At 43.7% G+C, this 56,969-nt stretch carries 59 protein-coding genes and 2 tRNA genes (2 of these 61 cut by a window edge); 16 read left to right on the top strand and 45 right to left on the bottom strand.

Translation table 11 applies throughout. From position 1 onward, the window contains the following. The 5 genes from BUC50_RS07195 to BUC50_RS07175 all read right to left on the bottom strand — a co-directional run. Nucleotides 1-1,354: the 5' portion of an FAD-dependent oxidoreductase gene (locus tag BUC50_RS07195; RefSeq protein ID WP_273312652.1), read on the bottom strand. It extends 80 nt beyond the left edge of the window; only the first 1,354 of its 1,434 coding nucleotides appear in the window; it begins with the start codon at nt 1,352-1,354; its stop codon lies off the left edge, out of view. Nucleotides 1,355-1,464: 110 nt separating this feature from the next. Next, nucleotides 1,465-2,895, bottom strand: a complete 1,431-nt coding sequence (locus tag BUC50_RS07190) for an aminopeptidase (protein WP_013048622.1) — start codon at nt 2,893-2,895, stop codon at nt 1,465-1,467. 37 nt (nt 2,896-2,932) lie between these two features. Continuing rightward, nucleotides 2,933-4,183 carry a glycerate kinase type-2 family protein gene (locus tag BUC50_RS07185; RefSeq protein ID WP_013048623.1) on the bottom strand — a complete coding sequence of 417 codons (1,251 nt, stop codon included), beginning with the start codon at nt 4,181-4,183 and terminating at the stop codon, nt 2,933-2,935. A 98-nt stretch (nt 4,184-4,281) separates the two neighbouring features. Next, a complete protein-coding gene (locus tag BUC50_RS07180) occupies nt 4,282-4,944 on the bottom strand; it encodes a helix-turn-helix transcriptional regulator (protein ID WP_013048624.1) in 663 nt (220 codons plus the stop codon). A 131-nt stretch (nt 4,945-5,075) separates the two neighbouring features. Then, entirely contained in the window at nt 5,076-5,963 is an 888-nt protein-coding gene (locus BUC50_RS07175; protein WP_286677277.1) for a sulfite exporter TauE/SafE family protein, read from the bottom strand. A 333-nt stretch (nt 5,964-6,296) separates the two neighbouring features. On the opposite strand from BUC50_RS07175, the gene BUC50_RS07170 reads away from it, so the two are divergent. Continuing rightward, the gene (locus BUC50_RS07170) at nt 6,297-6,455 is read left to right on the top strand and encodes a hypothetical protein (RefSeq protein ID WP_013048626.1); all 159 of its coding nucleotides are present in this window, start codon (nt 6,297-6,299) and stop codon (nt 6,453-6,455) included. A 91-nt stretch (nt 6,456-6,546) separates the two neighbouring features. On the opposite strand, the gene BUC50_RS07165 is transcribed toward BUC50_RS07170, so the two are convergent. Both BUC50_RS07165 and otsB read right to left on the bottom strand, forming a co-directional pair. Beyond that, on the bottom strand, nt 6,547-8,958 hold the full coding sequence (locus BUC50_RS07165; RefSeq protein ID WP_013048627.1) for a glycoside hydrolase family 65 protein: 2,412 nt from the start codon (nt 8,956-8,958) through the stop codon (nt 6,547-6,549). Beyond that, a complete protein-coding gene (otsB, locus tag BUC50_RS07160; RefSeq protein ID WP_273015624.1) occupies nt 8,955-10,544 on the bottom strand; it encodes a trehalose-phosphatase in 1,590 nt (529 codons plus the stop codon). Before otsB ends, BUC50_RS07165 begins: the two co-directional genes overlap by 4 nt. A gap of 275 nt (nt 10,545-10,819) precedes the next feature. Here otsB and BUC50_RS07155 point away from each other — a divergent pair, with 275 nt between their 5' ends. From BUC50_RS07155 to feoB, 4 genes are all read left to right on the top strand, one after another. Then, on the top strand, nt 10,820-11,515 hold the full coding sequence (locus BUC50_RS07155) for a metal-dependent transcriptional regulator (protein WP_041459361.1): 696 nt from the start codon (nt 10,820-10,822) through the stop codon (nt 11,513-11,515). Further along, a complete protein-coding gene (locus BUC50_RS07150; RefSeq protein ID WP_013048630.1) occupies nt 11,502-11,723 on the top strand; it encodes a FeoA family protein in 222 nt (73 codons plus the stop codon). Before BUC50_RS07155 ends, BUC50_RS07150 begins: the two co-directional genes overlap by 14 nt. 68 nt (nt 11,724-11,791) lie before the next feature. Then, entirely contained in the window at nt 11,792-12,082 is a 291-nt protein-coding gene (locus BUC50_RS07145) for a FeoA family protein (RefSeq protein ID WP_213700895.1), read from the top strand. Nucleotides 12,083-12,084: 2 nt separating this feature from the next. Further along, nucleotides 12,085-14,118 carry a ferrous iron transport protein B gene (gene feoB / locus BUC50_RS07140; RefSeq protein WP_286677276.1) on the top strand — a complete coding sequence of 678 codons (2,034 nt, stop codon included), beginning with the start codon at nt 12,085-12,087 and terminating at the stop codon, nt 14,116-14,118. An 81-nt stretch (nt 14,119-14,199) separates the two neighbouring features. Here the strand turns inward: feoB and pncA are convergent, their stop codons facing one another. After that, nucleotides 14,200-14,781, bottom strand: a complete 582-nt coding sequence (pncA, locus tag BUC50_RS07135; RefSeq protein WP_013048633.1) for a bifunctional nicotinamidase/pyrazinamidase — start codon at nt 14,779-14,781, stop codon at nt 14,200-14,202. A 139-nt stretch (nt 14,782-14,920) separates the two neighbouring features. Beyond that, nucleotides 14,921-16,000 (bottom strand): NAD/NADP-dependent octopine/nopaline dehydrogenase family protein, encoded by a 1,080-nt coding sequence (locus tag BUC50_RS07130; protein WP_013048634.1) that lies wholly within the window; start codon nt 15,998-16,000, stop codon nt 14,921-14,923. 130 nt (nt 16,001-16,130) lie between these two features. Here BUC50_RS07130 and BUC50_RS07125 point away from each other — a divergent pair, with 130 nt between their 5' ends. Both BUC50_RS07125 and BUC50_RS07120 read left to right on the top strand, forming a co-directional pair. Beyond that, nucleotides 16,131-16,907 (top strand): transporter substrate-binding domain-containing protein, encoded by a 777-nt coding sequence (locus BUC50_RS07125; RefSeq protein WP_013048635.1) that lies wholly within the window; start codon nt 16,131-16,133, stop codon nt 16,905-16,907. Nucleotides 16,908-16,920: 13 nt separating this feature from the next. Next, the gene (locus BUC50_RS07120; RefSeq protein ID WP_013048636.1) at nt 16,921-17,913 is read left to right on the top strand and encodes an ornithine cyclodeaminase family protein; all 993 of its coding nucleotides are present in this window, start codon (nt 16,921-16,923) and stop codon (nt 17,911-17,913) included. Nucleotides 17,914-18,272: 359 nt separating this feature from the next. Here the strand turns inward: BUC50_RS07120 and BUC50_RS07115 are convergent. Together BUC50_RS07115 and BUC50_RS07110 are read right to left on the bottom strand one after the other, a co-directional pair. After that, a tRNA-Arg gene (locus BUC50_RS07115) sits at nt 18,273-18,349 on the bottom strand. 118 nt (nt 18,350-18,467) lie between these two features. After that, nucleotides 18,468-19,505, bottom strand: a complete 1,038-nt coding sequence (locus BUC50_RS07110) for a type II TA system antitoxin MqsA family protein (RefSeq protein ID WP_286677275.1) — start codon at nt 19,503-19,505, stop codon at nt 18,468-18,470. Between the two features lie 578 nt (nt 19,506-20,083). On the opposite strand from BUC50_RS07110, the gene BUC50_RS07105 reads away from it, so the two are divergent. Continuing rightward, on the top strand, nt 20,084-20,317 hold the full coding sequence (locus BUC50_RS07105) for a hypothetical protein (protein ID WP_013048638.1): 234 nt from the start codon (nt 20,084-20,086) through the stop codon (nt 20,315-20,317). A gap of 70 nt (nt 20,318-20,387) precedes the next feature. Beyond that, complete coding sequence (locus tag BUC50_RS07100; protein ID WP_013048639.1) at nt 20,388-21,074, top strand: aspartate/glutamate racemase family protein; 687 nt, start codon at nt 20,388-20,390, stop codon at nt 21,072-21,074. A 515-nt stretch (nt 21,075-21,589) separates the two neighbouring features. Here the strand turns inward: BUC50_RS07100 and BUC50_RS07095 are convergent. The 6 genes from BUC50_RS07095 to BUC50_RS07070 form a co-directional block, all read right to left on the bottom strand. Then, nucleotides 21,590-22,099, bottom strand: a complete 510-nt coding sequence (locus tag BUC50_RS07095; RefSeq protein ID WP_013048640.1) for a C-GCAxxG-C-C family protein — start codon at nt 22,097-22,099, stop codon at nt 21,590-21,592. Between the two features lie 78 nt (nt 22,100-22,177). After that, the gene (locus tag BUC50_RS07090; RefSeq protein WP_013048641.1) at nt 22,178-22,567 is read right to left on the bottom strand and encodes a (deoxy)nucleoside triphosphate pyrophosphohydrolase; all 390 of its coding nucleotides are present in this window, start codon (nt 22,565-22,567) and stop codon (nt 22,178-22,180) included. A gap of 171 nt (nt 22,568-22,738) precedes the next feature. Beyond that, nucleotides 22,739-22,828: transfer RNA gene (locus BUC50_RS07085), tRNA-Ser, on the bottom strand. Nucleotides 22,829-22,913: 85 nt separating this feature from the next. After that, entirely contained in the window at nt 22,914-23,984 is a 1,071-nt protein-coding gene (locus BUC50_RS07080) for a peptidylprolyl isomerase (RefSeq protein ID WP_041459363.1), read from the bottom strand. A gap of 87 nt (nt 23,985-24,071) precedes the next feature. Continuing rightward, entirely contained in the window at nt 24,072-26,636 is a 2,565-nt protein-coding gene (polA, locus tag BUC50_RS07075; protein WP_013048643.1) for a DNA polymerase I, read from the bottom strand. Then, nucleotides 26,633-28,255, bottom strand: a complete 1,623-nt coding sequence (locus tag BUC50_RS07070) for a putative manganese-dependent inorganic diphosphatase (RefSeq protein ID WP_013048644.1) — start codon at nt 28,253-28,255, stop codon at nt 26,633-26,635. The genes polA and BUC50_RS07070 overlap by 4 nt, the downstream gene beginning before the upstream one ends. A gap of 130 nt (nt 28,256-28,385) precedes the next feature. Here BUC50_RS07070 and gltX point away from each other — a divergent pair, with 130 nt between their 5' ends. Further along, the gene (gltX, locus tag BUC50_RS07065) at nt 28,386-29,705 is read left to right on the top strand and encodes a glutamate--tRNA ligase (protein ID WP_286677274.1); all 1,320 of its coding nucleotides are present in this window, start codon (nt 28,386-28,388) and stop codon (nt 29,703-29,705) included. Nucleotides 29,706-29,751: 46 nt separating this feature from the next. Here the strand turns inward: gltX and BUC50_RS07060 are convergent, their stop codons facing one another. The 14 genes from BUC50_RS07060 to BUC50_RS06995 are packed head-to-tail and all read right to left on the bottom strand — an operon-like array spanning nt 29,752 to nt 38,062. Continuing rightward, complete coding sequence (locus BUC50_RS07060) at nt 29,752-30,414, bottom strand: 4Fe-4S binding protein (RefSeq protein ID WP_013048646.1); 663 nt, start codon at nt 30,412-30,414, stop codon at nt 29,752-29,754. Between the two features lie 15 nt (nt 30,415-30,429). Then, on the bottom strand, nt 30,430-31,425 hold the full coding sequence (locus BUC50_RS07055) for a respiratory chain complex I subunit 1 family protein (protein WP_013048647.1): 996 nt from the start codon (nt 31,423-31,425) through the stop codon (nt 30,430-30,432). Then, nucleotides 31,422-32,660 carry a hydrogenase large subunit gene (locus BUC50_RS07050; protein WP_013048648.1) on the bottom strand — a complete coding sequence of 413 codons (1,239 nt, stop codon included), beginning with the start codon at nt 32,658-32,660 and terminating at the stop codon, nt 31,422-31,424. The genes BUC50_RS07055 and BUC50_RS07050 overlap by 4 nt, the downstream gene beginning before the upstream one ends. Before the next feature lie 12 nt (nt 32,661-32,672). Next, entirely contained in the window at nt 32,673-33,218 is a 546-nt protein-coding gene (locus BUC50_RS07045; RefSeq protein ID WP_013048649.1) for an NADH-quinone oxidoreductase subunit C, read from the bottom strand. Then, nucleotides 33,218-33,679 (bottom strand): NADH-quinone oxidoreductase subunit B family protein, encoded by a 462-nt coding sequence (locus BUC50_RS07040; RefSeq protein ID WP_013048650.1) that lies wholly within the window; start codon nt 33,677-33,679, stop codon nt 33,218-33,220. Before BUC50_RS07040 ends, BUC50_RS07045 begins: the two co-directional genes overlap by 1 nt. Nucleotides 33,680-33,690: 11 nt before the next feature. Continuing rightward, nucleotides 33,691-34,032, bottom strand: coding sequence for a membrane-bound hydrogenase complex subunit MbhI (gene mbhI, locus BUC50_RS07035; protein ID WP_013048651.1), 342 nt, complete (start codon nt 34,030-34,032; stop codon nt 33,691-33,693). Beyond that, a complete protein-coding gene (locus tag BUC50_RS07030; protein ID WP_013048652.1) occupies nt 34,032-35,597 on the bottom strand; it encodes a proton-conducting transporter transmembrane domain-containing protein in 1,566 nt (521 codons plus the stop codon). Before BUC50_RS07030 ends, mbhI begins: the two co-directional genes overlap by 1 nt. After that, the gene (locus tag BUC50_RS07025; RefSeq protein WP_013048653.1) at nt 35,594-35,941 is read right to left on the bottom strand and encodes a sodium:proton antiporter; all 348 of its coding nucleotides are present in this window, start codon (nt 35,939-35,941) and stop codon (nt 35,594-35,596) included. The genes BUC50_RS07030 and BUC50_RS07025 overlap by 4 nt, the downstream gene beginning before the upstream one ends. Then, nucleotides 35,931-36,413 (bottom strand): MnhB domain-containing protein, encoded by a 483-nt coding sequence (locus BUC50_RS07020; protein WP_013048654.1) that lies wholly within the window; start codon nt 36,411-36,413, stop codon nt 35,931-35,933. Before BUC50_RS07020 ends, BUC50_RS07025 begins: the two co-directional genes overlap by 11 nt. After that, nucleotides 36,410-36,682 carry a hydrogen gas-evolving membrane-bound hydrogenase subunit E gene (gene mbhE, locus BUC50_RS07015; protein WP_013048655.1) on the bottom strand — a complete coding sequence of 91 codons (273 nt, stop codon included), beginning with the start codon at nt 36,680-36,682 and terminating at the stop codon, nt 36,410-36,412. The genes BUC50_RS07020 and mbhE overlap by 4 nt, the downstream gene beginning before the upstream one ends. Then, entirely contained in the window at nt 36,679-36,942 is a 264-nt protein-coding gene (locus tag BUC50_RS07010; protein ID WP_013048656.1) for a Na(+)/H(+) antiporter subunit B, read from the bottom strand. Before BUC50_RS07010 ends, mbhE begins: the two co-directional genes overlap by 4 nt. Continuing rightward, on the bottom strand, nt 36,935-37,318 hold the full coding sequence (gene mnhG, locus BUC50_RS07005; RefSeq protein ID WP_013048657.1) for a monovalent cation/H(+) antiporter subunit G: 384 nt from the start codon (nt 37,316-37,318) through the stop codon (nt 36,935-36,937). Before mnhG ends, BUC50_RS07010 begins: the two co-directional genes overlap by 8 nt. 1 nt (nt 37,319) lies before the next feature. Beyond that, nucleotides 37,320-37,562 (bottom strand): monovalent cation/H+ antiporter complex subunit F, encoded by a 243-nt coding sequence (locus tag BUC50_RS07000; protein ID WP_041459364.1) that lies wholly within the window; start codon nt 37,560-37,562, stop codon nt 37,320-37,322. A 14-nt stretch (nt 37,563-37,576) separates the two neighbouring features. Next, nucleotides 37,577-38,062 (bottom strand): Na+/H+ antiporter subunit E, encoded by a 486-nt coding sequence (locus tag BUC50_RS06995; protein WP_013048659.1) that lies wholly within the window; start codon nt 38,060-38,062, stop codon nt 37,577-37,579. 278 nt (nt 38,063-38,340) lie between these two features. On the opposite strand from BUC50_RS06995, the gene BUC50_RS06990 reads away from it, so the two are divergent. After that, nucleotides 38,341-39,261, top strand: a complete 921-nt coding sequence (locus BUC50_RS06990; RefSeq protein ID WP_013048660.1) for a DMT family transporter — start codon at nt 38,341-38,343, stop codon at nt 39,259-39,261. Here BUC50_RS06990 and BUC50_RS06985 read toward each other — a convergent pair. From BUC50_RS06985 to BUC50_RS09665, 9 genes are all read right to left on the bottom strand, one after another. Next, nucleotides 39,245-39,943, bottom strand: a complete 699-nt coding sequence (locus BUC50_RS06985; RefSeq protein ID WP_013048661.1) for a hypothetical protein — start codon at nt 39,941-39,943, stop codon at nt 39,245-39,247. The genes BUC50_RS06990 and BUC50_RS06985 overlap by 17 nt on opposite strands. 4 nt (nt 39,944-39,947) lie before the next feature. Then, a complete protein-coding gene (locus BUC50_RS06980; RefSeq protein WP_013048662.1) occupies nt 39,948-41,807 on the bottom strand; it encodes a YgiQ family radical SAM protein in 1,860 nt (619 codons plus the stop codon). 42 nt (nt 41,808-41,849) lie between these two features. After that, complete coding sequence (locus BUC50_RS06975) at nt 41,850-42,902, bottom strand: hypothetical protein (RefSeq protein ID WP_041459365.1); 1,053 nt, start codon at nt 42,900-42,902, stop codon at nt 41,850-41,852. Continuing rightward, nucleotides 42,903-43,640 (bottom strand): SIR2 family NAD-dependent protein deacylase, encoded by a 738-nt coding sequence (locus BUC50_RS06970; RefSeq protein WP_013048664.1) that lies wholly within the window; start codon nt 43,638-43,640, stop codon nt 42,903-42,905. A gap of 162 nt (nt 43,641-43,802) precedes the next feature. Then, the gene (gene corA, locus BUC50_RS06965) at nt 43,803-44,873 is read right to left on the bottom strand and encodes a magnesium/cobalt transporter CorA (RefSeq protein WP_013048665.1); all 1,071 of its coding nucleotides are present in this window, start codon (nt 44,871-44,873) and stop codon (nt 43,803-43,805) included. Nucleotides 44,874-44,923: 50 nt separating this feature from the next. Continuing rightward, on the bottom strand, nt 44,924-45,448 hold the full coding sequence (locus BUC50_RS06960; protein ID WP_013048666.1) for a chromate transporter: 525 nt from the start codon (nt 45,446-45,448) through the stop codon (nt 44,924-44,926). Beyond that, on the bottom strand, nt 45,445-45,975 hold the full coding sequence (locus tag BUC50_RS06955; RefSeq protein WP_013048667.1) for a chromate transporter: 531 nt from the start codon (nt 45,973-45,975) through the stop codon (nt 45,445-45,447). Before BUC50_RS06955 ends, BUC50_RS06960 begins: the two co-directional genes overlap by 4 nt. A gap of 91 nt (nt 45,976-46,066) precedes the next feature. Beyond that, on the bottom strand, nt 46,067-46,894 hold the full coding sequence (locus BUC50_RS06950; RefSeq protein ID WP_013048668.1) for a UDP-2,3-diacylglucosamine diphosphatase: 828 nt from the start codon (nt 46,892-46,894) through the stop codon (nt 46,067-46,069). 58 nt (nt 46,895-46,952) lie between these two features. Further along, nucleotides 46,953-47,216 carry an EamA family transporter gene (locus tag BUC50_RS09665; protein ID WP_083775790.1) on the bottom strand — a complete coding sequence of 88 codons (264 nt, stop codon included), beginning with the start codon at nt 47,214-47,216 and terminating at the stop codon, nt 46,953-46,955. A gap of 256 nt (nt 47,217-47,472) precedes the next feature. Here BUC50_RS09665 and BUC50_RS06945 point away from each other — a divergent pair, with 256 nt between their 5' ends. The 3 genes from BUC50_RS06945 to BUC50_RS06935 all read left to right on the top strand — a co-directional run bounded on the left by BUC50_RS06945 (nt 47,473) and on the right by BUC50_RS06935 (nt 51,500). Next, nucleotides 47,473-48,522 carry a hypothetical protein gene (locus BUC50_RS06945; RefSeq protein ID WP_013048669.1) on the top strand — a complete coding sequence of 350 codons (1,050 nt, stop codon included), beginning with the start codon at nt 47,473-47,475 and terminating at the stop codon, nt 48,520-48,522. 159 nt (nt 48,523-48,681) lie between these two features. Next, on the top strand, nt 48,682-50,046 hold the full coding sequence (gene trkA / locus BUC50_RS06940) for a Trk system potassium transporter TrkA (RefSeq protein ID WP_213700350.1): 1,365 nt from the start codon (nt 48,682-48,684) through the stop codon (nt 50,044-50,046). A gap of 2 nt (nt 50,047-50,048) precedes the next feature. Continuing rightward, nucleotides 50,049-51,500, top strand: a complete 1,452-nt coding sequence (locus BUC50_RS06935) for a TrkH family potassium uptake protein (RefSeq protein ID WP_286677273.1) — start codon at nt 50,049-50,051, stop codon at nt 51,498-51,500. Between the two features lie 33 nt (nt 51,501-51,533). On the opposite strand, the gene BUC50_RS06930 is transcribed toward BUC50_RS06935, so the two are convergent. Next, the gene (locus BUC50_RS06930) at nt 51,534-53,024 is read right to left on the bottom strand and encodes a potassium/proton antiporter (RefSeq protein WP_041459367.1); all 1,491 of its coding nucleotides are present in this window, start codon (nt 53,022-53,024) and stop codon (nt 51,534-51,536) included. A 282-nt stretch (nt 53,025-53,306) separates the two neighbouring features. Between BUC50_RS06930 and BUC50_RS06925 the strand changes: the two genes are divergently transcribed. After that, nucleotides 53,307-53,498, top strand: a complete 192-nt coding sequence (locus BUC50_RS06925) for a ferredoxin (protein ID WP_013048673.1) — start codon at nt 53,307-53,309, stop codon at nt 53,496-53,498. Between the two features lie 47 nt (nt 53,499-53,545). Here BUC50_RS06925 and BUC50_RS06920 read toward each other — a convergent pair whose 3' ends face one another. From BUC50_RS06920 to BUC50_RS06910, 3 genes are all read right to left on the bottom strand, one after another. After that, nucleotides 53,546-54,844: a hemolysin family protein gene (locus BUC50_RS06920; protein ID WP_286677272.1), complete on the bottom strand. Its 1,299-nt coding sequence runs from the start codon at nt 54,842-54,844 to the stop codon at nt 53,546-53,548. 99 nt (nt 54,845-54,943) lie between these two features. Then, nucleotides 54,944-55,180 (bottom strand): zinc ribbon domain-containing protein, encoded by a 237-nt coding sequence (locus BUC50_RS06915; RefSeq protein WP_052292813.1) that lies wholly within the window; start codon nt 55,178-55,180, stop codon nt 54,944-54,946. A 49-nt stretch (nt 55,181-55,229) separates the two neighbouring features. Further along, the gene (locus BUC50_RS06910) at nt 55,230-55,361 is read right to left on the bottom strand and encodes a hypothetical protein (RefSeq protein WP_286677271.1); all 132 of its coding nucleotides are present in this window, start codon (nt 55,359-55,361) and stop codon (nt 55,230-55,232) included. A 181-nt stretch (nt 55,362-55,542) separates the two neighbouring features. Here BUC50_RS06910 and BUC50_RS06905 point away from each other — a divergent pair, with 181 nt between their 5' ends. Further along, a complete protein-coding gene (locus tag BUC50_RS06905; protein ID WP_273312833.1) occupies nt 55,543-56,964 on the top strand; it encodes an MATE family efflux transporter in 1,422 nt (473 codons plus the stop codon). On the opposite strand, the gene BUC50_RS06900 is transcribed toward BUC50_RS06905, so the two are convergent. Beyond that, on the bottom strand, nt 56,959-56,969 hold the 3' portion of the coding sequence (locus BUC50_RS06900; RefSeq protein ID WP_286677270.1) for an LrgB family protein. It continues 706 nt past the right edge of the window; only the last 11 of its 717 coding nucleotides appear in the window; the start codon falls outside the window, past its right edge; the stop codon is at nt 56,959-56,961. The two genes, BUC50_RS06905 and BUC50_RS06900, sit on opposite strands and share 6 nt — an antisense overlap.

Genomic DNA, 56,969 nt, shown 5'->3' with positions numbered 1-56,969 from the left:
CAAAATAATGAGAAAATAGTCCAGAAACAGTTTCCCTTCTGGTAATGATATCGATAAAACGTTCCGTTAAAAAGAGTGGTGATTCTCCATCAATAACAACTTGGAACCCTATAATTTGTCCCTTTTTTAGTCCTTTTTCGTCAGATGCAGAAACAACAACTTTCCAGAGTCCTTCCTTTCCGTTCACCATAGCCTTTTCTCGAGTATGATAGGGCAATGTGATGGAAAAAACCTGGATACCCAACGTATTTGCCAATTCCTCTGTCCACCCCACACTTCCCCAATGAAGATCGAAAATGGCACTCAGACCCCAGACCGTTGCAGGCGGCAAAAACATTTCTTTTCCCATAATATTGGCAGAGGCGACAAGTCCCTGACGCATAGCAAGAGTGCCAATAAGAGGCAAAATAGGACGTCCCGTAACAGCATCGCTGATTTGAGCAGCGTCGCCAACAACATATATATCGGGATGTGATGACTGCATTTTTTCGTTGACTACTATCCCCCGCTCAATAGAGAGTTCTGCACTTCGAGCTAACTTAACGTTAGGACGAACACCTGTCGCAAAAACAACGCCGTCAGTCTTTATCTCCGTGCCATCTGAGAGCACAACCCTGTCTGATCTGACTTCTGTCAGCTGTATGTTTTTATAAATAGAGACTCCCCATTCAGAAAGACGTTCGCTGACCTTCCCTGCCATATCCATATCCATTGCCGCGATAAGATGAGGCAGAGCCTCTACTAAAGTAACGGCAAGTCCTCTATCGTGAAGAGCCTCCACAACTTCAAGGCCTATGGCCCCACTGCCTACGACAACAGCCTGATCGCTCTTTTCCGCAAAGGCATCAAGTGCGCGGGCATCATCCGCACCACGCATAACGAAGATATTTTCAGCTAGTTTCTCTTTAGAAACGTATTCGCTCCCAACCATAATTTCTGTCAGATCTCGCATGTAACCTTCCTTATCTGATAAAAGCCCCTTTACGGAAGGAAGCCAGGGGACAGCCCCAGGCGCGAGCAGTACTTTTTCAAAATGAATTTCAAAGGGACCCTCTGTACTCGTTCCCCTCGCTATATGGTTCTCTGCGTCCAGTTCAGTTACGACACCACGAATAGCATCCTCGACAATCTCAGGAGGCAAACGGTCCGAGTTAGCCAAATCAACAACTTCTTCTTCAGGACCACCTGGAACAAGTTTTCTTCCAACGCCATAAGGAAGAGAACAAATAACTGTAGGATCCTCGTTCATCACAATTGAGAGGCTCTTTTCACCCATGCGTCGAAGTGTCATATAAGAGAATCTTCCTCCAGGACCTCCTCCGATAATAAGCACTCTTTTTCTTAATGTTAACATTACTCCACCTCCACAATAATCAGACAATTTAATATACCGATTCTAACATACCATGGTGGGGTATATCAAGAGGCTACAAAAAAGCCCGGTCCAGAACCGGGCCACTAGCTTTATTTCGACTGAAGAAAGGCTCTGTATCCTTTCCATGCCATGAACAAATCCACTTTGCTGATCAGTTCCCATGGAGCATGCATGGAAAGTACTGGAACGCCGCAGTCAATAACGTCGGCTCCCCTGTTTGCAAGAATGTAGGCAATGGTTCCACCGCCTCCTTCATCAACTTTTCCCAGCTCACCAGTTTGCCATACTACGTTGTTCTCATCGTAGAGGCCGCGTACAAAGGCCATAAATTCAGCACTGGCATCGTTGGATCCATATTTACCTCGACTGCCTGTGTATTTGAGTATGACCACGCCATTCCCCATGAGAGAGGAGTTTCGTTTGTCAAAGGGTTCCGGATACGTTGGGTCGAAAGCTCCATCAACATCGGCAGAAAGAACCTTGCTGTTGCTAAAGGCACGGCGAAGTAAAAGCTCTGAATAGTTCTCACTTCCCAAGGCTACCAGTTCAGCCACGGTGTTTTCATAAAAAACAGACTCCATCCCCGTGCTTCCCATACTGCCAATCTCTTCTTTATCAACAAAAAGAGCTGATGCTGTATAGAGAGGGTGTTCCACCTCAAGGATGGCGCGCAAAGAAGCGAAAGCACAGGATCGATCATCATGGCCATACCCAAGAATGAGACCACGGTCAAGACCAGCGTCGCGAGCTTTCCCCGCAGGTACGATCTCTATTTCTGCTGATGTAAAATCTGCTTCATCAACCCCGTATTCCCTGGCAAGGATTTGCAAAACACCAAGTTTGACCTTTTCTTTAATATCGGCATCTTCTACCGGGATGTGGCCAATGATAACATTCAGATCCTCCCCCGAAATTCCGTCGCTCATTTTTTTCGATGCCTGGGATTTTCCCAAGTGCGGGAGAATGTCACTAATAACAAAGAGAGGATCATCTTCTTTTTCTCCTATGTTGAGGTGGACAAGAGTCCCATCTTTTTTAGCAAAAACCCCATGTATCGCCAAAGGCAGCGTAGCCCACTGATATTTTTTTATTCCCCCGTAATAATGAGTCTTGAGCAAGGCCATTCCCGAATCTTCATAAAGGGGCTGAGGTTTCAGGTCAAGACGGGGAGAATCAATATGACTCCCCACGATGCGAAGGCCCTCTGATAAGGGTTTTTCGCCTATAACGAACAAGGCTACCGCTTTGTTTCTGTTTACAGCCATCACTTTTATGCCAGGTTCTAATTGCCGGCCAGCTTTAATCATTTCTTCAAGCTCCACAAAACCGGCAATACGTGCCATGGAAACGATTTGCTCCACACATTCCCGTTCAATTTTCCCGTTATCAAGAAAATGCTTATAGTCTTCAGCTAAGGCGAATACCTGTTTTTTCTCCTCTTCCTGAAGTTTTTCCCAGGCGCTGGAGAAAGAGTAAAAGCCTTTTTCACGATATTTTGCTTCTATATCTCGATTGCTCAAATTTTAAGCCTCCTGCCTTAATAAATATTGTTATTTATTATACATCTTTCACTAGCAGCACTGTGAGGTCGTTGACATTCGTGCCAGTAGGACCTGTTTTTACGAGTGCGTCCACTCTTTGAAGGGCATGGTATGCATCGTTATTCTCGAGAAGGGCAAGGGGGTCGAATCCACTCTGCCGTATTTCTTCTGCCGTTGTTCCATCCACGATCCCTCCTGCTGCGTCTGTAGGACCATCTGTACCATCAGAGCCTACTGAAACAAGCACGACACCAGCTATATTCTGCATCTCAAGAGCAGCAGCAAGAGCTATTTCCTGGTTACGTCCGCCTTTCCCCTTTCCTTTCACGTGAACGACAGTTTCCCCCCCTAAAATAATGGCGCAAGGCGGTTGGAGGGGGCGGGAATGCTCTGATTCCTCCCTGGCTATTGAGGCTAAGAAAGCTCCCGCATCTTTAGCTTCACAACTAAGAGTTGTTGTGAGTATCAGTGTCTTATACCCTAATTCTGTGGCTTTTTCAGCAGCCTTTTCACAAAGCGTTGTTACGCTTCCAGTGATAAAGGTTTCTACGTTATTGAGGTCTTTAGGGGTTTCTTCTTCAAGTACCCTTAAAAGTCTGGAAGGCATTGTGAGATTATATCGAACCAAAATATCCAGGGTTTCTCTGGAAGTTGTAACATCCGGGCAGGCTGGCCCGGAGGCGATACTATCAAGCCGGTCACCTAGCACATCGGAAAGCACGATAGTATATACTTTAGCAGGGTTTACCCATTGAGCGAACCTCCCACCCTTTACAGCGGAAAGACGCTTTCGGATCATGTTTATTTCCACAATATTAGCCCCGCAGCGAAGCATCTGATCTGTAATATCAACAAAATCCTTGAGTGAAACCCCCTCTTTCGGTTTTTCAAAAAGGGCTGAACCGCCCCCTGATACTAAAAAAAGCACCTGATCGCGGGGTGAAAGATTTTCTGTTATTTCAAGGGCTTCAGAAGTGGCCTTGAGAGAGTTTTCATCTGGCAAAGGATGACCAGCTTCCCATATAGAAAGTTTTTTTATTGGCCCCTGGCTATGCTCATATTTCGTTATTACGACACCCTTCGCTACCTGATCACCTAAAACATCTACGGCAGCCCTTGCCATACGCCACGCGGCTTTGCCTATTGAAACGAGGATAACCCGCCCTTCACAAGGCTTTTTTCGCAGCTGCTCCTTTACAGCATGTTCTGGCAACACTGCGTCAATAGCGTGGTGAATAATATGCATGACATCACGGTGAAGAGACATAGCCAAACCTCCTGATGTGAGTTATTGCAGGGTGGGTTCACGTCATCATCATAGACAATTCTGATAAAGAGCCAAAGCTTCCTCATCAAACTAGAAAACTATTTGCTTTTTCTTATCTCTCTTAAATATCCATATATAGTAAAACGGCTCTTCCCAAGTTCTTTGCACAATGTATCGACAGCTCTTTTCAACCTGAAAAAACCCTTTTCCTCAAGAGACTGGATGATCTCAAGTTTCTCTTGTTTGGTCGTATAGCGAAGTGGTCTTCCGCCACGCTGAGCCCTTGTCTCGTCAATCATTTTTTTAAGCAGCGAGTCAGAAGTTGGCACAAGAGTCTCAACTGAAGCTCCGGATGAGGATGATAAAGGAACAATTCTAGTCAGTTCTTCAGAAAGGTTTTTCAGCATTCGTGCTCGAGTCATATCGTAATTTATACAAAACAAACCAACAACCTTATTTCTTTTGTCACGTATCAGCGTTACGCTCGAACGCATAGGGCGGCCGTCAGAGGCACTGGAAGGGTAATTCGCAATAAAATCCACATCTTTATATTCGTCATTTTCTCGCAAGCTGGTGCCAAACTCAGTAAGGGGAGATTGTTCTGTACGTCCCGTTAGTTCTCCATGAGCTATAGCTACTATTTTATGCTTTGGACCTGAAACATCATGAAGCACAATCTCGTAATCAATCCCCAAAGTCCGATCTAACATTTGTACAACTGGTATAAGTGGAAGCAACAGAGGATGGCACTTTTGTTTCATTACAGCACCCTGCCTTTCTGCGTACCTGCCCAACAAAAAAGGGCGGAATTCTCCGCCCCACATTGTATCATGGCATTCTTTTCTATTACACAAGACATCCAGGGATATTAACAACATTATGTAACGATCTCTCAGACCCTGCTTTCACAATAGTTTTTCCTTTTAAAAAATCCCTCATAGAGCATTGACGCGCCAGAATAAAGAACGACACCGGCAGCAATCCACTGAAGGACAGCAAGGTTCAAACTTTTAACAATAGATACAGCGGCGAGAACACCTGCAACACCGAAAATGCTTGAGAAAAGTGTGATTTTACGCCCGTATTGTCCTAGGCGAATAAACTCCATAGCACCCATAGGAACAGAGAATGTACACGCCCCCATCATTATGGGAAATACTGCTGCCGGATTCACGCCAAGAGCATAAATTGTTGCCATCGTGGGGGCACAAGACCCGACTCCCACATTATTCAAAGCTCCAAACACAAAGAGGAGAACCCAAGCTATGCCAAGCTTAACGCCGGAAAGACCGGTAGCATCTCCGCCTAAAGGAATTATATTGAACTTTCCAGCCAAAATTAACACAGAAGTTAAAACAAACCCTACTCCCATAAAAGTCCTGATTGTCTCTGCTGGAAGTTTTACTGCAAAACGAGGGCAGATATAAGCTCCAAGCATCTGGGCCACAATACATGAAATAAGTGTTACCGTATCCACTCGAATGGTAGAAATATAAGCGAGGGCCATTATCGCTACTGGAATGACACATTGAGTATTCAATGTTCCGGGAAGTTTCGAATCGCTTGTAAGTTTTCTAGCCCGATACAAAATCGTGGAGAGGGCAAAATCAGAAATACCAAAAGTTGCAAGAAAAAACGTGATAGCCCCCCATAATGCCAGAAAAACATTGTTTCCCGGTTCTGCCCATGCATCTTTTTTGTGTTTCAAAAAATCTGCGGCAAACTTGAAAGCATAAAGACCATTCACAAGAGTAATTAATACGAGCAGCACTCCGACCATTTTGCCCTCCATTTTAAGTGATAGCACCGCCAATCACTGCGTTCGCAAGGCATCTTATATAAATTCAACATAATTGTCAATATAACACTTTTTTGCTTGTTAGCCATGACATGCTTTTAGATGCCTATTTCAACTTTTAAAAGGGAATTTTCAATGTGTGGTATAATATGAGCTGTATTCTAACCAGAAAAGTTTAAAAGGCCGTTCTGGAAAGTTGGAACGGCCTTTTTTATTTTGCGGCACTTCCCGCCATGCAGTCACGATGGTACCGAAACGTCATACCGCATGTGTCGCTTATATCGGAATTTGTAAGAAAGGTGAGGGTTTATTTTTATGAGTAAGAAACTTGTTTACGTTAATGAAGTCCCCTTCTGGATAACCCCTGAGGGTCGTTTAGAAGCAGTCGAGCTTCACAACGGACATGTTGTGGAACGAATTATGCTTCGTACTTCCCGTGGGCTTCAGGTTCTAAGAAGCACCGCTTCTATCTAGGAACAACATGCTGATTTAGAGGGACATCATTGTTTCTTTAAAAATACCCGCCGACAGACTTCCGATTTGGAGGTCTGTCGGCTTTATTAAACTAAATTTTGAATTCTAAGATTTCTCCACAATCAACTTTGATTTTTTTTGTTTTGCTACGGAAAGCTATCTTTATATATCCTTTTGGACTTGGAAAAGTTTTAATGGTTAGTTTTTCTGGAGTAATTGTAATTTCCATAGGGTAACTTCGATATCGGATATGCATATGAAGTTCACCAAGTTCAGGGGGGATGGCGGGATTGAAGTAAAGAATGCCACCACGAGCCTCAATACCGGTATAGGCCCGCTGAAGAATGTCCACAGTCCCCGCCATGGCTCCTAAATGGATTCCCTCCGGAGTCGTCCCTCCTTGTATATCAGCTACGTCACTTTCAAGAGCTTCTAAAAAGAGCTCCCAGGATCCGCTTCTATTTGACCTTGCCAGCACCCACGAGTGCACCACCCTGCTCAGTGTAGAGCCATGGGACGTACGTTTAAGGTAATAATTGATATTTTGAGGGATTGTCTCATATTTAAAAGCATATCCCAGTTGTTTAAAAATACTCCTTAATTCTTCCGCTGAAAAGAGGTAGAAAAGCATGAGTACGTCTGCCTGTTTAGAAACCTTGTATCTGTTGGGCGAATCCCCTTCCGCTTCCAAAATACGATCAAGCCTCTGGATGTTCCCATATTTTTTTTTATATTCTTCCCAATCAAACTCCTCTAGCTGTTCATACCCCTCAAACTGACTCAGAATACCGTCTTTATGAAAAACGATCTTCATCTTTCGGGCAATATTTTTCCAGTGCTCCCTTTCTTCTTCTGAAAAACCTATTTTTTCGCAAAGAGGATTACGATCCGTTTCAGGAAGAAGGTTCCATATTTCAAGAGCCCGGTTCAGTATCCAGACAGTCATAATATTAGTGTATGAGTTATTGTTAAGCCCTGGTTCGTTTGCTCCCGGATAGGCATCGTGATATTCGTCAGGACCCATTATTCCAAGAATCTCGTACCGTCCAATCTCTTTGTTGAATGTCGTTTTGCTTGCCCAAAAACGGGCGATCTCTATAAACATTTCTGCTCCGTAAAAGGAAAGAAATTCAAGATCTTCCGTAACCTGATAATACTGCCAGATGTTATACGCCAATGCGGCGTTTACGTGCCGTTGAAGATGGGAATTGTCAGGGTTCCATCTTCCCGATTTCGGGTTTAGATGAAGTTTCTGAGTTTCTTCCCTGCCGCTACTTCCGCTCTGCCAGGGGTACATGGCCCCTCTATGCCCCAACTCCTGAGCAGCCTTACGAGCTTTATCGAGTCTGCGATACCTATACATGAGAAGTGAACGGGTTATTTCCGGCATTCTAAAGTTAAGCATAGGAAAAATAAATATCTCGTCCCAGAAAATATGCCCTCTGTAAGCTTCGCCGTGCCATCCCCTGCTGGGAACACCCACATCGAGATCCATGGAGTGTCTGGACGTGGTTTGAAGGAGGTGGAAGGTATAAAGGCGCAATATCCGAGACGTTCTCTTTCCTTTTTGAGGATCTGCAGGATAGTAATCTATCTCAAATCGATGCCAGAGATGTTCCCACGCGAGAGCATGGCTTTTCAAAATCTCTTCGAAGGAATCCGCCTCCACCACCGCAATTTTTGCCTGACAACCACATTCCGACATCCCTTTATCCCTCGATGTGTAGAGACTTACTATCTTTTCTAGACGTATTTCATCCCCTTCTGCCATTTCCATTGAAAAGGTTTGGCCGATATATCCAGGTTCCTTTATGCAGTATCTTTCAGGATTGACGAAATCTCCGTTTTTAAAAATTTGAGTTCTTGCTGCCTCTGCTATTCGAAGTTCAGACTGGTTTGTCTGAACTTTCAACAAGATGCTTTCCTTGTTTATTTCTTCTTCGCAAAGAGGATCAAGATGCCGATTTGACAAAGATTGATAACGTGGAACACCTCCATTTATCACTTTCCCATCCAGAGCCGTGAGAAATTCTATTTCTCCAGACCAGTTTTCCGCTCTTATTACAGTCTCCTGTCCGGCCAAATGCGGATTGCCCATATGAACTACCCTTCGATTCATCAGAACAGTTTTTCTCCCCTGCTGGTCGCGAAAGTGAATCACCCTACAAAGGATGCCTGACCTTATATTTAATTTTTGTTCGTAAGAAAGTATTTCAACAGATTCTATATGGAACCATTCGCCGCCATTCATACGAAAACTCAGCGGCAACCAGTTGGGAAGGTTGACCAAATCCTCATTTTCAATGATTTTCCCAGCTATTTCCGTTTTAAGCCTGTTATACCCACCAGCCAAATAGGTTCCCGGATAATGGATTGAATCAGCCCCATTTTCAGCGCAAGCTCCCCGCGTGGCAAAGTAGCCGTTGCCAAGAGTGCAGAGGGTTTCACGGAGTTTTTCCTTTTCGGGATCAAGACCTGTATATGTAAGATTCCAGGAGGTCATGACCTTCCTCCTTTTGAGGGGAGTTTCACTAACTTTTGCAGGAATTCTCTAACTTCAGTTGTATCCTCCAGACAATACTCTGCCATTGACTCTCTCTTTCTTTCTCCATCCTTTACCACAATGCCTATTCCTATGCTTTGCAGAGTTTTGAAAGCATCTTCATCAGTTATGTCATCTCCAATATAAAGAGGAAGTGTTTTCTCAACTTCCAAACCCATGGCTTCTATGAGCCAGATAAGAGCCCGTCCCTTATCCCAGTCAAGATCGGGCTTAAGTTCAAAAACCTTTTTCCCCAGCCCCTTCCTCAGTTTAGGTTCATGGTCCAGAACTTTGTCTACCAGAGACTCAACATCCTTGACGCGACTTTCGGCAACTAAGCGATAATGAAGAGCCAGTGAAAATTTTTTTCGTTCAAGAAGGGCTCCTTCTATCTTTTCAACACTTTTTTCGAGGGATCGTTGAACCCTGTCCAATATGGGAAGATATTCTCTTCCAATCTGAAAATCGAGGTTCATGCCAGGCGGGCTTGAAATATCGAAACCGTGGCTTCCTGCATAAATAACAGTGTGAAGCTTGATAAAGTTCTTAATGTCCCTCACGTCTCGACCACTTATGATGGCAACAGGATATTGTTCGGCAAGCCTCTTTAAGGTCACTCGCATTTCTGGGGAAAGAAGTGCCATTTCAGGCCTTTCTACAATGGGTGTTAAGGTTCCATCGTAATCAAGCGCAACAAAAAAATTATGAGACTGGAGTTTTTCTTCTATGTATGGCAGGAGCATCATGGCAGATGGAATTTCCCCCATAGTCTGGGTAACGACTACTGTTTCCCCCTCTACTGCCAGCGCAGCCAGGTCGTCTATAACCAAATCGGCTCCCCTTTCTTCAAGAGCTTTTTTCTGTCCTCCTCTATCTACACCAATGACACATCCAAAGTTTCCAGCTCTTCCTGCCTCTATGCCAGCAAGGGCATCTTCAAAAACGATCGATCGCTTCGGCTTTACATAAAGCTGAGTGCTCGCTTCAAGAAACGTGTCGGGAGCAGGTTTGCCCTTCAATTTCAGGTGAGCTGCAATACGACCATCGACCTGCACATCGAAAAGATTTTCAAGACCTGCAGCTTTCAATACTATGGAACAATTTTTGCTCGAAGTAACCACAGCGGTTTTAAACCCTTTCTGTTTTAGAAGGAGTAAAAGTTCCCGCGCCCCATGGTGGAGCGCTACCCTATTTTTCTTCAAAAAATTACGGAAGTATTTATTTTTACGATTGCCCAATCCGCAAATGGTTTCCTCTTCAGGCGAGTCTTCAGGTTCTCCATAAGGCAATAGTATCCCCCTTGACTCAAGGAAGGACTTCACCCCTTCATAACGTGGCTTTCCATCTACATAGGTACGGTAATCATATTTCAAATCGAAGGGCCGCTTGTCTTTTTCAGGAATGCGGTCTGTTGCGGATATATAATCATCAAAGAGTTTTTTCCACGAAAGGGAATGAATTTGGGCGGTTTTCGTTATGACACCATCGAGATCAAAAAGCAATGCATCGAAATCCCTTCTGCTAATGTTGAATAATTCTTTATTCATCCTCATGGTCATCCTCCTATTCGGAGTGACTTCTCAGCAGAAAAGCGTGAGCATCAAAACAGATTATATATACATTGTAACGCAAAGAGTGGTGAAGTAAAAACGCATATAAACTGACTGGCACTTTACACTGTATATTTGCTCTCTACCATATGAAATTTTTTCTGTTTGGAGACGACATCATTCCTGACTTTAATGGCATTCAATGTCTTATAGACTTGACACAAAGAGTTTGACCAGTTAAACTCTTCTCGAAATAACAAGAAAAGGGGAAGATTGCCATCGTATCGTCAAGAATAGAAGATTATCTTGAAGAAATTTTTGCCCTTGAAATGCATGGTGACGAAGCCACTGTAACACTCCTCTCTGAACGTCTGGACGTCACGAAGGGCACTGTGGTTTCCGCTATAAAAAAACTTGTAGAGGCTGACATGCTCGACCACGAGAGATACGGCTCTGTAGCTCTAACAGAAAAAGGCAGAGAACAGGCATTGAATATTTATAGACGGCATGCTCATCTTTCTTTTCTCTTTACTGAAATTCTCGGTTTTGACAAAGAAAAGGCTCAAAATCTGGCATGTATTATGGAGCATGAAATGGATAGCGAAACCGATGGCAGGTTATTTGCCCTGACAGATTATTTTTGTCAGGCTTTGAGGGAAGGAGCCGCGTGGTTTAAAGAACTGCGCGTTGAAATGGATGACCCTTCCAGACTTCCCACTCCTCTTGTCGCACTGAAACCAGGCATGAAGGGTATTGTAAATCGAGTAACTTCAAACGGTTTGCTCAGAAAACGACTTATGGAAATGGGCCTTGTCCCTGGAACAGAAATTACATTTTTAAAAACATCTCCCCTTGGAGATCCACTGGAATTTGAGATTGGGGGCAGAAATCTTGCGCTACGGCGTAGTGAAGCCGCGACTGTGTGGGTACGGCGAAAAAAGGAGAATGAAAGCCATGATGCCACTTAGTTTCGTTAGAGAAGGCGCAGTTGTAAAGGTTGAAAATCTCGCGGGAGGAATGTCGTTTCGCAAAAGGATGGCAGAATTAGGCCTATTGCCGGGTTCTGTGTTTACTGTTTTGCGTACGGGCGGCGGCCCATTTTTGCTTAAAATAGGCGAAACTCGTCTTGCCCTTGGACAGGGCGTGGGGAATCGCATTTTTGTCAGGGAAATTTAGCCTAAAAGAGCACCGCTCTTTTTTTTATCATTTTAAATGTTTTACCAATCAAACAAAGAGGTGGAGATATGGGTACTCCAAAGTTAGTTCTACTCAGCGAATTGCCAGCGGGTAGTCTTGCTATCGTTTTTCGTGTCGATGGGAATCCTGAACTGAAACGGAAAATGCTGGAAATGGGCCTTGTGCCGGGAACTGAGCTCTTAATACAACGAAAGGCCCCCCTGAACGACCCTATATCTGTTTCATTTCGTGGCTATGAACTGAGCCTTAGAGTATATGAAGCTGAAAGTATTCTGGTGAGGAAAATCGAATTGGGTGGTTGCGACGGTAATTGCAAAACATGTTGGGGGTGTCATTAACTATGGGCAACATAACTCTGGCTTTGGCCGGCAATCCTAATACAGGAAAAACAAGTTTGTTCAATCTTTTGACAGGCTCCAGTCAGCATGTTGGGAACTGGCCTGGAGTTACCGTTGAGCGAAAAGAAGGGCATTTTTCCTACGAGGGAATGAACTTTACTCTCGTTGATTTGCCAGGAATTTATAGCCTGGGAGCTGCTTCCATAGATGAACAGGTAGCGTCTGAATTCCTCATTAAAGAAAAACCTGAACTTGCCATCACTGTGGTAGATGCTTCAAATCTAGAAAGAAGCCTCTATCTTGTGGTGCAAATGCTCGAAGCCGGGCAGCCTCTGATCATAGCGTTAAACATGGCTGATGTTGCAGAAAACAAGGGCATCCGTATCCATCGCGAGAAACTGGAAAAAGCGTTGGGAGTTCCAGTTGTTCCCACTGTGGCCAGAGAGAGAAAAGGCTTAGAGGACCTTGTTAAAAGAGTGAAGGACAGATTTGAAAATGGCGTTTCCCTATCTCTTCTTGCCATACCTTATGGCGAGAAGGTAGAGCAATCTTTGGACAGGATAGCAAAAAACGTAAGTTCTGCACTGCTGAGAGAAGCAAACATTGATCGTCGTTTAGCCTCCATAAAAATAGCAGAAGGGGATCCTTTGATTATCTCCATGCTTGAAAAATTAGGAGAAGCAAAAGAGGTTACGGCCATTGTGGAAGAAGAAAACGAACGTCTGGAACTGGAGCTTGGCTACGATCTCTTAACCGCCGTTATAGAACGGCGCTGGAATTTCATTTCCGCCATTACACAAAAAGTCGCAGAACGAAATCTTTCTTTAAAGAAAAATCTGTCTCCCTCTGACAAAATAGACCGAATTGTAACCCATAAGATTTGGGGATTGCCCATATTTCTTATTATTACTTGGTTCATGTTTCGCTTCACTTACGCAGTAGGTGACCCTATTGCGGATTATCTCGACGGAACTATTTCGGCACTGGGAGAAAGAATCGCATTTTTAATGGAAACTGCCGGGTTTCCACTTTTTGCGGGAAGTTTTGTGGCAGACGGCGTTATTGGAGGTGTAGGGTCAATTGTAGTCTTTTTTCCACATATAATGGTCCTCTTTGCCTTTATCGCCATTCTTGAAGATTCTGGCTATATGGCACGAGGTGCCTTTGTTATGGACAGAATTATGAGAGCAATGGGCCTGCACGGAAAGAGTTTTATACCCATGCTAATGGGCTTCGGCTGTAATGTCCCCTCTATTATGGCTACCCGCGTTCTGGAACGCCCCCGCGACCGCATGATTACTCTTTTGGTTCTTCCTTTTATGAGCTGCTCTGCCCGACTTCCTGTATATTTGCTTTTTGCAGGTATATTTTTTGGCAACCATGCTGGAACCATTGTATTTTCGTTGTACGTACTTGGAATTGCAATAGCTGTCATTTCAGCCAAGGTGTTGGGCAGTACTCTTTTTAAAGGAGAATCGTCACAATTTGTAATGGAACTGCCCCCATATCACCTGCCCCAGGCTGGTTCTGTATTAAAGAGCGCCTGGGAGCGTGCCAGTCTGTTTTTGAAAAAAGCTGGGACTGTTATTTTTGGAGCCGTTATTATCGTTTGGGTTATGGCTAGCCTCCCTCTTGGAGTTGAGTATGGCTCTCACGAAAGCATTGTCGGCCGTATTGGAGACATGCTGGCTCCTCTATTTGCTCCTGCGGGGTTCGGTTTCTGGCAGGCTGGCGTAGCACTCTTCTTCGGCTTTTTTGCAAAAGAGATTGTGGTAGGAACTCTCGGAACATTACTAGCTGGAGGCGAAGCAGGTCTTGCATCAGCATTGCCAGCCCTTTTCTCTCCCTTAAGCGCTTATGCTTTTCTTGTAATGACACTGCTCTATGTTCCGTGTATCGCTGCCGTAGCGGCTTTTAAACGGGAAACGAACAGTTGGAAATGGACCTTCTTTATGATCGCATACACTACTCTCATAGCATATGGCGCCGCCGTTATCGTTTATCAGGGAGGGCAGTTGCTACTCGGTTTGTCATAAAACGAATAAAATGTTTTAAAGCACCAATCCTCTCAAACCCAGCATAAGTAAAGAGGCCTCTTTCGAGGCCTCTTTACTTATTTAAAACTCCACCGCCTCGTAACTTGTGGTAAGCCAGGCCCCCTGCTGATCAAGCTCTTCAAGAGCACGGCTGCTGTCATCAGGCTGAACATTTACGCCCTTTATCCCATCTGTAACTATGAAAACCTCAAAACCTTCTTTCAAGGCATCAAGGGCGGTGCTTTTTACACAATAATCTGTTGCAAGGCCACAGATAAACACCCTTAAAATAGACTGGTCCCTGAGCATTTCCAATAATTCAGTGCCGTCAAAAGCAGAATAGGCATCTTTATCCGGGCTAGCCGCCTTGCTTATAACCGCTGCACTTGAAGGAATGTACAGTTCGGGATGAAAGGCTGCCCCCTTCTGTCCCTGAACACAATGGGGCGGCCACGGTCCCCCTTGTTCCTTAAAACTTATATGGTTCTCTGGATGCCAATCTCTGGAGAAAAACATGGGGATTTGGCGGCTTTCACAATATTGAACAAGGCCATTAATCACAGGCACAACATCCTCCCCGCCAGGAACAGCTAACGATCCCCCTTCACAGAAATCATTCTGAACATCTACTACAATAAGCGCATCTCCAGTTGTAATAGCCATAGGGTCATCACCTCTCCTGTTATTATAAAATAAAAAAGCCGAAGCGAATCACTTCGGCAATGTAACTTCAATATGGCGTTCCAGACAGGATTAGATTTTTTATAGTGATATATAACGATTTTTTATAAGGATATAAAACTTACAATGTGCGCATTTCTTCTACAGAAACGTTTTCCAGACCAAGTTCTTTTAGTCCTACTCCTGTCTCAAAATAGTTTTGACCATTTACGACGCTTGATAAATGAATGATGCTATTAATTGTAGGAGCGGCAATTCCTAATTTTTGTGCCAAGGCCGAAACAGGAACGAGAAGATAGGGCACATCTTCTATGAGATATCTGTAATTCATTGAAGTTGGTGCATCCGTTCCGTGACCACAGTAAACGCTGTTATTCAAAATAGTTTCTCTTAAAGTTTTTCCCTCAAGGTTATATAGTTTCTTCATATCGTCCATAGTCGACAGTAGATCTATTCCAAGTGCTTCCCCAATGAACATGCGTTCCCGATCCATCGCTTCCATAACGCTACAGACAGATTCTGTCATGCCATCACCGTAAAATCTAAAATTGCCGTTTTCGGACTCGATTCTTCCCGCGTTCATAATCATAGTGGGACAGTGGAGAATCATATTTGTATTATATAAACCTATAGCTATGACGTTAGGAGCTGCTTTTAATTGTATAGGAAAGGCCTGTTGTATTTGAGATATAAAAGTTTCAGTCTGATTTCCAGGCAGAGTAGCTATGGAAAGATGCTGTTTTATACCCCATATGTTGACTCTTCCAAGTGCTTCCAAACGACATGCATAGGGCATGGTGTCGGCTTCTGCCATTTTCAAAGATGTAGTATTTCCTATTTTCTTAAGGTAGCTTCTGAAAACGAGTGAACCAAAATTCCCTGGCATAAGTACAAGTTTTTGATTGTCTTCTATATAAGGAGCTATTGATTCCAAAATTGGTTTTTGAGCGAAACTCGGAGCAAGAAAGTAAATAATATCGGCTCCTTTTATAGCTTCTTCAGCACTTGTCGTTACGTTGGCAAGATGCCCCTTTTTCTCCATTATTCCTGTTAAAGTGATGGTTTTACTTTTTTTCAAATCTGCTATTTTATGCTCTAGTTGAGGGTGCTCAAAAAGTGTTACTTCAAAATCCTGTGAGGCAAGATCTCCTGCGAGGGCTTGCCCGCCGTTCCCTGCTCCAAGCACTGTTATTCTAGTCATCGTTAAAGCCTCCATTTTAAAACTAATAAACCGAATTACACTCATAGACTATAAAATAAAATTAAGTTATAATAAGCACTTCTTCCGTTTCATAGCAAAAAATATACTATCATATATGGAGGCGCTACAAATGTTGAAAACATCAAAAATTTTCATATTGAGTGTGATTATGTCTTTAATCGTTGCTGCTCCCTCTTTAGCCGCGAAATCGGTAATGGATCGTACCGTGATCCGTGTGGGGACAGAGGCAACTTACCCCCCCTTCGAGTACAGAAGTGAGAAAAATGAAATTGTAGGATATGACATCGATGTCGTTAAAGCTCTTGGAGCTCATTTAGGTAAGGACGTAGAACTTGTTGACATGTCTTTTGACGGCCTTATTCCTGCTTTGCTTACCGGAAAAATTGATATGATTGCCGCGGGAATGACAAATACGGAAGAGCGCAGAAAAAAGGTTGATTTTTCCGATGTTTACTATGAAATTGAAAATGCCTTTGTTACAAAATCAGATGATGAATCCATATCTAAAATAGAGGATCTTGCAGACAAAGTAGCTACCGTTCAAATCGGAACAGCGCAAGATATCTTTATTACTAATACGAAACTTCCAAAAGAAATTAAACGTTTTCAGAAAAATGACGATGCTTTGAGGGAAGTCTTATTGGGACGATCAGATTTTTGTGTTGTTAATCTTACAGTAGCCAATGCATACCTTAGAAATAACGACGCCTTTGGCAGCACGTTGAAAATTGCTTTTCGAAACTTTATACATAAACAAGGGGAAGGCATTGCCTTAGCTATTCCGAAAGGTGACACGACTTTTCAGGAAGCTCTCAACAAAGTTCTGGATGAAATGAAAAAGAGCGGGGAGCTTTTAGGGCTCAAGAAAAAATATCAGATAGACTAAGGGGAAGTAAAAAATGGCTCGGTTGTTGTGTCAATCTCAAATAAGCAAAATGATTACGATGCATGATGTCGTAGAAATAATTGATAAAACATATAAAGGTATGGGAGAAGGAACTGTAATAAACCCAACGAAAGGAACATTGGATTTAGGCGAAAGTTCTCCATATCCCCCCTATCACGCAGATATAAACTCTATGCCTGCATATGTAGGATGGGTAGATACAGCCGGCATCAAATGGGCAGGAGGCTGGATGGATAACCCTAAGCAGGGGTTGCCTTATGTAAGCGCTATCATTGTATTAGTCAACCCAAGAAATGGCATCTTTACTGGAGTTCTCGACGGTACCCTGATAACAAACATGAGAACCGGCGCCCAAACAGCTGTCGCTTTAAAATATCTTTATCCGGAACAAAAATCATTAACAGTGGGGCTTTTTGGAGCAGGAGTTCAGGGGCGCACCCAAATAGCCGCTATTTCAGAAGTTTTCGATATAGACGAATTAAAAATATATGATGTTGCACCTGAATCTGCAAAACTATTTGCGGAAGAGATGGGCAGCAAGATCTCGGGGAAAATCACGATTTGCACCCAACCTCAAGAGGCAGCTCAAGGTCATGCCGTTATAACTGTAACTCATGCAAAAGATGGCTTCTTTAAAAAAACGTGGTTTGAACCTGGAACAGTGCTCTTCCCCATGGGGTCTTATAAGGAGTGCGAAGATGAGACTCTTTTGACTGCGGATTACATTGTTGTAGACCATGTGGCGCAGTGCCTTCACCGCGGGGCATTAAAGGATCTCGCAGAAGCTGGCAAAGTGTCGCAAGAGGATATTACGGCTACGTTGGGGGAATTGTCAGTAGGTGCAAAAAAGCTCACTGCTTCGTCCTCTTCTCGCGTTCTTTGTGTTCCTATTGGGACAGGTGCTATGGATGTTGCTGTGGCATCAGTTGTTTTACAGCGAGCGGAAAAGGAAGGGATAGGAGACACATTTAATTTCGCTATATAATTATTTCATTTAACCTTGCTATTTTGCTCAAATAACATCATTCTCTTTTCATACCATTAAAACAACAAGTCCTCGACAGCCCTCGAAAGGGGGCTGCTTTTTATGTCGAAAGATAAAACTTGGAATACGTTTTGGCCTAAGAGGCTTACTAAATAGCAAAGCTTGGATAGGGGCTTTCACCCATCCATATGGAGAGCTAAGGCATTTACGTACCCTCTTGTCACGTGTTTGCATTAATCAACGACAGCCTTTTGCGCTAATAAAGTCGTTGTGAAAGTTATTCATCAGTTGCAATGTTTCGGTCTTCATTTTTAGACAACAAAAAAACCGCTCTTTAAAAAAGAGCGGTGATATCCAAATGGCGTGCCAGACAGGATTCGAACCCGTGACCTTCGGTTCCGTAGACCGACGCTCTATCCATCTGAGCTACTGGCACGTATATCTTGAACGCAGGAAATATTACCACGGAACAGGCATTCATGCAACCTTTAGGGAATATTTTACCTCATTTTCTTCCATTATAAAAAACCCTGCACTATCCCATAGGCCACCATTTAGATAGCTTTTAAATCAAGTGCATATTCATATGATATTTTTTGTTTATTAGAAGTCTTAGTATAAGCAATTTCTTCATGTGATAGGTTAGTTAACTCTTTCCCTTTTAGAGGGCCCAACGCCTCTAAAACCTCATCAATAAGTTTCTTTTCTTGCTCAGACAAAAGACCACAATGCGAAGAATTTTGAGGAAGCAAAATCCAATGTTGAGTTTTTTCATCCTCACATTCAATTATATCGATATCTAAGGCACCAACTTGATTTAAATATTCATATATCGTGTAACTGAATGCTCCTCCAGGAACAGGGCCATATTGCATATTAACATACTGAAGCCCTGTAATAGAGCGAGTTAAGGTTTTAAAGGCATAAAAGTCACAGTAGAATAAGAGTTTATTCAGTTTTAAATAGGATACCCTTTCCCCCATCTTAGAGAGAAGATAAACTACGACCCACTTGAGCTTTTCAAGAGAAAACGCCTGAAATCCATTTAATAAATTAGGTTGTTTATCAGTCCCACAAATTTCACACTCCAAATACCTAGCCTTCTCAGAAGAACAATCAATGCTAGTTTCCATTGCACTAATAATAGCGCTTTTTACTTTTTCGTAGTCTGCCACAGACATTAGAGATTTATGTTGGTTTAAAATTTGTAAATAGGAATCTGGGTTTTTCGCTAACTCTAAAATAGTATGTACCGATTGGTTTGGAATAGAACCTTTTTCATATCTCTGAAGAGAAGCTTCTCCAATACCAAGAGAACGCGCAAAAAGCGATTGTGATAATTTATAACGCTTTCGAATATCCACAACATCAGCAGCAGACATAAGAGCATTTCTCTTCCTATACTCTTCGTATGCTTTGTCAAGCAAAGCAGCGTAGAGCTTGTCGCCAATAGGCTCATTGCAATAAGGGCAAAAATGGATATTGGAACTAACCTTAATTTTTTCCCCTTTTATTTCAAATATTTTTGTGAATGCTCTTAAAACTTTCTTTGAGAAAGTTCGCCCACATTTCGAACATTCATATTTAAGCATAATATAGCCCCCTCCCTATTACACTTCAAAAACTTAAAGCTTGGTTATCCTTTTCTTTAAAATTCGTCAAATTCATGAAAAGATAAAACCTTACAATGCTTACAATCTGGACTTAGCTTAAGTTTGACATATATCTTTACTTGATCGGAATGAATTTCTGTAACAATTTTAAAGACGCACACTTTGCTTGGATATTTTAAGTTGTCATCTTCTACTGGAAACGAATAGTAATCATGCGGTGTCAACTTTAGACAAAGATCATACACATCTTGGAATCGCAATAAGTACTTCCTTAAAAAAACTTCGTTCTTTTCTCTAGGTATAATTTCCCTGTTTCCTCTGATATAAGAGCTCGCTTAGCATGTAAAAGAAATAAAACTACTGGTAATGGGTCAGAAATAGCACTCACCATCTTACATCAATTGATGTTATCTTTTGATGTAAACTATATGCCACTATTTATACTTGGTCAAACAAGAAATAGTGTCTCATGTTTACTGTTGACAGTCTTGTGTTCTTTTTCAGTACTTTCAAATCATGTTATCCTATACCTATGAATATCTTAGGAGGTGATCTTTATGGCAAACAAAAAGGACTCCACCATTTACAGAAAAATAGATAGCGAAGGCAAAACTTTTACCTGGTATTACGCTATTCAAGAAGGCAAAAAATTCGTGCTTTATCAAAGCAACACAGAGGAAGGAACGAGAGAAAAAACTGCCATTTACGGAGCCGATCCCTCAGAGCTTCTAAAAAATCTTATTAATCAAACGTCATGTGAATACCGAATTATAGTTGAGGAGAAGCCATAAAAGGCCTTTTTCTTTGAAGGAGCCACCCAAATTAAGACGTTAAAAAACTGCAAAATCCGGAGGATAGATAATGAAGAAAAGTATTGGAATACTTGGAGGAATAAGCTTAGCGTCCACAATACAATATTACAAAACGATCACTGATTTGTATTATGAACGGAACAAGGACTATTATTACCCCGAAATGGTTATCAAGAGCTTAGATTTTCAATACTTTACTGACCTTGAGAATGAAAGAAGAACTGAAGAATACATCGACTACATAGTTAAAGGAATCAAATCATTAGAAAGTGCAGGAGCCGATTTTGCAATTATGGCAGCAAATTCTCCCCATTCAGTTTTTGATAAGGTCGTAGAAAAAGTTGAACTCCCGATAATAAGCATAGTTGAAACGACAGCAAAAAAAGCAGTTGAGCTCAACCTTAAAAAGGTTTTACTAACTGGGATTAAATACACTATGCAGGGGAGATTTTATCAAGATGGGCTTGAAAAATACGATATTGAAGTGATAACACCAACGGAAAATCATCAAGACGAGATAAATTCAATTATATTTCAAGAACTGGTGATTAATAGATTTTCAGAAAAGACCAGATCCAGAATGCTGGAAATTATTAGTAGTTATAATGTTGAAGGAGTTATTTTGGGATGTACCGAACTCCCATTGTTGTTAAATCAGGAACACTCTCATCTAAAGCTGTTGGATACATTAACATTACATGCTAAAGCTGCTTTGGAATTTTCGCTAGCTGCTTGAGTGGCACATATAACAGAGATAGAGAGAAAGTCGCATGGTCAAAAAAGACCGATGCGACTTTTTATTTGGGGATATTCACTGCACTGACATAAGTTGTCGCTGCTCATTGTTACACTAAAAATATAGTTGATAAAAACGTAGCAAAGGCGGTTTTTAGAAATGAAAAACATCTGAGATTAAAAAAAGGAGGAGGAATACTTATGAAAGAGAAAAAAGTTTGCACAAATATGGACCATAACTATTTGCCCCCCGGGTAGAACCAGAAAGCCTATCTAATGCTAGAACTTACCGCTCCAGTCACAGAAGCCGCGGGCTTCAGCTTGATAAAAAGATGGAAATTGTCGTTTTAGTTTGACAAGATCGGCCTCTGTTTTTACAATTTGCGTAGAGGACTGGTAGTCCTCAAGCCCCGCAAGGCTCCTTCACCGGGCAAGTATAGCCCGGCTGCATCGAGCCAGGCGGAGCTTTTTTGTGTTGCATACCGTAATCGCTCTTCAGCTTATTAAGCACCATTCCTAAATCAGGTTTTCTTCGTGCAGGATTTCAATTACATAAGCTGCTGCCTTAGCACAAACTGACGGGCACTTGTCATCATGACCGCCAGCTTCTAAAAAAGCGGCCTTTTCATCAGGAATCCTTAAATCAAAGGATCTGCCCATTATTTTTGTTTGAATGCCTTTACACTCTGAAGTTCCGAATTCCTCTTCAAATTTACTCTGTAGTTTATCTGCTAAACGGAAGCTTTTGAAACGTTCTCCGCCAGGATCAGAAAAATGAGCATAATCACGGCCAAGATGACAACTCAATGCCATTACACCGCCTGTAAGAGCACCGCATGAATTGCCTGTCAGCCCTATGCCACCGGACAAACCAGTCGCAGCCTTAAACACATCATCACTAATTCCACCAATAGTTTCCTTTATGGCGGCAAGCACACACTGGGAACAGCCGCCATATTCTCGCTCATATTTCGCTGCCAGTTCAGAAGCTTTAACTTGTAACAGTTCGAGGTCCTTTGCTTCCATGAATGGTCCCTCCTGTTTAGATCTTCTTATGTGTCATGTTTGTAGGCTGCAAACAAAGCCAGCGCATGCAACCACCCATTACGACTTTAAAATAAATTCCACTATGGGCCAATCTGCGGGGGCCATGTCAAGTCCCCTTAACTCTTCTGGATTGAGCCACGACAGGGCCTGGTGTTCATTATTTTTAAGTTTGCCAGACTGCCATTCACACGTATAGGCCATGAGTTCTATAGAAATATGGTTGTAATCAAAAAACGATGAGCAGAGGTATTCTTTGACTTTAATGTCAATATTGAGCTCTTCCTGAATTTCTCTTTTAAGGCAATCTTCCGGAGTTTCATTTTCTTCCATTTTGCCGCCTGGAAATTCCCACTTGTTTGGGAGAGAGCTTTCAGGACTACGTTGCGCTACTAAAACTTTTCCGTTTTTGAAGATCACGGCTGCTGTAACTTTTTTTCGTTCAGACATTTTGGGCTCCTATTGTAGTTAGACATGTTGCTTGGTCGGTTAAGTTCCGTTAATAGCTTGTTATTGCCCCTACGATAATTATTATCATAACAAATATATAAAGGAAGTACTAAAGACAAAAAGAAAAGCCCAGGCTTTTAAGAGCCTGAGCTTTTGTAGCTTTATATTAAATGGCGGAGAGAGAGGGATTCGAACCCTCGGGGGCGGCAAAGCCCCACTCACTTAGCAGGCGAGCGCCTTCGACCACTCGGCCATCTCTCCTTAGACTGCGGGAACTATTCTATTAAGGGAACCTAGTTCTGTCAAGCTTTTTCAAACTTTTATTTCTTGTTATGTAGTCTTCCTATTAGTCTTTTTTCTCTTCTTTCTGCTCATCTGCGACTGGCTGAGTTGTGTTTTCCGCTTCTTGTGTTTCTTCTACTGGTTTTGGGAAAATAGATTCATCCAGAATAACAACTTTCGCATTTTCTTTAAGTTCGCTGACAAATTTCATCTGGGCTTCTTCGTTCTTCTGATTCGTCAGCAGAGCTTTGATATCGTTGCTGACTTCATCAAAGGAAACAGTGCTCGCTTCAAGAACTTCTTTATTGAGAACAACCATTATGTCGTTGCTCGTAATCTCGATGGGAGGAGCTACCTGGCCAACAGAGAGGTCTTTCAGCGTTTCGAATTTATCCTGCATGCCTGACTCAGGAACAAAGACTGGAGCTTCATAGCCAATGCTTTCTTTCTTGTCTTCTGAAGTTACCTCTTCCAGCAGGGCATCCCACTTGGAGCCGTCTTTTTTTAGCTCTTCGTAGATTTTGTCTGCCGCTTCTTTATTGCTGAAACGGGCATAAACAACCTTTCGCCCTGCCGGCCGGCTAAAGAAAGCATCCTTGCCTTTGTCGTAGAATTCCTGAACTTCTTCAGGGGTCACCACAACTGTGCTCGCAGCCTGCTCAACAACCTTCTGTTGAGAAAGCTGGGTGCCTATATTGGCTCTCAAGGCATCCATCTTGATGTCATTGTCGGAGAGATGCTTCTGGAAGGCCTCTATTGTAGGAAACTGGTTGCTTATCTGCTTGATAACATCGTCAATTTCCTGATCAGAAGCTTTAACTCCCCTGCTTTCAACAGCTTTGGCCAGCTCTGTTTCTATGATCATGCCGTCAAGAACAGCCTGACGGATCGCCATCAAATCATTGGATGAAACGTCTTTTACATTGTTTCTCTCTACATAGTTCATTACGTTTGCTTCTAAGGTTGAACGCATAACTTTTTTGCCGTCTATCTCAGCAACTGCGTAATCTTGTACCCCTTCTCCCTTTGGAGCTCGCTGCCGCCCGCTGAAGCCATACATCCCAAAAATTGAGAGCACAAAAATAACGACAAAACCAAACATGATCCAACGCATATTTTCCCTTAATGAACGCATTAACAAAGCACATCTGCCTCCCTTGACATAAACCAATGCTAACGGCGTATTCTAACATATATTCGACTAATAAGGCTACGTAAAAACCTAGACTTCTGCCAGAGAATGCCCCCAGGTTGCTTCTACTTTAAGGGGTACAGATAGCGTGGCCGCTGATTCCATAATGTCTGTCAAATCTTTTACGACAGCTTCTTTTTCTTCTGCTGCACACTCACAAACGAGAGAGTCGTGAATTTGCAAAACAAGATGAACATTCTGCCGTTTCTCAAAATGCTTATAAAATTTGATCATGGCCATTCTGGCAATATCAGCAGCTGTTCCCTGAATAGGGGTGTTTACTGCGATACGTTTCAAGGCTCCTCGATCCCGCGGGTTCACAGAAACTTCATCCAGCGGACGGATTCTGCCGAAGTCTGTAACAGCATAACCACGTTTCCTGGCGTCCTGATAGCTTTTTTCAATATAATCCCGAACCTTCGGGAGGGCCCTAAAGTACCTGTTAATAATATCTCCTGCCTCTTGCTGTCCGATGCCTAGGCGGCTTGCCAGGCCAAAAGAACTCATGCCATAAAGAAGGCCGAAGTTTACAACTTTCGCGAAACGGCGAAGTTCCGGCGTTACCATCTGGGGATTTACATTAAAGATCCAGGATGCTGTTTCTGTATGGATATCACGCCGTGCTTCAAAGGCTTCTTTTAAACGTTTCTCATCACAGAGATGGGCTAAAACTCGAAGTTCCACCTGAGAATAGTCTGCGGCTACAAATATGTTTCCGTCCTTATGAGGAACGAGCCCCTCTTTAAGACGGGTGGACCATTGTCCAAAGGCTGGCAGGTTCTGCAGGTTGGGGTCTCGGCTGCTCAGGCGTCCTGTTCCGGTAGAAGTGGATTCGAAAGTACCGTGGATCAGGTCTGTATTTTCATCAGCGGCACTCACAAGGGGATGAACAAAGCCAGATCGCATTTTAGAAAGCTCGCGGTGTTCAAGTATAAGTTCCGGCACTTCTTTCTCGGGGAGCCCCATTTTAACAAGTTCTTCAAGAACGGTAACGTCGGTGGAGTACCCTGTTTTTGTTTCTTTTATAGGCGGCATGTTCAATTTTTCAAAAAGAAGCCAGGCCACCTGTTTCGGCGAGTTGAGATTTATCCGTTCTCCGCCCTTTTCTGCTATGGTATCTTCTATTTCAACAATTCTTATTTCAAGGTCTGAATCCAGACCATTGAAGGATTCTCTATTAAGGCCTATCCCCCACGTTTCCATACGCCATAACACTGGAATAAGTGGGATCTCAACATCTCGCATGAGCTTATCCAGGCCTTGATACTGAGCGATATTGCTGCTTAAGTCATTTTTTACTCTCCAGAGCTGCCCTGCGATTTCCACTGGATCCGCTATGCTTTCTGCGGCCCAGCTTTCTGGACCGTGGGATTTTGCGTCGGGGTGCAGTAAATAGTGGGCGATTTGGGCATCCCACACACGGTCACTTAAAGGAGCGTCTTCTTTAAAAAAACCCTGCATCATTTTATAATCAGAAGTTATGACATTACCTGTCTTTAGCCACTCAAGAAGGGAAGCTGGTGCGGCATGAGCATTTACGACGCCATGCCAGTAGCTTCCGCTCTGGGCCCGCAGGGCAATACGGGCCTTTTCCAGCTTCATGGGGTAAAAACCCTCAGGAAGACAGTAAAAGGCCAATTCTTTTTCATGCAGGATTTCCGCCAGGTTGCCCTCCACTGCTTCGCCTATTTCAAGCTGAACCTCTTCCTTCGTTGTTTCGTATTCCCCCGATTTTCTAACCCGCTCCAGAATCTTGTGCAGGCCCAGACGCCGGCAGAGCTCTTCAAAGGATTCAAAGTTCACTTCTGTCTGCGTGAACTCTTCCACAGTTAAGGGGAGATCGCACTTTAAACGTATCAGCTCGCGACTTTTAAACGCCGTTTCCTTCGCTTCTATAAACTTTTTTTGCAGCCCTGGCTTTAGTTCATCAAGGTGGTCATAAATATCTTCGAGTGATACGTATTGTGAGAGTAGTTTTTTTGCTGTTTTTTCTCCCACTCCCGGAACTCCCGGTATATTATCCACTGCGTCACCTAGAAGGGCTAAGTAGTCTGGCATGACAGTGGGAGGGAAACCCCATTCCTCTTCAAAGGAGGCCTCATTGTATTCCGTAAAAGTCGAGACCCCTTTTATGGGGCGGATGATTCGAACTCCAGGCTGAAGCACCTGAAGAATATCCTTATCTGAAGTAAGGGCGATAACCTTTACACCAAGCCTTGCGGCGCCGCACACCGCCGAGGCGATGACATCGTCAGCCTCTACCCCTTCTTTCACCACTACTTTAATGCCCATAGCCCGTACCACTTGCTGCAGCAAGGGAACTTGCACCTTGTACTCTTCAGGTGTAGGGCGACGTCCCATTTTATATTCCGGGTAGATCTCGTGCCTGAACGTAGCTCCTGGAGCGTCGAAAACAACGGCTGTCATGTCAGGGTGGCAGTCATCTATAGTTTTGAACATCATGTTGATAAAGCCAAGGATCGCGTTTGTTGGCGTTCCATCTGGCGCCGTCAGTTCAGGCAATGCATAAAAGGCACGAAAGGCAAGGGCATGGCCGTCTACAAGAAGTACCGTTTTATCTTTCAGGGTATTCAACTCCTTTTTATTGCTTCTAACAACTGTGGTATTACCTGCTTTTTTCTCGAAATGACCTTGGGCAAATAAAAGCTTCCGCCGCTTATTGGCACTCCGAATGCGCTGGAAAGAAATTCTTCATGGTTTCCTACGTACAAAATTTCTGAACCTTCATTAATAATATCAGTAAGCATAAGAAGAAGCATATCATAGCTTCCCTGGAATTTTCGCTGTTTCATAAAATCGAGAAGGGCTTTTCTATGAAAAGAACGCTCCGTATTATAGAAAAACACCTGACTGATGCCGACCTTAAAATCAGCAACATCAAAAATTTTAAAATCTGTAAAGAATATCTCTTCTGCAGATTTCCCCTCAAGAGAGGTCCCCGCCTCAAACATGGAGCGGGAGAATGTCTCGATATCCATACCTGCAATTGTTGCAAGCTCCTGGGCGGCTTCTCTATCCTGAGTGCTGCTAGTGGGCGATTTGAACATAAGAGTATCAGAGATGATGGCCGCACACATAAGCCCGGCAATTGACGATGGCGGCTTTATCCCGTTGTCTCTGTAAAAGCCATATACAATAGTCGCAGTACATCCTACAGGGCGATTTATAAAAACAATAGGATATAGCGTTTCTATACTCCCTATTCTATGGTGGTCAATAACTTCAAGTATTTGAGCCTGCTCCAGACCTTCTGCAGATTGTGACTCTTCGTTATGGTCAACCAATATTACCTTTTTCCCGGTAATATTGAGAAGGTTCCGGCGTGATAACATTCCTACAGGAATTTTATTGTCGAGTATTGGGAACTGACGATATTTATGTTTAAGCATAATCTCTTTTGCGTCATCAACCTCTTCTTGAAGACTGAAGGTAATGAGTGATTGAGATTTTGCTACATACTGAACTGGTATGCTTTGCCCAATACGCTTAACTGTTGTGAAAGTATGGTATGGCACTGTGATAAGGTTGACTTTTTTCTCTTTAGCCAGATTTAAAACTTGGTCTGAAACCTTTGAACCCCCTGTTATTATAAGAGTGTGGACTTCTTTCTTCAAAACTGAGATCTGCACATCTTCTCGATCGTCTACGATGATGAGTGTTTTCTCATCAAGTCGTCTTTCCAAAGTCGCCAACTCCATTGCAGCCACGAGAATGTTGCCGCTGAAGGTTTTTTTGTAAGAACACAAAATCTGGCCGTCGAGGGTGCGCTCTATGTTTTCAAGGGGAATAGCCACTCTTGAAAGGTCTTCTGATATTTCAAGGCTTGCTCTTGCTATGTCTCCTACTGTCACAAGTCCAATGAAAAAGCCTTCTTCATCCACTACATTGACCGTATTTGTAATGTTTTTACCCATAATGTTCCAAACATCGGATAGGGGCGTTTCTTTTTTAACTGAAACAGGCTCATCGAAAGCTATGTCAGAGAGCTGGGTGTAAAGGTTTTCGATCAGCTCAGGAACCGGTTCCTTGAAATAATCAAGGACAAACCCTGTTTCATTGTTTACAGGCCCAAGTCTAACCGGAGAGTAGTTGTTTTGGGGGGAAATGATCCTCTTAAAGTAGCTGTAGGCTATTGCAGAACAGATAGAGTCAGTATCAGGATTTTTATGCCCCATAACATAAATAGTATTCATTTCGAACCTCCTCCCATGGAGGAATAATTTGCTCTTATATTATATTATTGAAAGAAGTTTGGGAGAAATATATTAAGAACATGTATAATAGCTGCGTTGATGAAATTTGATGTGAGGAGGCAATTTAGAAATGAACAAGGAAGCACGTGTCCGTTTTGCCCCAAGCCCCACAGGCGCCTTGCATATCGGTGGAGGGCATACGGCGTTGTTCAACTGGCTTTGGGCCAGGCATACAGGTGGAAAGTTCATTCTTCGCATAGAAGATACCGACCGCGAACGTTCTACGAAGGAATATGAAGAGACCATTATGGCTGGGATGACATGGATGGGTCTGGACTGGGACGAAGGCCCTGATATAGGAGGCCCTTACGGTCCTTATCGCCAGTCAGAACGGCTGGAAATCTACCATAAATACGCGCAGCAGCTTCTTGATGAGGGCAAAACCTACACTGAGGGCCCCGCGATAATCTACAAGGTACCAGAAGGGATATCCCTTGCTTTTGACGATATTGTTTACGGCCGAATCGAAGTTAGAAGCGAAACACTGAAAGATATTGTCATGATCAAAAGCGACGGCATGCCTACTTACAACTACGCTGTGGTCATCGATGATTACACCATGGGCATTAATTACGTCATACGAGGGGAGGACCATATTTCAAACACCCCCAAACAGCTGCTCATTTATAAGGCGCTGGGGTGGGAAGAACCCCAATTTGCCCACCTCCCCATGATTCTTGGAAAAGATAAGAAAAAACTTTCTAAACGTCATGGCGCTACAAGCGTATATGAGTATCGCGATCTGGGATATATGCCAGATTCTGTGTTCAACTTCCTCGCAATCCTGGGCTGGTCTCCTGGAGATGACAGGGAAGTCTTTTCCAGAGAAGAGGCCATTAAGCTTTTTGATCTTAAAAGGGTCACAAAGCGTGCTGCTGTCTTCGACATGGACAAACTCAACTTTATCAATCAGGAGCATCTCAAGGAGCTTGACCCCATGGTTCGCCTGGAAATGGTGGAACCCTTCTGGAAAGAAGCGATGTTGCCTGTTGAAAAGCATTCAAGGGAATATCTTGCCCAGGCTCTCGAGCTTATGGGCGGACGTGGAAGAACAACCAAAGAGCTCGCCGAATACTCCGATTACTTTGTCTCTTTTGAGCCAGTGAAAAATAGATACGATGGAAGCGACGTGTCGGAAGAGGATAAGGGCATTCTTAAGAACTTTTTTGGGGATCTACTGAAGCTTGATTCCTGGAAGGCTGAATCTATGGAAGAATTTGCCCGTAGCTGGTCTAATGAAAAAGACGTTAAGATGAAAAATCTTGCCATGCCATTACGATGGGCTTTGACAGGCGTAAAAGTAAGTCCTGGGATTTTTGAAGTGGCGGAACATCTGGGTCGGGATGAAGTAAAAGAACGACTGGCCTATTATGGATTTGTAAACCCGTAAAATAACTTAGGGGGGCTTGAAGCCCCCTAAGTTATTTCTGGATATCTTATTTTTCTTCCGGTGCCGCTTTGGCTGCCTGAGCAGCAACTTCGACCTGATGGATCGCATCCTTCGGACAAAGTTCGGCACATTTGCCGCATCCCACACACTTTTCCTTGTCTATGACATGGGGCTTTTTCAACTCCCCGCTAATTGCGTTGACGGGGCAGTTTCTAGCGCATTTTGTACATCCAATGCACTTTTCCTCGTCTACTTCATACTTCACTGCGCTTTCAACTACAATGTCTTCTTCCTTTTTCTTTGTTGGGCCCGAATCGCGAACTATTTGAGCCTTCCGATCGTAAGAAGATATCAAATACTCCTTCGACATGGAGAGGCACTTCACCGGGCAAATTTCAGTGCATTGAGCGCAGAAGCAGCAACGATCTACGTGGATCTGTATTTTCTTTTCTTCCTCAAGAAACTCTATGGCATTCGCGGGACACACGCGAATACAGAGCTTGCACCCTATACAGCGTTCCTTGTCATAATCGAGCCGACCGCGAAAATAGCCCTGGGGCTCAATAGGCGGATTGAGTTTTATTTTTCCCTCCTCCGCTGCTTTCAGTGCGGCAGTAAGAGAGTCAGGCATAGAAGGCACCGGGAAGGGATTTGTAAAAACTTTGTCCACCCATTGGCGCAAAAGCTGTAACGACATTCTGTTAAGCATGGTCATCCCCCTCCCTTAAAGGATTACATCAATAGACAAGAGAATCATGCCGGCCAAAGAAAGACCAGCAATTTTAACCCAGTAGAACTGGGAAGCCTGCCATATTTTCAGTCGCCCAAAGGCTGTTCTGATAAATGTAACGCCAAAGACCTGCACCGCAAAGACTTTGACCCAGAACCAGAGAAAGTCAACAACAAAAAGCAGCGGCCCTGTAAGGCTAAGGACCTTTCCAAGGGACCAAGGAAGGAACAAGGCCACTATGATCGCTGACATGGCCAGGGCCCTCAAGGCAAAAGTAATTTTAAATAACGCCAGATTTGTGCCCGAGTATTCTATAATGAGTCCCTCAAGAATCTCTGTCTTCGCTTCAGGAATGTCCATAAAGCCCTTTCCTGTTTCGCCAGGAACCACCATGAGCAAGGCAGCAAAAAGACATAGAAGACCAAGAAGTCCCATTTTGCCCACTATGCCCCAGAGAGGCATTCCCACAAAGGTTTCAAGGCTAAAGGGCTGTCCTGGAATGCCATGCTTGTAGGCTACCCAGGCCATTGTTGTGACAACTACTGCCAAGGGCAGCTCATAGCTCATCATGAGAATCATCTCACGCTGGGCGCCAACGTTGGCAATGGGGTTTCCACTGGCAAATCCTCCTATGGCCATGGCGACACCGGCAAGACCGAGAAGATAGATAACAAGAATCAAATCGCCCTCAGTTCCAAGTATGGGCGGCAAAGAGCCGATAGGGATATAAAGAAATAGCAACAACATAGTTGACGCGGCAACCCAAGGGGCTCCGTTAAATGCCCATTTCACTGCTCTTCTGGGAACGATATTTTCTTTTCCAAGCAATTTCAGAATGTCGTAAAAAGGCTGAAAAAGAGGCGGTCCCCACCGCCGTTGCATTCTGGCATGGATAACCCGGTCTGCCCCATCAAAGAGAATGGCCACAACTGATACGAGCAACATTAGGGCAATGCCTGCCACTAGTTTCATTACTACGTTGATAATCATGCCTTCTTCAGCCTCCTCGTCTTTTCTCTGCTCATTTCCAACAGCTGATTTTTCGAGTAGACCTGTCCGGCCTTTTCACTATTTCCAGTGATAAGGGTTCTTTCCATACAGGAGATACATGGATCAATGCTATTAATAATAAGAGGGGCATCGGCCAATTCGTTGTTGCGGAACATTATTGGCCATGAAACAGCGTTGGAATAGGTCGGGGCTCTCACTTTCCACCAATAGACGTTCTCCTGGCCGCCTTTCAGTTGTACTACGTGAGTATCATCTCCACGGGGAGCTTCAATAGAACTCCATCCTTCTCCATCAGCAGCCTTTAGAATATTCAGCACTTTCACAAGGCTTTTCTCAAAAACGATGTCTCCCTCTGGAAGTCCTTCGATAATCTTTTCAAGAATGTCAAGAGATTGGTAGAGCTCAAGAACCCGCACGAGGAAGCGGTCAAAAACGTCGCCATAGGCCTTTCCAAAATAATCCTGGGGTACCACAGGTTTTACATCGAGGTCGGCATAGGCTTCATAGGGTGAAGACCAGCGAAGGTCGCACCTCACCCCGCTAGCCCGGGCAGTAGGCCCAAGGGCGCAGTAGCGCATAGCCTCTTCGTATGTAAGAATTCCAACGTTGCGCATTCTGGCATGAGCCACTGGATCCTCTGTTACCACATCGTAAAATGCTCCCAGTTCGTCCCGATAAAACTGGATCATTTCTTTGATCACGCGGACTGTTTCCGGGGTAAGGTCCCATCGGACACCGCCGACAGTGCCAACACCATAATTTACGCGGTTCCCAGTGTAGGATTCGAGGACATCCATAACCTTTTCACGAAGCACCATGCCAAGGTGAAATGCGGAGTCAAATCCAATGCTGTAACATGCCACTCCAGCCCACAGAGCATGAGAGTGGACTCGTTCAAGTTCAAGCACCAGGGCCCGAATATACTGGGCTCTGGGAGGAACTTGTATTTGAGCGGCATCTTCCACTGCCCTTAAAAAGGCAGTAATATGGCTGAAAGAACAAATTCCACAGATCCGCTCTGCAAGATAAATTATCTGAATAGGGTTTCGCTCACGTGCCATAAACTCTATTCCTCTGTGAATAGCACCGGGACGAACCCTTGCGTCTACTATTTTTTCTCCGTCAAGGTCGAGCCATGCTGTAATGGGTTCTTTCAACCCTACATGGACAGGACCTATCGGCACTTTGTATGTCTGAGTTTTTCCACTCGCCATAATCGTCCCCTCCTAAGAGAGTTCCCGAAGGTGTTCAGCATCAGGACCTGTTTCGTCTCTGCGCCACGGTTTAATCGACTCATCCCAGTCTTCGGGAAGAAAGACAAGAGCCTTGTTCTGAAGTCCTTCAAAATCTATTCCCAACATTTCACGCATTTCCCGTTCGCTATACTCTACTCCCGGAATGGTTTTGAAGAGAGAGGGCATGACGAGGTCAGATTTAGGAATTGCCACGCTCACTGTTACACCCAATCTTTTATCGCGACCCGCTACCCTGAAAAGACTGAAGTGATAATTCAATGACACAACATCACCATCGTCATTGCCTGAGAGTACGTGGAAATGAAGGAAATCGAACCCGAAAAGAAACTCCACCAACTCAAGAAACTTCTCTCTTGATGTGGTCAGCCATATTTGGTTGTAGATCACTGCCTGATCATTTCCGGCACGGTATTCTCTCACGTCTTTCACCACATTCTCACCAAAGGAATCTCGAAGAGATGAGAGAACGTTTTCAAGAGGAAGAGCGTTCTGTGCGTAGTTCATTGGAGTCTTCATTATTTATCAACACCTGCCTTAAGCAGTTCTTCCCGCTTTGATTCCAGCTTCAAGACAGCCTTCGCCACTCCTTCTATAATGGCTTCTGGGCGTGGAGGGCAGCCATGGACATATACATCCACTGGAATAATGTTATCGACTGGGCCCTCAAGGCTATAGGATTTATAGAAAACATCCCCAGATGCGCCACAGTTCCCAACAACAACTACAACCTTAGGATCCGGTATCTGGTTATAGATTCGCAGCAGCCGATCCTTCATATACTTCGTTACCGGGCCTGTAACCACTAACACATCAGCATGCCGGGGCGTTCCAACAAGTTTCATGCCAAAGCGCTCTATATCATAACGGGGGCTGATTGTGGCGACAATTTCGATGTCACATCCGTTACATGATCCGGAGTTACATGTCATAACCCAAAGGGATTTGGGCAACACTTCAAGATATTTTTCTAGCCTCATCTTTCAGCCTCCTAAACCACGAGGATCAGCGCAGCTATCACTGCGGCGGAAAGCACAAAATATCCCATATAGTCGCGCATATGGCCGCTATGCATGGAGATCAAAACCTTGTAGTAAGGTTCCAGTGCTTTTCTAAATCCCCAGTAGGAAGAACTGGCCGGCACAGAAATTTCCGCCCCATCTTCAGGGACGACGTTACCAGACCAATAAATCTCATCCTGCTCTGTTCCTTCTTTATAGTCACGCCGCCCTACTGAACGAAGCCAGAGAGCAAAAAAGGAGGCGATAAAAAAGAAGATCAGCCAGGATATGACATCCCAATAACCAAATCCTGTGAAGACCTTATTCCACATTACAGCCCACCTCCCATAACTGCTTGTATAAACCCGCCCTGATCCACAAGAGCCTTAGCCGCTGGCTCCACTAAATGGGAAAGAGCCCATGTGGGGAAAAGGGAAAGACCAATAATTGCCACCGTTAAAACGGCCATGCCCACAATCATGCTGGTGGGAACTTCTTTTACCGTTGCGTAGCAGGCTTTTTCCGGCCCCAGATAGGCGGTCTGAAAAACCTTTACGAAAGATGCCAAGGTAAGCACAGATGTTACAAGGGCAGCCACTGCCAAGAACGGATGTATTGCGAAAACTGACTCGTAGATAAGTAATTTCGATACAAAACCATTGAAAGGCGGAAGTCCTGAAATGGCCGCGGCCGCAATGGCAAACATAAATGTGGTATAAGGCATTTTCCGAGCCAAACCCCCGAGTTTGTTTAAATCCCTTGTTCCGGTGGCATAGTAAAGAGCTCCTGCGGTCAAGAAGAGCAGGGCCTTATACATGGTGTAGTTAAAGATATGGTAGATACCGCCTTTCATAGCAGTAAACCCATAATCGGCCATAGCCTGAGGGCTTCTCAGCGCCAACAGACCTACGCCAAGAGCCAAAAGCATGTACCCTACCTGGGAGATGGAGTGATATCCCATGAGACGTTTCACTTCGTGCTGAACTACAGCCATTGAAACGCCGAAGAACATGGAAGCAGTTCCAAGAATAACAATTACCCAGGGAACAAAAGTGCTGCCGAGTGTGGCGCCATACAAGCTAAAGCAAACTCTCATCAAGCCATAAAATGATGCCTGGCTTACTGCAACGAGAAGGCATGTGACTCCTGCCGGAGCTTCTGCATAGGCATCTGGCATCCACATATGCATGGGGAAAGTTCCGCACTTCATTGCCAGCGCTGCTACAAGGAATGCCAAGACGCTCTTTTCCACAACGCCAAGCTGAAGCATATGGGCCACTCCTGCCATATTCAGGACATTGTAGCGTCCATAAAGCATGCCGATGGCTATAAGCACCATCATCGCTGCAAGCTGGGATACCAGCATATATTTTAAGCTTGCCTCAACGGCTTCGGGCCGATCTCTCCAGAAGGCGATAAGACCGAAGGATGCCGCAGAAGCTATTTCGAGAAATACAAAAAAGTTGAAAAGGTCTCCAGTAACCATAAGACCCAGCATTCCTGCTGTCAGAAGAAAATAGAGAGATGTAAAACGGCTCATACCCGAAAAGCGATCCATAAAATGGACTGAATAGAGTGCACCGGCAAAGGAAACGATACTGCCGGCCAACGCCATAAATGCGCTGAACGCATCTATCTCAAGAATAATCCTTATGGGATAAGCCATACCAGAAGGAAGGGTGAGAGTAGTCTGTTCCCCTCCCATCACATAGACCATCACGCCGTTGGCCGTAACAGACTTCCAAATTAAAAATGCTAAAACCAACGTTAAAAACGAAAGACTGACCATCCAAACGTTTCGCAGCGTCTTTCCGCCTAATGAAAATAGAGGCGTTGCGAAGGCCCCAAGAAGAGGGATGGCCAATATTAATGCTGGAAGGTGTTCTTGCCAGTTCATCCTCGCAACCTCCGTATTTCGTCAATATTCAAAGTTCCATAATGGCGATAGATCAGCATCAAGAGCGAAAGCATGAGAGCTGTTGTCGCCAAAGCAATAACGATGGCCGTCAGAGTTAAAGCCTGGGGGGTGGGCAAAACCATGAATTTCTCCCCACCTGCAAGATATCTCACTGGAATTGAGCCGCCGGTTCTATAACCGAGCACAATGAGAAACATATTCGTTGCCGATTCAATAACACTGATGCCAATGGCTATTTTAAACAGGTTCCTTTCTGTCAAAACGGCAACAAGCCCTATGAGGAACAGCACGCCAACTACAAAAAAAGGGGCATTACCGATCATGGCCGCTTTCCCCTCCTATCTCGTAGGTATCGAAGAGGCGTGTGCCCTTGAACATGTGAATAATGAGAAGGGATAATTCTCCAACCACCTCAAACCCCACCGCAAGGTTCATCAATGCTATAGTTCCTGAAGGATGGAAAATACCATGGCCCGACTTCGCCACTTCCGCCGCAGGAATAGAAATAAAGTTATAAAAGAAGGAAGTGGGCATTCCCATAAATCCCAAAACTATAAAGCTTAGAAGGCCAAAGCCTATCATTCCATTATAGATGCCCTCGTTAAGCCAGTTTTTGAGTCTTTTCCAACCATAGGCAACAAGCAGAAGAGCAATAAAAGTGGCCGCCACTGCTCCTCCCTGAAATCCTCCGCCGGGAGTCATAACTCCATGAATAATCACGTAGGATCCGAACACGACCATAAACCAGGCGAAAATATCGCAGCCCGTTCGAACAACTACTGATAGAGGCTTCATTTCTTTTTGCCCCCTTCCCTGAAAAGAGCTAAGACGGAAGTTGCCGCTGTGAAAAGGACAGCAGCTTCGCCAAGAGTATCAAACCCTCGAAAATCAAAAACAATGGATGTGACGGCATTTTCAGCAGAACGATCTGCCATTGCGTGTTCCAGAAAATAATTATCCATAGCTACCTGGCCCGGTTCACCAAAAGGATGAATGGTATCGAGGGCTCCCCAGACCAAACCGCTAAGAATAAGAGCCGCAATTACAAAGAGTGTTTTCTTCATCGCATGTCACCCCCGGTTTTAGTCCGAGCTTTTCCGCAACCCCTCAAGGCGATAAGATAGATGGCCGTGCTCAGCCCTGCACCTATGCCTGCCTCTGCTATGGCTACATCTGGGGCTCGCAAGAGGTAAAATTCAATAGCCAGTATCAAACTGAAAACACCAAGGGAAATAACCGACGACAAAAGGTCGCGAAACCAGATGGCAAAAAAAGCCGAAATAACGAGCAACGTGAGTATAGCTATATGGAAAACTTCACTCACTGACAACACCACCTTTACGCTCTTCTGCCTCAGCCAGACGGTCTACCACTGCCATCTTAGGTAAAATGCCGCTTCTATGGGCTGCTCGCGCTATGGCATGTGCCCCAGTCGCATTCGTAATAAGAAGCACCATAACAGCTATAAGAGCGTGAATAATGAGAACTGCAAAACGGCTCCCCCCACCTTGATACATGCGAAAGGCTGCATAAGCCACAACACCAAGCGACATAAAGATGCTGCCAAATGTTGTACATTTCGTAGCCCCATGAAGCCTCGTATAGACATCTGGGAACCGATACAAAGAAATTGCACCGAGAGTATTGAAAATAAGCCCTATAATTACAAGAATACCAACGACATACTGCTCAGCAGCCACGCTACATCCCTCCCTCTATAAAACGAGCAATGAACATGGTCCCTACAAAGGAAAGGGCTGCATAAACAATGGCTACATCGATCATGACCACAGAATCGTACACCGCTGACAACAAGACCATAATAGCCACCACCAGAGTATTTACTGTATCTAAAGCGACAGCTCGATCAGGTATTGTAGGTCCGGCGATGAGACGGCCAAAAATTACAACGGCCAATATACCCAAAACTGCAGCTCCCCACATCAATAGTTGAGTACTCAATCCGCTAACCTCCTTGCCCAACGTGCAAAAGAACCATACACCTGCTCCTCCTTAGGAGACACATCAAGAACATTGATCCAGTGGATATAATAGGCCCCGTCATCGTCTACATCCACTGTAAGTGTTCCTGGAGTTAACGTAATAGAATCTGCAAGGATCATTTTTGCCAGATCAGTTTTCAGGCCTGGCTCCAGTTTGACTATCCCTGGATTGATATGTCCCGTAACGACTCGCATTGCGACATCGAAGTTGGCTTTGATGAGTCCTATCGCAAAAGGTACACAGATGTAATAGATAAAGGTAAGCCAATGAAGAGGATTCAAAATTTTGAAACTGAAAGATTTTGTGGGGTTCCATGAATGAAAGGCGAATGCGAGAACAGTAGCAAGAACAACTCCTATACCTACCTCAAACACAGGTATGCTGCCTCCAGACCAAACAAGCAGAAGATACATTGATAAGGATGCGACAAAAACAAACAATGTTTACACCCCCTCTACGTAAAGTATATTCAATTGGCATACATTATACTCCATTCAACTTTAAATTGTAAATGAAAGTTCCTTTCACTCAAAAGTAAGAACCCTCTCATCGACGTGATTGGTTATTTTTTTATATGTCTTATTCCCTTTAGTTTTCTAAATTAATTGATCTATTTAAACTATAGTTTATAATATCTATGGTGATAAGGTTTTTATGATATACTCTGATATACTCTAAAGTCCTGCCCTGTAGGAAAATATTTATGGGAGTGTCGTCTATGCCCTGGTTAAACCGTTATAAAGTACTTATCGCTGATGGAGCCCTTGTCCTCATAGCATTGTTCTGGGGCGTAGGATTTGTAGCTATGAAAGATGCCCTCGTTAGTTTTTCCCCCTTCTGGCTGCTGGCCCTTCGATTCACAGCCTCTTTCATTCTTATGGCCATCATCTTCAAAAAGCGTTTGCGAAAGCTTACGGCTGCCAACCTTAAAGCGGGTCTTTTAATAGGGGTTTTCCTCTTTCTCGGCTTCGCTACACAAACAATCGGGCTGACATTCACTTCTCCCGGCAAACAGGCTTTTATAACCGCTACCTATGTTGTAATCGTTCCATTTCTTTCGTGGGGACTCAAAAAAATTTTTCCCGGCTACCTCTCTTTCGTTGCATCCCTCATTTGCCTTGCGGGGATGGCCCTTCTCACTCTTCAAGGCAACGGTGATACACTCTCTACTTTTAACAAAGGTGACCTACTGACTTTTGCCTGCGCTATTTTCTTCGCGTGTCATATTCTGGCAATCGAAATGTTTGCTTCCAAGATGGATCCGCTAGTGCTTGCCACTCTTCAGATTGGAACTACAGCGCTCCTGAGCTTTGCCTGTGCCCTGTTATTTGAAGAATGGCCCGGTTCCATTGCATCAAGCGCATGGTGGAGTATCGCTTTCACAGTTCTCTTCTGTACTGTATTTGCCCTTTCCATTCAAAATGCAGCTCAAAAATTTACACCTTCAACCCATGCTGCGATCCTACTTAGCCTAGAATCTGTATTTGGAGCACTTTCCAGCGTTTTGATACTTGGTGAAGTTTTTACTATCCCTATGGTTTTGGGATGTTTTTTAATCCTGATTGCCGTCTTACTCACTGAAACTGGTCCTACTTTATTGGGAAAACTGCAAATTATCAAGACTATTTTCTATCTTTAGATGATATATCGCAAGATGCAACATCATCTGAAACAACATCGTCTGATACAACTTTTGCTTTCTTTTCCTCTGGTGGTAGTTCACCAATTAATTTCACTCGATCTGCCGGAATGGTAAAGGTGAACCCTATTTTATCCCCCCTAACATCAAGTTCGGCATCCGAGATCTCGGCATCTATTCCCGGGATGAAGTCAAGGGTTCCCTGCATTGTCTCTTTGGCTTCCTCTTCAATGGATTCTTTGAGCTTCTGCCCTTCTTCCAGAATATCGTCAACTACGGGAAGGGAAACCACATTCTCCTTCGAAGCTTTCTTTGGTTTTATCTGAGCCTGTATTTCCCGCAATTCTTCTTCCCTTGATTTTTGCTTTGGAAGAACCTCGGGCTGTGATGGATGTTTTATATCCACCTTTAGGGGTATCTGTTGCTTTTTTTTGGGCGAAACCGGAGTTCCTTCTCTTTTAACCGGAGTGGCTACTATGTTAGAAGAAGGCTTCTGGTTTGAGGCAGGAGCAGTCATTTTTGTGGTAGGGGACATGATAGGGAGGGTTTCAGAAAGATGAAGCAGTGGAGAGTCGTTTTCTGAAACTTTTAGATTTTCTCTCACGTTCAAATATAATAAACTTCCAGTCATGGCCCCAATAAAAGCAAGGGCACAAGCCAAAAGAAAGGAAAATCTCTTCATCTCTCTAGTGCCTCCTCTTAGACTTGCCTTTCTCGCGCCTTTCTTGTCTTTCTCTTGATTCTTTTTTTTCTGGCGGGACAAGACATTTTTCGCCCCAGCCTATAAGATCTTCACGACCGGCAATCTTTAATGCTTCTCGCACAAAACGATGGTTAGAAGGGTTACGATATTGCAACAACGCCCTTTGCAATTTTCTTTCATGGCTGCTTTTAGGTACATACACCGCTTCCTTTGTTAATGGGTTGATTCCTGTGTAATACATGCAGGTTGCCAGGCTTCCGGGGGTTGGGATAAAATCCTGAACCTGTTCAGGCATGAAGTTCAGATCTCGAACAAATTCTGCCAGTTCTATTGCTTCTTTCAAACCAGCCCCGGGATGGCTGGAAATAAAATATGGCACAAGATACTGTTTTTTCCCCAGTTTCTTATTCATATTCTCGTATTCCTTCATAAATTGTTCATATACATGTTTCCCTGATTTGCCCATTAACGCGAGCACATTCTCAGAAACATGCTCCGGAGCCACTTTTAACTGGCCACTTACGTGATACCTGCAAAGCTCCTCGAGAAAGCGTCTACTGCTCTTTTTATCCGCTAGAAGGTAATCGAAGCGAATTCCAGATCGTATAAAGACCTTTTTGACACCTGGTAACGTTCTAAGCTCGTGCAATAGCTCTAAGTAGCCTTCATGGTCTACACGCAAGTTCCCGCATGGAACAGGGCCAATGCACTGTTTGTTCTTACATGTTCCTCGCAGGAGCTGATCATCGCACGACGGTCGGTTGAAATTCGCAGTGGGCCCCCCAACATCGTGAATGTATCCCTTAAAACCAGGGAGCTTCGTCAGGAGGATGGCCTCGTCCATGATAGATTCTTCTGAACGACTCTGAATTATTCGGCCCTGATGAGACGTTATGGCGCAAAAAGCACAGCTTCCAAAACATCCTCGGTGAGTAGTGAGGCTGAACTCCACTTCCTTGAGAGCTGGCACTCCTCCGTCCTTTTCATACATGGGATGCCATGTGCGTGTGTAGGGAAGCTGATAAACAGAATCAAGCTCTGATGTGCTCAAGGGTGCAGCCGGTGGATTCTGAATAACGTAGAAAGTATCATGGCGCTGTACTACCGTTTTCCCTCTCACTGGATCCTGTTCAATGTACTGAATGCGAAAAGCTTCAGCAAAGGCCGCCTTATCACTCACAACAGATTCGAAAGAAGGACATTCTTCATAATTCCAAAGTCTTTCAATACTCTGGTTTTTATAGCAAGTTCCATGTATATCCCGTATTTCTGAAACCGGTATCCCCTTTTTCAATAACTCTGCGATCTGGATGATCTGCTTCTCTCCCATTCCATACACCAGCAAATCAGCCTGGCTATCAATAAGGATGGAACGACGAACAGCATCTGACCAGTAATCATAGTGGGCAAACCGGCGCAAACTCGCTTCTATCCCGCCGATTATAAGAGGGATGTTTCCCCAAAGTTCACGAATACGATTGCAGTAGGCTATAGTCGCTCGGTCTGGGCGCTGCCCAGCCTTTCCTCCAGGGGAATAACTGTCCGTGCTTCTGCTTTTTTTAGAAGCTGTCAGTTTGTTCAGCATTGAGTCAAGGTTGCCAGCTGAAACAAGCACCCCCAATCGAGGGCGTCCCAACCTGGCGAAGTCCTTCGTGTCACGCCACTCTGGCTGCGGTATAATACCTACCTTAAAGCCTGCATTATCAAGGATGCGCGTTATAATAGCATGGCCGAAACTAGGATGATCTACATAGGCATCAGCACTTATGAAAAGGAAATCAAGGATGTCCCAGTCTCTTTGCTCCATATCTTTTTGCGATACTGGTAAAAAGGAATGCGTCAAAAAAACCTCTCCTCAAAAAATATTTGGAATAGAATATTATAATCACTCATCGTCCTTTTTGGGTAGTTTCTCAAGAATCGCCCGCTCAATGTTTTGTATTTCCAAACGCTCTTCTTCGTCGAGAGCCGTCATTACCTCTTTTCTAAATGCCATTGCCAGGGCTGTCCGCGGTCTTTCCCGTTCACTTCTAGGCACGTCTTCCCCCCCTGGAATCTCTCCCCACGATATTTTTTTCCTGTTGAAGTAAAGATCGAGGTCGACAAACCGCTCTCCTGTTTCTGTATATTCAAGCCCCATGAGGGCCCTTTTTACCATTCCTGAGTCAAGGAAGGTCAATATGCGTATGCAATAGACCGGTACAGGCATGAGAATGTGCGCATAATCTTTGCCCCATCCCTCTCCGATGGTAATGCTGACTTCCAGTCCTTCCAAAGTCAGCCTTAGTCGTCGAGAGTGAAGCCAGTACTGCTTGTTTGCATCATAAACTCGAATTTCCATGACGTTCCAATCGCGGCTGCCCAGACCAGCATTGAAATAGTGAAAAGCTCTGTTGTTCAGCCGTTTAAAGAGCTCTTCAAAGGGCATGTCTATAAAAAGAGCTTCTTCAAAAAGATCTCCCTCTTTAAATGCCAAACCATGTTTTAAAGACTTTTCTGTAAAACAAACAGGAACGCCGCTAGTCTCTGAAAGAAAAATTAGATCTGAAGATACCTGCTCACACCGGCCGCCAAAGTCATTCTGAATTTCCTTTAACACTGTGCGATAGTCACCAAATACTCTAAAGAAAATGACCCTGGGCAATCGTTCTACATATTCAAATACATCTGTAGCTTTTTCGTTAATAATACGCTCCAGTATTTTGTCGGGGTGATTCATGGTAACTAGAACAACTGGGAGAGTCTCGGTGCAAACCTTCAAATCGCTGACAAGCAAAACTGCCCTGCTCTCTTCAACAGATGCCAGTGTTTCTTCAAAGGATCTTTCATTAGCGGAAAAAAGTTCAACATCGAAATTTTGTTGAAGCCATTGTACAATCCGCACTTTATCTCCTTTAAGAACAAGCATCGGAGCTCCTTTTCTAATGACGTTAATCACTTAATGGCCCCCCTCTCTATGCATTATCTGTTGAATTCTTTCTAAAGCATCCACAAGGTTTTCACGAACTACAAAAGATGCCATAGAGTCATATTGGGTGGGTTCTCTGTTGAGAATAATAAGTTTAGCTCCTGCCTCATGGGCCTCTAAAGGGAAAAAATTAGCAGGTGAAACATTTAAGGATGATCCCAGAACCATAAATACATCACTTTTTAATGAAAGTTCATGAGCCCGCTTCATAGGAGTATCGGGCAACATTTCACCAAAAAGGACCACTCCTGGGCGAAGGATGCCCTTGCAGTCCGGGCAAAGCTCTTCTGTTAATAAGAGCTCAGAAGGAAATTCATTTTTACAGCGGCTACACCTCGCTTTCCTAAGGGTGCCATGGAGCTCTACAACATTCCTACAGCCAGCTTCCTGGTGAAACCCGTCAACATTCTGGGTTATTATGCCTTGGAGAAGGTTTTCTTCTTCCCACTTTGACAATATGCAGTGACCAAGATTCGGCGAGGCATTCTTCAAAGCATTGATACGATATCGGTAAAAATCCAGAAAGGCTTCTCTATTGTTTTCCATCGCGTCTATAGACGCCAATGCCATTGGGTTATAACGAGACCATAGCCCCTGGGAAGATCTGAAATCAGGCAAACCCGATGAGGTGCTCATCCCCGCACCTGAAAAAATAACGAGGTGATGAGCGCTGCCCAGACATTCCGCAATTTTTTTATATTGGTTCATACCCATCCCTCCTAAGAATTATCTTCTTCTCGTGATGCAAGCATGTGGTTCATGCCGGGGTATTAGCCGCAAAGATACGCGCGGTGATAATCAGCTAACCAACCACCAGCCATAGTGAAACTTCTGCCGGAGAAAGAACTCTATCGATAGCTCCCCATAGATTCATAACCACTTCTTTCTCTTAAACAAATAGATCATGGCAAAAGCAATAAAGCCCATTATTACCCATACGAATGGGTATCCCAATTTCCACTCAAGTTCTGGCATGTATTTAAAATTCATCCCATAGATACCTACTATAAAGGTTAGGGGAATAAAGAGAGTGGCAATGACCGTAAGAACTTTCATCACATCGTTCATACGGTTGCTTAAGGAGGAAAGATAGAGGTCAAGCATTCCAGAAACTGTTTCTCTGAAATTTTCCACAGTGTCTATGTTTTGAATGACATGATCGTAAAGATCACCGAAATAGGTTCGGGTTTGGAGCTGGATAAGGGAGCTTTCAGTTTTACGAATAGTATTTACAGCTTCCCGGAGAGGCCATACGGCATGTCTTAATATCAAAAGTTCCCGTTTCATTTTATAAATTGAACGAACCGTTTCCTGGTCAGGATGAGCTAGCAGAAGGTCTTCTGTATCCTCTATCTGCTCTCCCAGACGTTCCAAAATAACAAAATAACGGTCAACAACTGAGTCCATGAGGGCATAAAGAAGGTAATCGGCACCAAGACGTCTAAAGCGCCCTGCTGTACTACGTATTCGTTCCCGGACGGGTTCAAAAACATCCCCAATACGCTCTTGAAAGGATATTACGAGATTATCTTTCAGTATGAAGCTAACTTGTTCTATGGTGAGGTCTCCTGTTTGCTCATCAATGTCGAGCATCTTAAGAACGACATACAAAAAATCTTCATATTCGTCTGTTTTGGGTCGTTGCTCTGTATTAAGAATATCTTCAAGAACAAGCGGGTGGATAGAAAAAGTTTCGCCAATCTCTTCGATAAGTGGCGCTTCATGAAGCCCCACTACATCAAGCCAGTCTATTACCCCTGCTGAATCTTTTCTTTCATAATCATGAAAGTCGGATAAAGACCTCTCATCTAAAACATCCACACCATATCGCATCAAATGCAACGCAACATCACCCATTTTTTTCTCTCCAACATGGATAAGGCTCCCAGGCGGAAGCCCCGCCTTGTCAGAACGGCGATGCTTCTTTAGCTTTTGTGTCATTAGTATCTCCCCTTTGTCAGTTATCCAGGGACAGATGCGGCTCCTAAATCTTATTGAAAAATAAGAAGTCCGGCCAGACCAAAGAGTATAAAAAGAAGAGGGGGGTTATTTTTAAATATACGAAGCTGAAAAAGAACAAGGCCCAAACAAAACAGAGCGGCCGTCTGCCACTGGGAAAGAGCGGTTTTTAAAAGAGGAACCACTGCAAGAGTCAATAGAGCTCCCACTGCTGGACGCAACGATCTTTTAAAATGATCAACTTTCTCGTCGGAACTTTTCTTCATCATGAGAAGAACTAAAAACAAGATAAGAAGAGGCGCTGAAGCAACAGAAAGAGTTGCTATAAGAGAACCTAAAACACCAGCCTGATGATATCCTACGAAGGTCGCGGCATTGATGGCAATAGGTCCTGGAGTGACCTGGGCTAAGGCCAAAACCTGATTGAACTCTTCGAGAGTCAACCAGCCATAATTCATGACAAGTTCATGCTCTATAAGAGGGATGGTTGAAATACCGCCACCAAAGGCCCCTATCCCAATACGGGCAAAGGCCAGGGCGAGCAATAGAAGCTTCACGACTTTTTCTCCTTTCTAAGCCATTGAATGGCTACCCCCCCAGCCACAGCAAAAAGTGGGTGGATATTAAAGAAGACCATTAAAAGGATAACGAAGGCATAGGGGACTAAATTCAAGAGATCAGGAAGAAGAATGGATTTCAGTTGTCGGACTACAACATTGACCAATAGCGCAGCTACTGCACAAATAACGCCAAGGAAAAAAGCCTTTAATGCAGGGGAGTTGTGATACTTCAACACAAGGTTCGAAAGGAGCAAAATAATAGTAAAAGGAGGAACTAAAACCCCTAAAACTGCCATGAACGCGCCCCTAATACCACTATAATGCTTCCCTATAAGAAAAGAGGATGATACAGCTATAGGCCCTGGCATTGCCGCGGATAGGCTCACTATGTCCAATAAATCCTGTTCAGACATGTCACCTCGTTTGCGAACTTCAGTTTCTGCCATGCCAAGGATAACTACGCCGCCTCCAAATGTTACGGAACTAATTTTAAAAAACATTTTAAACAGCTGCCACGGTGTCATAGTAATGCGTCAATCCTTTCCTCCGTTTCGGCACCATTCATGTCAAAAGCAAAAAAATCATGAATAGCCTCTAGAGGCATTGTACATAAATTTAACGACTTTTACAGCTTAAAAAGGGCAAGGGTATCTCTGTAAAGGGAAACGCTGGCAACCCGAGATTGCCATTCCCATCAAAAAGGGTTTGAGCCTGACTTCGTATCTGTTGCCACAAAAGGGGTTTGATACTTCCATCCTGTGTTTCGACAACAGCAGAACAGCTTTCAAGCCAGTCTCCAGTATTGCAGTAAAGAAGGGCTCCAATCTTCTTCATGACAGGGCGATGGATATGTCCGCAAATAATGCCTTCCACATTATATTTCTCTGCGGTTTCCGTGATCTTTCTTTCGTATCCGCTTATGTACTTTACAAATTCCTTTACTGTCCTTTTTGCCCTTCTCGATAGCGACCATTTTGAATTATCAGAAAGAAACAAGCGGCTAAGGCCATCATTCAACCAAAGTGATGTTTCGTAAGCTGCGTCCCCAATTCTTGCCAACCATTGTGTATATTTTGATACAATGTCAAATTCGTCTCCATGGGTAATCAAATATCGTCGTCCATCCGCAGCTGTATGAAAAACTCTTTCAAGGATATGTATCCCACCAAGAGTTCGTCCGCTAAATTCCTTAAGAAAATCATCATGGTTCCCAGGGATATAGAAGACCTCTGTTTTTTCAGACAGTTTAAGAAGCAACTGGAGAATATAGTGGGAAGAACGAGTTTTTAAGGCTTCGTGTCTGAATTTCCAGCCATCTATAATGTCCCCCACTAAATAAAGGCGGTCACAAAAAGAAGAGGAAAGGAAGGCCGCTAACTGGTCGACTTTGCTCCATTTAGATCCAAGATGAACGTCAGAAACAAAAATTGTACGATAATGCATCGCTTCGCCCCTTTTTAAAAGTCGTATCTGCTCTGAATCGAACAGTTCTAATCTAAACTTATTGTTTCATTCCCAACAAAATAAGAATACCACCAATTATGGTGATTGTGTGGATGTTTTCTCTCCACAAAAGCCAAGCTAAAAATGAGCTCCTAAGAGATTCCCCTAAAAGCGCGACAGAAACGCTCCCTGGGTTGAGGTAACGTAACGTCCAATTATAGCAGCTATGCCCAAGAATTTGGGGGATAAGAGCCATTCCTCGCAAAGCCCCCCATGTGGAAAAAGGAAATCCTGTAAAAGGATGACCTTTTATCAGGACCAATAACTACAAAAGAACCGCTGCCATACTATAACAGTGAGAGGTATATGTAAGCAATAAAGGGCAATCCAGATAGGAATAGTATTAACAATGACAACAGGATTAGCGCTGCCAGGCCAACCCTATAGGTAGCTATCACAAAAAAGGCGAAAAAATACATGATACGATATAAATCCAATCTGTCTCTCTTCTCTTTCTGCTAAAAATATGGCATAGTATAAGCGCACTATAAAGTGCTGTAACGGAGGTGAGTGTAAGAGTGCTTTATTCCAAATACCCTCCAGATTTGGTAAAGAAGGCTCTTGATCTAAGCTCCAGGATAGATTTTTTGTTACGCCAAGATATAGTAGAATCGGTAATTCACGATGCAACAGTATGGCTTCCATCCCTTGGCCAGGAATTAGGCCTCCCATCTGTTTCTTCTGTTTGTGAACCCCCTATTAATTGGAAACAAATTATAACCACTCTTTTTCATTGCACGCTGCTGACAAATCCGGAAAGTCGCGAAACACCTGAAGAAGGAGCTCGACGATGGCATTTAGTGCTCTCAGCAATGGGCGAAACAGCTTTCCCTTATTTATATGACACTCTCCCCGAACGTCAATTCATGAAAATATCGCAACAAGAAATCGTTACCGCTTCTACCAGAGAGTCTGCGCCCCACTTACCCTGGGATTCTGTGCCTTCATGGAAATGGGGGCATTATGCCAGCATTTATCTTGACATTCCTGAATCTAATGAGCTTTTTTGGCATATCAAGGAAAATAACACGGGGTGGACAACTGCCCATATGGCATCACTGCATGGGCGCATTTTTGCCAGTTCATCGCTGCTCCACCAGCAAACAAGATGTGTACCTTTAGGTTTAATTCTCGACTCTTCTCAAAGTAAAAGACAAAAAACTACTCTTGAGATGCTCTCTGTGGCATCGGTTTATTATTTGGCAGGATTCGTTTTCCCTCAGGTTAATGAATATCTGAAAGCTCCTTTTGACAGCGTGAAGACAACGGTTATCGAAGCCATTCTAAGTAAAGGCACAAAACATCAAGATCCATCATGGTTAAGTGGAGCTCTTCGCAATTTGTATATTCTCTATGGAAAACTTCCTCTTGAAAAAATAGGACGGCTTGCAGCTCTTCTCTTCAGAAGACTCCAGGCTCTTCTCTATTCTGAACAGCTTTTGCGAAGCACAATAAGCGATATGGGGAATCTTTTTTCAAAACATGCGGGTAAAAATGCTACAGAGAGGGTTCTCCGTGTATTTGAGGGCATGGTTCCCGAATATTCCTATTGGCTCATTCCTACCTAAAAACAACCTAAGAGGTATTGGCATTAAACCTGACAAGCGATATTATACGTTGTTATAAAGCTGACCTTGAAGGTCAGCTTTATAATGGTTGCGTTTCTTCAAAGCTTTGATAGTATGGCTTGGGGGTACTCAGAATATTTTGGAAGCAGGGATTATTTTATGCGTATAGTTATAGTAGGAGCAGGAGAAGTTGGGTATCACGTTGCGAAAAGCCTCTCCACTGAAGGTCATGATATTACTGTTATAGAAGAAGACGAAGAAAGAGCACTAAAAGTAGACAATGAGCTTGATGTTATCACGATACGAGGGAATGGTTCCCGTCCTTCCGTACTAGAAGAAGCCGGTGTAGTTGCTGGTTGTTCTGTAGATATTCTTGTTGCGTGTACCAATCGCGATGAAGTGAATATTATGGCTTGCTGGATCGCCAAAAGGGCAGGCGTAAAACGAGTTATTTCGAGAGCGCGGGGATTGGAGTACACAGACAGCCCAACGTGGGCACGAGACTTGGGAATTGACGTAATGAGCTCTCCAGAAAGATCTGTTTCACGCCAAATCATAGAGCTTCTTACAGTCAGTTCTGCAGTGGAAACAGCAGAACTTCTCGAAGGGGTCGCCGGCATTTACGCATTCCCCATTGCCCTTAAATCACCTCTCGCAGGTGCTAGTTTGAAACAGCTCCGTGTTCGATACCCTCATGTTACAGCTATCATTGTGTACGTGAAGCGTAATGGCAAGGGTTTTGTGCCATATGGCGACAATATTTTACAAGAAGGAGATCTGTGTTTCACAGTCACAAGAAAAGACCAGGTTTGGAAGCTGGAAGAAGTTTTTACAGGAAAAAAGAGTACTCCCCTTCGCCGGGTGTTTATAATCGGCGGAGGAAAGCTGGGATTTCAGGTTGCACATCGTCTCGAATCCCAATATAGAAATGTGGACATCCATCTTGTTGACCATAACAAAGAAAAGTGCGAACGCATAGCCACCGAATTGCAGCGCACCCTTGTGTTGTGCGGAGATGGCGCCGATGAAACGCTCCTCAGACAGGAAGGTATAGAAGAAGCGGATGGCCTCGTTACCGCAACCGAAAGCGATGAAGCCAACATTCTTTTAGGAGTTGTTGGAAAAGCATTGGGGGCTAAAAAAACCATAGCCGTCGTCCGAAAACAAATGTATATGCGCCTTGATAATTACATCTCGGTGGACTCCATGGTAAATCCTAACCAGGCTCTCGCATCCGTAATTATGAGCTACGTTCGATACCCCTCAGGAGCAGGTACGCTTTCACTTCTCGATAAGGTTGACGCAGAAATGCTTGAGGCTCATCTTCCAGCAGGAAGCTCGCTTTCTGGTCTTTCATTGGCAGAAATGAATCTGCCTAAAGGAATGCTCTTTGCCCTTGTACGCCGTGGCAAGGAGGTCTTCGTCCCTATCGGTGATACTATTTTACATGAAGGAGACCTCGTGACTATATTCGCCTCCTCCGAGATGATGCCCTTGGCAGTAGAAAAGCTTGGAGTAAAGTAACGATGAAACTCCGGCTCGTGGCACGGGTACTTGCCCTCCTATCTGCTATGATCTCGATTTTTATGTTCTGGCCGCTTTTCTGGGCATTTCTTGACGGAACCCCGGATGTTAAGGCTTTTTCAGTGTCAATCGCCATTGGTTTTTTAATTGCGGCCTTCCTCTATATATGGGGCAGGCAAGATTCGTTTCAAGACATTGGAATACGAGAGGCCTTTGCCGTTGTAACTCTTTCATGGGTTACAGCCTCGATTATCGGAGGTCTTCCCTATCTTTTAAATGGGACTGCCGCAACATTTACTGATGCTTTTTTTGAAGCCATGTCGGGATTTACCACTACCGGCGCCTCTATACTCACAAATATTGAAGCAGAACCAAGAGGCATTCTCTTTTGGCGTGATCTTACCCATTGGCTTGGCGGAATGGGAATTATAGTTCTCAGCCTTGCTATTTTACCCTTTATTGGAGTGGGTGGAATGGAACTCTATAAAGCTGAAGTTCCCGGACCTATTCCTGAAAAAATGACACCCCGAATTCAACAAACGGCTCTACTTCTATGGGGGGTTTATATTTTTCTTTCTGCACTGCAGTCTATTTTATTACTCTTTGGAGGAATGAACCTATTTGATGCTCTGACCCACACTTTCGGAACCATGGCTACAGGTGGTTTTTCTCCTAAAAATGCAAGCGTCGCCCATTATGGAAGTGCCTATATCGACTGGGTCATTACCATTTTTATGTTTTTAGCTGGTAGCAACTTTGCCCTTCATTATCATTTTCTTCAAGGGAAATGGGATGCATGGTGGAAAGACGGCGAGTTTCGTGTCTATTTTTCTATCACGACATGCTGCACCTTCATTATTACTATCCTTCTTCTAAGAAAAGGGATTTATAGCAACATATTTGAAGCTTTAAGATATGCCGCCTTCCAGGTCGTTAGTATCATTACAACAACAGGCTTCGTCACTGCTGATTATGAACTCTGGCCTATTTTTACTCAGTTTTTGCTTCTTATACTCATGTTTATCGGAGGATGTGCAGGATCCACAGGTGGCGGCATCAAAAACTTACGTATAATGGTTCTTGTTCGCCACGCCTATACAGAACTTTATAGATTACTTCATCCCAAAGCCATTATCCATACCAAAATTGGGGATCGGACACTCTCTAAAGAAATAGTGGGCTCCATAACAGCTTTTTTTCTTCTTTATATTGGCCTTTTCACCTTAGCGACTCTGCTTATGACTGGCCTTGGGTTAGACTTAGTATCTGCTATATCAAGCGTAGCAGCTACACTTGGAAACATCGGCCCGGGATTGGCCATTGTCGGGCCAACTAAGAATTACGCACTGATCCCTGATATAGGCAAATGGATTCTATCCTTCTGTATGCTCTTGGGGCGACTAGAACTTTACACCGTCCTTATTTTATGTGTTCCAGCAACGTGGAGGCGATAGAAATGAGCCCGACATAAAGGAGCCGGGCTTTTTTCATATTTCGTTTTCGTTGTCAATCTCCCGTCTTGTTATCACTTCTCGTGCCTTCTTCAGTGCCTCTGGCTCTCCCAACACAAGCAGCGTATCATATGGCTCTAATACAGTTTGCCCACGAGGGACAAGAAAGTTTTTATCTCTTCTCACGAGGAGAATTAAAGCACCTGGAGGAAAGTGCAACTCTCCTATAGTTTTCCCTACCACTGCTGTTCCAGGAAGAATATCAAGCTCTCGCGTTTCGTTTCGTACATCATTTTCGGTTTTGTCAAATTCCAAAGGGTATCTCGGACGATACTCTAAGGGTTTGTCCACCTTTAAAAAACGGGCAAGGGGCATGAGAGTCATGCCTTGAAGCAAAACTGACGTTAATACAATAAAGAAAACCATATTGAATATCTCATTAGACTTGGGATGGCCCAAAAGAAGGGGGAAAGTTGCTAAAACGATAGGAACAGCCCCTCTCAAACCAGCCCATGCCGCCAGGGTTCGCTCGCTAAAAGAAAAGGAACTTCCAATAAGTGTCAAATAAGTAACCACAGGGCGCGCCACAACCATTAGAAAAGCCGCGCTCAAAAGCCCATCTTTGGCCACACGTGGCAAATGGGAGGGAAAAACGAGCAGCCCTAAAACTAAAAACATGATAATCTGCATCAACCATCCCATGCTATCGTGAAAACGAATCAGGCTTTTTTTATAAATAAAATCGCTATTTCCTAATATAAGACCACATACATAGACTGCTAAAAAACCATTTCCGCCCATTTTTTCAATAAGACCATAGGTCAAGAGAACTATGCTAGCTCCAAGGACAGGATAGAGCCCTTCGTAATCCAGACGAATCCGGTTCATAAGCCTTGCTGCTCCTCTGCCTAACAACCAACCTGCCACTCCCCCGAAAATCATTTGTACTACAAACCTTGGAAGAAGCTCTGTCCAGCTCATGGTGTTTTGAGAAATAACCTGAAGTACGGCGAGGGTTAAAAAAATCGCCATGGGGTCGTTGCTTCCAGATTCGAACTCTAAAAGAGAGCGCAGATTGTCTCTCAAGCTGACCCTTCGAGAGCGAAGCACAGCAAAAACAGCAGCTGCGTCTGTTGAAGACACTATAGAACCTAATAGCAAGCCATCTTGCCATGAAAAGCCCAGTATGCAGCAAACAAAGAGCCCCATAACAATAGCTGACAAGGCTACTCCAATAGTAGCCATGACAACACCTCTCACTAATACCGGTTTAATGTTATACCAATGAGTGTCAAGACCTCCAGCAAAAAGAATAAAAGCAAGGGCTACGCTGCCTACCATGTTGGCCGCAGCTGCATTATCGAATTGAATACCTCCCGGACCATCAGAGCCAGCCAGCATTCCAATTGCGAGGAAGGTCAAAAGAGCGGGGAAACCAAACCGTTCTGCCAGTTTGCTCGAAAATATGCTTAATAGAAGGAGTATTGATGTTACAAGAAATATCAATGGCAGATCAAACACTTTCATCACCTCAAAAAACATTCTTCAGTTGACCATTTTACGGGAAACCTGTAATATATACGTGTTACTTTTTTACTGTTTCGTGTTACGAACTTGTGAGATAGATAAGTATATTGTACTTCACAATATGGACACTTCAGTCCGTTGATTCTCCTCAAGAAAGCGGAAAGGCCCCCACCTGGCCTTTTCGCTTGATATTATTGTAAAAATCATGCTTTAATAATATTATAAAGGACACTGAGAGCAACTTTGTTAAGGGAAATAGCATAACACAAAGGAGGAAAACTTATGAAAGCATATGTTGATCTAGATATGTGCATCGGGTGCGGGTTATGTGTTTCTCTGTGTGATTCTGTTTTTGAACTAGATGAGAATGGCAAGGCTTTTTCAAAAATAGAGCCCGTTCCTCAATCATCCGAAGGCTGCACTCGCGATGCGGCGGATCAGTGCCCTGTAGAAGCAATCCACATAGAAGAATAAATGGACTGGATATTTTGCAGGGAGGTAGCATTATAATGCCTCCCTTTTCATAACATTAAAACGCTATCGTCTTCCCCTTCTTCATCAAAAGTGTAATTGGGATTTTTAACAATACGCACCTTGTCTATGCGCTGGCCCATTACTTTTACAACCTCAAAGCGAAGAGGCCCCCACTCAAGGGCAGCCCCAACTGCTGGCAAAGTCTTGAACTGTTCAAAAAGCCACCCGCTCAACGTACTGGATTCACTTTCAGGGGTGTAGGGCATCCGGAGAAACTTTTCAAAGAGTTCTTCCAGGTAGGCATCACCGCTCGCTAGATAGATATTTTCTTCTACCTGGGTATAATATTCCTTGAAATCGTCGTGTTCATCGTATATTTCACCTACTAGCTCCTCTAAAATATCTTCAAGGGTAATAATCCCGGATGTACCGCCATATTCATCTAAAACAATGGCAAGGTGGGCTTTATTTCTTTGCAACATCTTTAATGCGTCCATTAAGGTGGCGCTGCCTGCTATCAGCAGTGGCGGAGCCATAATAGAACGAAGGTTAACATGCTTGTCATTGATATAATGGTTCAGAAAATCTTTTTCGTTGAGAATGCCAATGATATTGTCGAAGGTTCCTTCATATATTGGAACACGGGAATAATGATTCTTCAGCATAAGATTTTTTACATTCTCGAGGGGCTCATTCACATTTAACGCAAACAGGTCCACTCGTGGAGTCTGTATTTCACAGACTTCTATCTCAGAGAAATTCACTGCGTTTCCTATAATATCCTTTTCGACCTCAGGCAACTCTCCTTCTTCTCCCATGGTTTCTACAATACTTAACAATTCATCATGTGTGACGCTGGGCAAAGCGGCTGTTCTGCTTTTGCCCCGCAAGTAATTAGACAGATTTGTTGTAAGCCATGTAAGGGGAGAAAGAAGAAAAACAAAAAAATACACCCAGGCAGCAGCACCGAGAGCAAAGTTTTCAGCCTTATCCTTCACAAAAGCCTTGGGAAGGATTTCTCCAAAAAGGATGATGAGAACAGTCATAAGAAGTGTTGCATAAACCACACCGATAGGTCCCATCAAAACAGAAAGGATGCCTGCCGCCGCAGAGGTCATGACAATATCAACGATATTCCCGCCAATGAGGATCGCAGAAATTGTTTTATTGAAATCCTTTGCAAGGTCGAGCGCCTTTTTAGAGCCTTTACGTCCCTCTTCTACAAACCGTTTAAGACGTATTTTATTAACACTGGAATAAGCTGTCTCGCTTGCTGAAAAAAAAGCTGAAAGGATGAACATAAAAATAAAAAATAGAGCGAACAGTATTACGGAACTCTCAGCCACTAAAAAAAACCTCCATTTCAGGCTATAAGGCTATAATTTTACTATGAGTATAATAACAGAACATTAAGAGATAATGTTACTTATTGTTCTATTTGTTGATTAGTGACTTCGCCACCTGCGGAGCCCTAGTAAAAACTCAGAAAGCATTTGCCGTGCTTCTTCTTTATCGAAACCCTCAGCCACCATGAAGAGGATACACTTTTCTATCATCTCGTCTATAGTTATACCCGGCTGCTCAAAAGCCCCGTTTCTGTAACAATAAATACAATAGTTATGGGAAAGGCTTCCGTTTCTTTCCGAACCTAGAAGAGAGGGGGTCTTCAAGAGGCATTCCACAACTTTGACAAACCTTTTTCATGGCACCACCTCCTTTAATAAATAAAAATTATGCTTTAATATGAGCAATAATAGTAGCACAACTTATGTATTGCCACTCTTGCCTTTTTATTTTTTCCCCTATTTTTGTATTTGTAAAACTCCCTCTAACTCCATTTCCTGCGGCAAGGGTAGAAAGCATTATCAAGTTTTTAGGCGTACCCTACGATTAACCTCCTGTAGAAGGCCTTCGGTTGAATTTTTCTACATTTCACGTATAATAGTTTTTTGTATATAATGAAATAGATATTTACATTCAATTGCGTTGTATCCACTAAACAGATTTCTTTTCTTTGTATTTCCCAGAAAGGATGTAGAAAATATTGAAATACACATTCGATCCGCTGCGAGGGAGTATTTTCTCGGTATTCCTGTACTATTCCTCGCTGACGGTCATAGGAATGCTGGCGGTTTCCTCGGCCAGCGCCATCGATGCCGCTTTTCTAGGAAACATGGATGGCGAGGTTGCCTTGGCTACAGTAACGCTGACACTCCCCTTTGTCATTTTTGTGGGAGGAGTGGCGTTTATGATGGGTATTGGAGGATCAGTTTCCTGCGGCAAATATCTCGGAGCCGGCGATGTTCAGACGGCATCGGCCATTTTTACAAAAACTCTTCTAGCGACCCTCCTTTTCGCGGTGGGGGTCTGTTTCACAGCAACAATAGGAGTTGACCTATTAGTTGTACTCCTGGGCGCAAGCCCTGCCATTGCTCCATCTGTGCGCACTTATACATCAATTTTAACCCTATTTATCCCTTTTTCAGTTACAGGAATTTGTCTTTCATATTTCGTAAGAGTTGACGGCAGACCGCTTCTTGCTGCTGTTGCTATGACAGTAGGTGCCATAGTAAATATTTCCCTTGATTGGCTTTTTGTCGTAAAACTACATTGGGGTATACAGGGAGCTGCTTTCGCGACAGGATTCTCCCAAATTACCCTTCTCTGCATGCTGTTCTCCCATTTTCTACAAAAAAAGGGGAAATTGCGCTTTAATATGCGAGGAGGCTCATGGAAAGAAATTATTCGAGCTGCCTATAACGGGTTCTCTGAATTTGCCAACGAAATTTCAGCTGGATTTCTTACGTTCCTCTTTAACAGAATCATGATCAGGCGTTTAGGGGTAGCCGGTGTTGCAGCTTATACAATTGTCAACTACATTCTCTACCTTGGCTCTATGGCATGTTATGGTATCGGCGATGCCATACAGCCAATTATCAGTAAAAATTTTGGTGCTGGAAAAGCTAAGCGAATCAAGGGGTTCTTATGGATAGCAGGCGGAACAGTTACTTTTTTAGGTATCCTTATTGTGAGCATTCTACTTCTGATGCCAAACTCAATGATTAAGCTTTTTACAAACTCAGAAGCAGAAATAACAATATGCATTGCCCGTGATTTTATAGCTCACTTCTGGCCAGCTTTTTTGCTTATTGGAATCAATATCGTCTTTTCTTCATATTTTACTGCTATGCAAAAGCCGGTACACTCAGCATTTATCGCCATATCGAGAAGTCTCGTGGCACCAGCAACGCTGCTATATATACTTCCTCTTTTCCTTGGCAACAAGGGGATATATATGGCTGTTCCATTAGCGGAGCTCGCTACATTCATCCTTGCACTCGCACTCTTTATGCCGAACTCTCCATTAAAACTGATACGCTCTGACCAAATCTACAAAAAACTAGGAGAAAAAAGAGAGCTTTTCCCACAAAAGGGTGTTCCCACTTCAGAATCACGCTTCTCATAACATTT

The organism is Aminobacterium sp. EBM-42, from assembly GCF_001896635.1.
Lineage (GTDB): Bacteria > Synergistota > Synergistia > Synergistales > Aminobacteriaceae > Aminobacterium > Aminobacterium colombiense.
The sequence above is the reverse complement of the archived record's forward strand: the minus strand, read 5'-3'. Positions and strand labels throughout refer to the sequence as shown.

Excerpts from the sequence above, each read along its gene's own strand:
- BUC50_RS07185 (WP_013048623.1), bottom strand. The coding sequence starts at position 4,183 with ATGTCTCTTCACCGTGATGTCATGCATATTATTCACCACGCTATTGAC.
- BUC50_RS07180 (WP_013048624.1), bottom strand. The coding sequence starts at position 4,944 with ATGAAACAAAAGTGCCATCCTCTGTTGCTTCCACTTATACCAGTTGTA.
- BUC50_RS07175 (WP_286677277.1), bottom strand. The coding sequence starts at position 5,963 with ATGGTCGGAGTGCTGCTCGTATTAATTACTCTTGTGAATGGTCTTTAT.
- BUC50_RS07170 (WP_013048626.1), top strand. The coding sequence starts at position 6,297 with ATGAGTAAGAAACTTGTTTACGTTAATGAAGTCCCCTTCTGGATAACC.
- BUC50_RS07165 (WP_013048627.1), bottom strand. The coding sequence starts at position 8,958 with ATGACCTCCTGGAATCTTACATATACAGGTCTTGATCCCGAAAAGGAA.
- otsB (WP_273015624.1), bottom strand. The coding sequence starts at position 10,544 with ATGAATAAAGAATTATTCAACATTAGCAGAAGGGATTTCGATGCATTG.
- BUC50_RS07150 (WP_013048630.1), top strand. The coding sequence starts at position 11,502 with ATGATGCCACTTAGTTTCGTTAGAGAAGGCGCAGTTGTAAAGGTTGAA.
- BUC50_RS07145 (WP_213700895.1), top strand. The coding sequence starts at position 11,792 with ATGGGTACTCCAAAGTTAGTTCTACTCAGCGAATTGCCAGCGGGTAGT.
- feoB (WP_286677276.1), top strand. The coding sequence starts at position 12,085 with ATGGGCAACATAACTCTGGCTTTGGCCGGCAATCCTAATACAGGAAAA.
- pncA (WP_013048633.1), bottom strand. The coding sequence starts at position 14,781 with ATGGCTATTACAACTGGAGATGCGCTTATTGTAGTAGATGTTCAGAAT.
- BUC50_RS07130 (WP_013048634.1), bottom strand. The coding sequence starts at position 16,000 with ATGACTAGAATAACAGTGCTTGGAGCAGGGAACGGCGGGCAAGCCCTC.
- BUC50_RS07125 (WP_013048635.1), top strand. The coding sequence starts at position 16,131 with ATGTTGAAAACATCAAAAATTTTCATATTGAGTGTGATTATGTCTTTA.
- BUC50_RS07120 (WP_013048636.1), top strand. The coding sequence starts at position 16,921 with ATGGCTCGGTTGTTGTGTCAATCTCAAATAAGCAAAATGATTACGATG.
- BUC50_RS07110 (WP_286677275.1), bottom strand. The coding sequence starts at position 19,505 with ATGCTTAAATATGAATGTTCGAAATGTGGGCGAACTTTCTCAAAGAAA.
- BUC50_RS07105 (WP_013048638.1), top strand. The coding sequence starts at position 20,084 with ATGGCAAACAAAAAGGACTCCACCATTTACAGAAAAATAGATAGCGAA.
- BUC50_RS07100 (WP_013048639.1), top strand. The coding sequence starts at position 20,388 with ATGAAGAAAAGTATTGGAATACTTGGAGGAATAAGCTTAGCGTCCACA.
- BUC50_RS07095 (WP_013048640.1), bottom strand. The coding sequence starts at position 22,099 with ATGGAAGCAAAGGACCTCGAACTGTTACAAGTTAAAGCTTCTGAACTG.
- BUC50_RS07090 (WP_013048641.1), bottom strand. The coding sequence starts at position 22,567 with ATGTCTGAACGAAAAAAAGTTACAGCAGCCGTGATCTTCAAAAACGGA.
- BUC50_RS07080 (WP_041459363.1), bottom strand. The coding sequence starts at position 23,984 with ATGCGTTCATTAAGGGAAAATATGCGTTGGATCATGTTTGGTTTTGTC.
- BUC50_RS07070 (WP_013048644.1), bottom strand. The coding sequence starts at position 28,255 with ATGAATACTATTTATGTTATGGGGCATAAAAATCCTGATACTGACTCT.
- gltX (WP_286677274.1), top strand. The coding sequence starts at position 28,386 with ATGAACAAGGAAGCACGTGTCCGTTTTGCCCCAAGCCCCACAGGCGCC.
- BUC50_RS07060 (WP_013048646.1), bottom strand. The coding sequence starts at position 30,414 with ATGCTTAACAGAATGTCGTTACAGCTTTTGCGCCAATGGGTGGACAAA.
- BUC50_RS07055 (WP_013048647.1), bottom strand. The coding sequence starts at position 31,425 with ATGATTATCAACGTAGTAATGAAACTAGTGGCAGGCATTGCCCTAATG.
- BUC50_RS07050 (WP_013048648.1), bottom strand. The coding sequence starts at position 32,660 with ATGGCGAGTGGAAAAACTCAGACATACAAAGTGCCGATAGGTCCTGTC.
- BUC50_RS07045 (WP_013048649.1), bottom strand. The coding sequence starts at position 33,218 with ATGAAGACTCCAATGAACTACGCACAGAACGCTCTTCCTCTTGAAAAC.
- BUC50_RS07040 (WP_013048650.1), bottom strand. The coding sequence starts at position 33,679 with ATGAGGCTAGAAAAATATCTTGAAGTGTTGCCCAAATCCCTTTGGGTT.
- mbhI (WP_013048651.1), bottom strand. The coding sequence starts at position 34,032 with ATGTGGAATAAGGTCTTCACAGGATTTGGTTATTGGGATGTCATATCC.
- BUC50_RS07030 (WP_013048652.1), bottom strand. The coding sequence starts at position 35,597 with ATGAACTGGCAAGAACACCTTCCAGCATTAATATTGGCCATCCCTCTT.
- BUC50_RS07025 (WP_013048653.1), bottom strand. The coding sequence starts at position 35,941 with ATGATCGGTAATGCCCCTTTTTTTGTAGTTGGCGTGCTGTTCCTCATA.
- BUC50_RS07020 (WP_013048654.1), bottom strand. The coding sequence starts at position 36,413 with ATGAAGCCTCTATCAGTAGTTGTTCGAACGGGCTGCGATATTTTCGCC.
- mbhE (WP_013048655.1), bottom strand. The coding sequence starts at position 36,682 with ATGAAGAAAACACTCTTTGTAATTGCGGCTCTTATTCTTAGCGGTTTG.
- BUC50_RS07000 (WP_041459364.1), bottom strand. The coding sequence starts at position 37,562 with ATGTGGGGAGCTGCAGTTTTGGGTATATTGGCCGTTGTAATTTTTGGC.
- BUC50_RS06990 (WP_013048660.1), top strand. The coding sequence starts at position 38,341 with ATGCCCTGGTTAAACCGTTATAAAGTACTTATCGCTGATGGAGCCCTT.
- BUC50_RS06985 (WP_013048661.1), bottom strand. The coding sequence starts at position 39,943 with ATGAAGAGATTTTCCTTTCTTTTGGCTTGTGCCCTTGCTTTTATTGGG.
- BUC50_RS06970 (WP_013048664.1), bottom strand. The coding sequence starts at position 43,640 with ATGAACCAATATAAAAAAATTGCGGAATGTCTGGGCAGCGCTCATCAC.
- corA (WP_013048665.1), bottom strand. The coding sequence starts at position 44,873 with ATGACACAAAAGCTAAAGAAGCATCGCCGTTCTGACAAGGCGGGGCTT.
- BUC50_RS06955 (WP_013048667.1), bottom strand. The coding sequence starts at position 45,975 with ATGACACCGTGGCAGCTGTTTAAAATGTTTTTTAAAATTAGTTCCGTA.
- BUC50_RS06950 (WP_013048668.1), bottom strand. The coding sequence starts at position 46,894 with ATGCATTATCGTACAATTTTTGTTTCTGACGTTCATCTTGGATCTAAA.
- trkA (WP_213700350.1), top strand. The coding sequence starts at position 48,682 with ATGCGTATAGTTATAGTAGGAGCAGGAGAAGTTGGGTATCACGTTGCG.
- BUC50_RS06935 (WP_286677273.1), top strand. The coding sequence starts at position 50,049 with ATGAAACTCCGGCTCGTGGCACGGGTACTTGCCCTCCTATCTGCTATG.
- BUC50_RS06930 (WP_041459367.1), bottom strand. The coding sequence starts at position 53,024 with ATGAAAGTGTTTGATCTGCCATTGATATTTCTTGTAACATCAATACTC.
- BUC50_RS06925 (WP_013048673.1), top strand. The coding sequence starts at position 53,307 with ATGAAAGCATATGTTGATCTAGATATGTGCATCGGGTGCGGGTTATGT.
- BUC50_RS06910 (WP_286677271.1), bottom strand. The coding sequence starts at position 55,361 with ATGCTTTCTACCCTTGCCGCAGGAAATGGAGTTAGAGGGAGTTTTACA.